We start from the raw sequence: 56057 nt of genomic DNA, 5'->3' as shown, positions 1-56057 counted from the left end.
CGTCACCGGTCACGGAGGCGTCGATCACCTCGATGCCGTGCCTGCGCGCCATGGCGAGCCGTTCCTGGACCCCGTCGACCGCGATGACCCGGTAGCCGAGGTGCCTGGCGATCCGGGAGGACATCTGCCCGATCGGCCCGAGGCCGAAGACCGTGACGCTGCCGCCGTCGGGGATGTCGGCGTAGGCCACCGCCTGCCAGGAGGTGGGCAGCACGTCCGACAGGTAGACGAACCGCTCGTCCGGCGGCCCCTCGGGGACCTTGATCGGGCCGAACTGCGCCTGCGGGACCCGCAGGTACTCGGCCTGCCCGCCGGGGACCTCGCCGTACAGCTTGGTGTAGCCGAACAGGGCCGCGCCCATGCCGTGGTCGCGGACCTGGGTGGTCTCGCACTGCGCGAACAGCCGCATGCCGCACATGTGGCAGTGCCCGCAGGAGATGTTGAAGGGGATGACCACCCTGTCGCCGGGCCTGATGTGGGTGACCTCGGGGCCGACCTCCTCCACGACGCCCACCGGCTCGTGGCCCAGGACGTCGCCCTCGCCCATGAACGGCCCCAGGACCTCGTACAGGTGGAGATCGGAGCCGCAGATCGCGGTGGTGGTGATCCTGACGATCGCGTCGTTGGGCTCCTTGAGCTCCGGGTCGGGCACCTCCTCGACCCGCACGTCGCGCTTGCCGTGCCAGGTGACAGCCTTCATCGTCCTCTCCTGCTCTGGATGACGGGGAAACGTGGGGGCGTTCAGCGGAGCCGGGGCAGGACCTCCTTGGCGTAGAAGTCGAAGAAGGCGTCCTGCTCCGGGCCGATCTGGGTGACGTAGACCTCGTCGAAGCCCGCGCCGACGTACTCCTTGATCGCGTTGGCGTGGACCTCGGGGTCGGGGCCGCAGGGCGTCCCCCGGGTGGCCTGCTCCTCGGTCACCGCCTCGGCGAGCTCCTCGAAGTGGCGGGGCAACGGCAGCAGCTGCGACGCCTCGCCCTGGATGCCCTGGTTGGGCCAGAGCCGGTGCACGATCCTGCGGGCCGCGGCCTCGTCGGCGGCGTAGCAGACCTTCAACCCGCCCTGCGCGGGCTTGCCGGCGCCGCCGGCCTCGTGGAACCTCTCCACCAGCTCGGCGTTCGGGCCGGTGCAGATGTAACCGTCGGCGATCCGCCCGGCCAGCCGCACCGCCTTCTCCCCGAAGGCGGACATGTAGACCGGCGGCGGCTCGTCGGGAAGGGTGTACAGCCGGGCGGTGTCGAGGCGGTAGTGGGTGCCGCGGTGGGTCACCAGCTTGCCGGTCCACAGCTCACGCATGAGCCCGACCGCCTCCTCCAGCATCTCCAGCCGCTCGGACGCGGGAGGCCAGCGCGAGTCGAGGATGTGCTCGTTGAGCGCCTCCCCGGTGCCCACGCCGAGCCGGAACCGGCCGCCGGACAGCACCGCGCTGGTGGCGGCGGCCTGGGCGATGATCGCCGGGTGGGTGCGGACCAGCGGGCAGGTGACCGCGGTGGTGACGGGCAGCGAGGTCGCCTCCGTGATCGCGCCGATCACCGACCACACGAACGAGCTCTGCCCCTGGACGTCGAGCCAGGGATGGAAGTGGTCGGATATCCACAGCGCCTCGAAACCCGCCCGCTCGGCGAGCCTGGCCTGCCGGACCAGCTCCCTCGGGTCGTGTTCCTCGCTGGACAGGAAGTATCCGAACACGGTCATTTTCCCTCCCGACTGGCGCGAGCTGCAGGGCCGTCCCCATACCCGCACCACGAAGGTCAAACGGGCGGCTCCCCGCGCGCCGGCGTCGGCGATCTCCCGCACCGCGCCCGCCCGCCACCGGCACCGGTGTCTCAGCGGGGCCAGGTCCGGTCGCGGATCTCCACCGGGTCCTCCCCGAACTCGCGGGTGTGCGCCCGCGCGTGCAACCGGGCGTCGGCCATGCGCTGGCGCAGATGCGCGGCCCGCCCGGCCAGGTGCGGCACCCGGTCGATCACGTCCATCACCAGGTGGAACCGGTCGATGTCGTTCAGCATCGCCATGTCGAACGGCGTGGTCGTGGTGCCCTCCTCCTTGTACCCGCGCACATGCAGGTTGGCGTGACCGTGCCGGCGGTAGGTCAGCCGGTGGATCAGCCACGGGTACCCGTGGAAGTTGAAGATGATCGGCTTGTCGGTGGTGAACACCGTGTCGAACTCCGCGTCCGGCATGCCGTGCGGATGCTCGGACGACGGTTGCAACCGCATCAGGTCCACCACGTTGACCACCCGCACCCGCAGCTCGGGCAGGTGCTCCCGCAGCAGCGCGGCCGCCGCCAGCGTCTCCAGCGTCGGTACGTCGCCCGCGCACGCCAGCACCACGTCCGGCTCGGCCCCGGCGTCGGTGCACGCCCACTCGACGAGGCCCAGTCCCCGGGCGCAGTGCGCGACCGCCTCGTCCATCGGGAACAGGTCGAGCACCGGCTGCTTGCCCGCCACGATCACGTTCACGTAGTCCCGGGAGCGCAGGCAGTGATCGGCCGTCGACAGCAGCGTGTTGGCGTCCGGCGGCAGGTACACCCGCACCACCGACGCCTTCTTGTTCATCACCACGTCCAGGAACCCCGGATCCTGGTGGGAGAACCCGTTGTGGTCCTGACGCCACACGTGCGAGGAGAGCAGGTAGTTCAACGACGCCACCGGCGCCCGCCACCCGATCTTCTGCGACGCCTCCAGCCACTTGGCGTGCTGGTTGAACATCGCGTCCACGATGTGGATGAACGCCTCGTAGCAGTTGAACAGCCCGTGCCGGCCCGTCAGCAGGTAACCCTCCAGCCAGCCCTGGCACAGGTGCTCGCTGAGCACCTCCATCACCCGCCCGCCCGGCCCCAGGTGCTCGTCGGTGGGCAGCGTCTGCGCGCTCCACGCCCGGTCGGTGGCCTCGAACACCGCCGACAGCCGGTTGGAGGCCGTCTCGTCCGGGCCCAGCAACCGGAACGTGTCGGGATTGGCGGTGATGACGTCGCGCAGGAAACCGCCCAGCACCCTCGTGGGCTCGCTGGACCGGGCGGCCGGGGCCTCGACCTTCACCGCGTAGTCGCGGAAGTCCGGCAGCACCAGCGGGCGCAGCAGCTGCCCGCCGTTGGCGTGCGGGCTGGCGCTCATCCGCCGCGTCCCCGCCGGCACCGTGTCCAGCACCGCGGCCACCGGCCGGCCGGCGGCGTCGAACAGCTCCTCGGGCCGGTACGAGCGCAGCCACCCCTCCAGCATCGCCAGGTGCTCCGGATTCTCACGCACTGTCGACAGGGGCACCTGGTGGGCGCGCCAGGTGCCCTCCACCGGCACCCCGTCCACCCTCGCCGGTCCGGTCCACCCCTTCGGGGTGCGCAGAACGATCATCGGCAGCCGGTCGGCGTCCCCGGCCTTGTACGCGGCGATCTCCTCGAAGACGGTGTCGAGGGTCCGCGCCATCAGCGGGTGCATGAGCGCCGGGTCGTCCCCTGCCACCACGTGCGGGCGATACCCGTACCCCTGCATCAGCGCGACCAGTTCCGCCTCGGGGATGCGTGCCAGCACCGTGGGGTTTGCGATCTTGTACCCGTTCAGGTGCAGGATCGGCAGCACCACCCCGTCGCGGGCCACGTCCAGGAACTTGTTGGAATGCCAGCTGGCCGCCAGCGGCCCGGTCTCGGCCTCCCCGTCCCCCACCACGCACGCCACCACCAGGTGCGGGTTGTCGAAGGCCGCTCCGAACGCGTGCGCCAGCGAATACCCCAGCTCCCCGCCCTCGTGGATGGACCCGGGCACCTCGGGGGCCACGTGACTGGGGATCCCGCCGGGAAAGGAGAACTGCCTGAACAACCGCCGCATCCCGGCCGCGTCCTGCGACACCTGCGGGTAGCGCCGGCTGTAGGTGCCTTCCAGCCACGCGTGCGCCACCGCGGCCGGCCCGCCGTGCCCCGGACCGGCAATGTAGATCATGTCCTGGTCCCGCTCGGTGATGATCCGGTTCAGGTGCGCGAAACAGAACGTCAGCCCCGGCGTGGTCCCCCAGTGCCCCAGCAGGCGCGGTTTGATGTGCTCGGGGCGCAGCGGCTCCTCCAGCAGCGGATTGTCCAGCAGGTAGATCTGTCCCACCGACAGGTAGTTCGCCGCCCGCCAGTACGCGTCGATCCTCTGAAATTCGTCCATGTATCCAAGAGTTCCTCGGCCGGAGGTTCCAAACCTCGGCTCTTCCGGAACCTGAATTCCCCCTGGCGATCCAGGCAGATCAGCGGGAGATGCCCCGGCCGGACGAGGACCTCCCGTCCGGTCAGACCCTTGCGTCAGGCCCTTGCGCCAGGCCCAGGGGTGCCGCTCCGGAGCCCACACGGGTCACGGCCGGGGCGGCCGACTACCGGATCGGGGTGGAATGTACAAAGATCTCCCGGGTGACCCGGTGAGCCACGACGGCACACCGTTACCTGGAGAGGAAAGCCTGAGTGAAGATCGCCATCGTCGGAGGAGGCCTGGGCGGGCTGACCGCCGCGCTGCTGCTGAGGCAGGCCGGCGTCGACGCCGTCGTCTACGAGCAGACCGCCGAGCTGCGCGAAGTCGGGGCGGGCATCGTGGTGGGCCCCAACATGGCCCGGCCGCTCGCGCAGGCCGGGCTCGGCGAGGAGCTGGCCTCCTTCGCCGTACCGCTGGACGCCGCCTGGGAGTTCCGGCGCTGGGAGGACGGCCGGGTGCTGTTCTCCCAGCCGATGGGTGAGGAGTGCCGGCGGCTGTACGGCATCGACTGCTACGTCGCCCACCGGGCCGACCTGCTCGACATGCTGCGGCGGGCGCTGCCCGCCGAGGTGGTCCGTACCGACCGGCGGCTGGAGACGCTGCGGCAGGACGGCGAGCAGGTCGAGCTGGTCTTCACCGACAGCCGGGGAGAGAAGACGACGGTGGTCGCGGACGCGGTGATCGGCGCGGACGGCATCCACTCGGCCGTGCGGCCCACGGTCGTCGAGGAGGAGGCGCCGCGCTTCTCCGGGCTGTGCGCCTACCGGTGCCTGGTCGACGCCGAGCATGCGCCCGAGTTGGCGCTGCGCCGGGTGCAGACGCTCTGGCTGGGCCCCGGCCGCCACTTCGTGCACTACCCCATCCGGGACAGGAAGCTGGTCAACATCGTCGCGATCGTGCCCGCCGGCGACTGGCGGATCGAGTCGTGGACGGCCGAGGGGCGGATCGAGGACCTGGCACGCGAGTTCGAGACCTGGGATCCGCGGCTCCGGCAGCTCATCGCCTCGGCCACCGACACCAAGCGCTGGGCCCTGTACGACCGCAGCCCGCTGTCGCGCTGGACCGGCGGACGGGTGACCCTGCTGGGTGACGCCGCGCACTCGATGCTGCCGTTCTTCGGCCAGGGCGCCGCCCAGGCGGTCGAGGACGCGGTGGTCCTGGCCGGCTGCCTGCGCGAGGCCACACGCGACACGGTGGCCGGGGCGCTGCTGCGCTACGAGGAGATCCGCCGGCCCCGGGCCGCCCAGGTGCAGCTGATGAGCCGCGGCCGGGAGGTGCAGAACCACCTGCCCGACGGGCCCGAGCAGCAGGAGCGGGACGCGGCCCTCACCGGCGGTGACCCGCTCCGGCAGAACGCCTGGCTCTACGGCTACGACGCCGAGGCCGCCCTGTCCGGCTGAGCGGGGCGGGCCCCGGAACCGACGCCTTTACAATGTAGATCAAAAATTTCTGCCCGGGTTCGCGGCGAACCCGGGCAGGCGGATCGACCGACCTCACGAGCCCGGGAAGCGACACGCGGTGACCGCGAGGGCGAGGAGGCGGCGGCCGCCCGCCCGCCGGGATACCCGCGTCGCGGACGCCTCCCCGCCCCGGCGGCGCGGAGGCCCGCCGCCGCGGGCATCCCGGCGCCGCCGGAGGCGGCGCCCGCCCCCGAGCCGCCCGGACGGCTCACCCGCTCCCGGTCTGGTCTTCCCACCCGCCGCGTTCCGGCCGGCGGGCCAGGAACAGCGCGAGGGGGATCGCGGCGGACGCGACCAGGACGACCGCGGGAAGAACCGGTCCCGACCCGAAGGTCGCGAGCATGGAGACGGCGATGCGACGTTCCGGGTCCGCGAGCCGGCAGAGCGGCGCGTCGGGGAAGTCGGGGCAGAAGGAGAGCCCGAGCAAACTCGCCGCCCAGGTCCAGAACATCGCGAACAACCATCCGCCCACGGCGCACGCCGCCGGCACGGCCAGCGCCAGGAACCGCGGGACCCGCCTGGCCTGCGGGTCTCCCCGCCGCCAGGCCGCGCCGAGCGCGGCGAGCCAGCCGCACAGCAGCAGCGCGCCACCCGCGAGGACCGCCAGAAGCAGCGGGTTCGGCGGGATCCCGGTCAGACCGCGCCCCGAGACCCTGGTGAACACCGCCAGGTGGCTGCCGACCGGCAGGCCCACGGTCAGGGCCGCCGCCGCGGCGGGCCACGCCCGGCCGGGTGCGTCCGCGTGCCAGGCGTGCCCCCATAGGGAGAAGGCGAAGAAGAGCGTCAGCGCCGTCCCGATGACGGCCCCGCACAGGATCGCGGTGCTCACGCCGGACCCCGGGGCGGCGATCCGGAGCAGCAGGTCCTGCAGGGTGGCCAGCAGCACCCCGGCGACGGTCGCGCCGAGGAGCAGCCGCCCGGGCGAGGACGCCAGCAGCCGGCTCGGCGCCAGCGCCACGGCCAGCCGGTCGCTCCCCAGCGGATGGTGACGGAGCCAGACGCGCAGGCCGGGCCCGGCCGCCCCGGCCGCCCCGGCCCGCATCGTGGCGAGCAGCCCCTCCGGGTCGGCCGTCCCGGCGCGCAGGTCGGCGTGGTGCTCGCGGACCCGCAGGTACGCCCGCGCGATCAGCTCGCCGAGCAGGGCGAGCAGGACCACCCGCACCACGCTGAACAGGTAGTCGCCCGCCGGGATGTCGTCGCCGGACAGGGTGAGCGTCAGCGCGAAGACCGCGAAGGCTCCGGCGTAGAGGTTCGACCACCGGAGAAGCGTCGTCAGCAGCTGCGGGCGCAGGTCCCCGGACTGCAGGTGCGCGAGCTCGTGCCGCACCACCGTCTCGAACACCCGGCGCTGCTGCCCGCCCTTGTCGTGGAGGGCGAGCAGCTCCGGCCCGAGCAGCAGGTGCGGCCCGCCGAGCGGGCCGGTGACGCAGGCCCCCGAGCGCAGCCGGCGGCCCACCAGGACGGTGGGCCGCCGCCCGAGCCCGGCCTGCCCGACGAGCCGCTCGACGGTCTCCGCCGCCCCCTGGAACGCCGTGTCGCGCAGCGGGACGGCGCGGCGCCGCCGGAGCCAGGCGCTCAGCGCGTACATCCCCATCCCGGGCGTCAGCACCTGCAGCAGGTGGGTGACCGTGCCGGAGAACATCGCCCCGGCGTCCTTGGGGCAGGCGGGGTACGTCGCCGAGGAGCAGTCGAGCGGGGCGTTCAGCTCGGCGAGCCACAGGGCGAAGAAGAGATCGCTCAGCAGGACGCCGGCGGCCAGCAGGATGAGCAGCAGGGAAGGGTCGGAGGGGAAGGCGCGGACGTCGAGGGTGGGTCGCGGGCCGCTCACGACCGCGGGGGTTGGCGCTCGGCGGCCAGCAGGGTGAGCTCGCCGACCACGGCGTCGGCCAGCAGGGCGGCCTCGGCCTGCGACAGCCCCAGAACCTCGGCCTTGGCCAGCACCGACGTGCGGATCTCGGCGAGCCTGGCCGGGTCGAAGCCCTCGGCGGGCGCCTCGACGGCCGGGGGACGCCGCCTCAGCCGTTCCAGGACGGAGCGGGTCAGCCTTCCGCCGGCCTCCGAGGCGGCCCCCTCCGCGACGGCCGTGACGAACCAGCCGCAGACGAGGACGATCGCCGGGGTGAGCGCGCCGGAGATCTCCTCCAGGCCGATGCCGAGCGGGCCGTCGCCGCCCCGCCCGCGGCGGCCCGGCCGGGTGCCGGTTGATCCGTTCAGGTAGGGCCGGGCCAGGAGGTCGAAGGCCGCCGACTCGTCGGGGGCGAGCCGGTCGACGACGCGGCGGGCGAGCTCCTCGTGGGTGACGACGATGGTGCGCTCTCTCATGGGATACCTCTCGGCAGAGGCGGAGCGGACGATCCGGCGAGCGGCTCCGATCCTACTGACACCGCGCCCGCGGCACGCGGTTTCCGGCCATCGTCTCCGTACGGGACGTCCGCGTGCGGCGCCGCGACCAGCGCGGTGGCCGCGAGCACGCAGCCGCCGCCGGCCAGGAGCGGCCATCCGGCGGCCTCGCCGTACAGCAGGACCGCGAAGGCGGTGGCCCAGACCGGTTCGGCCGACATGACGACCGCCGCGGTGGTCGCGGGGAGGCGGGCCTGGGCCCAGGTCTGGGCGAGGGGCGCCGCCGCCCCGGCGAGGGCGGCCAGGTAGGCGACCACCGCCCAGTCGGCGCCGGTGGCCGGCAGGGTGATCCCGCCGGGCAGGGCCGCGACCGCCGACACGACGCCCATGGCGCCGACCTGCAGGACGGTCAGCCCGTAGGCCTCACCGGGGCGGCTGACCCGGCCGAGCGCGACGACGTGCACGGCGTAGAGCGCGGCGCCGGCCACGGTGAGCGCCAGCCCGGCGGCGGGGATCGGGCCGCCCTCACCGCCGGCCGTCAGGGCGAAGGCGGCCAGGCCCGCCACGGCCAGCGCCACCGCGCCGCGGGTCCGGGCGGCGACGGGCGTGCGGAACCAGAGCAGGCCGAGCAGCGGCGTCATGACCACGTAGGAGCCCGTGACGAACCCCGAGACGGCGGAGGGCAGCTCCGCCAGCCCGTGGCTCTGCGCGGTCAGCCCCGCTCCGTACACCAGGCCGAGCAGCGCGCCCGCGCGCCGCGTGCGGGCGTCGAGACCGCGCAGGGCGCGGGGGCGCAGCGCCAGCATCAGCGCCGCCGAGAGCAGGCAGCGCAGGGCGAGCACGTCGAGCACGGGAACCCGGGCGAACAGGTCCTTGGCCAGCGGGAAGGTCGACCCCCAGACGGCGGTCACGACGAGCAGCGCGGCGACTCCGGCGAGATGCGCGTGCCTCGGCGCGCCCCTCGGCGACGCGACCACCATCGACGGCCCCCCGTGCCTTCCTGAGCGACCGCTCAGATCTGCGTGCCGTGAGCACGGTAACAAAGGCCCGCGCCCGGCACGTCCCGGTGGCCTCTTCCGGCCACGGCCACCCCGCCGCGCGTGGGCGCCCGGCACCCGGCGGCGCTCCCGGGAGCCCGGACCGCGGTCCCGAGAGGGGTCTACCTGTTCCTCGGCCGGTTTCCCCACCTGGGCTTGCGGAACAGGTCCCGGCGCTCCAGCAGGTAGACGAGCTTGGCGGCGGCGGTCCTGACCGCCTCCTCGTGCCGGTGGCGCTTGGTGGCCACGGTCCCGCTCCAGCGTTCGAGCAGGAGCGCGAGCTCCTCGGCGATCTCACCGATCACCCGGTAGCGGGTGCTGAAGGCGTAGAGGTCGCCGTGCACCTCGTCCACCAGTTCCTCGTCGACCCGGCGGGTCAGCGGCCTGGTCCGGCGCAGGAGGTCGGACTCCATGGCCGGGGTGACCGGGGCACGGCGGGTGTCGCCCTCGGGCACCATGATGAGCGCCCGGATCCGCGTGACGGCGAGGGCGCGTTCCGCCTGCGGGGTGGAGGGATGCTCGGCGAGGTCGAGAAGGCGGCGCAGCGTCTCCTGCGTCTTGTCGTCGAACATTGGGAAGCCGCCCGCCCTCACGTGCCGTCGTACCTGCCGCGCAGGCGCGGTCACATGTTACCGAGACCCGGCGCGTGACGCCGAGGCGGAGCCGGGCCCGCGAACCGGCGCGGAGGGCCGGAGATGGTAGACGAGGCGGAGCGGCATTTCACCCGTTTCTTCAAATCCGGCATTCGACGCTTATCCATCCGGGTTTTTGGGCGATTAGCACTACTTTTCGTTTTTTCTGCGAATACAGTCCAGCGGTATCGGACGGCGCCCCCCTTCGCGGAAGGGCGGAGGAGAGTGGACGGAGTGGCTCACGGCCATGGATCCGATCGGTGACGATCTGCTCAGCACCATCAGGACCGAGCTCGGGTACCGGGAGGGCCCCGGCCAGCGCAGCAAGTTCGGCGAGTGGTACGCGGCCACCAAGGTGCGGGACCCGCAGTACGAGACGGCCCCCTGGTGCGACATGTTCCTCGCGTGGGCGGCGGAGAAGGCGGGCGCCGAGGAGTACGTCGGCCAGTTCGCCTGGACCCCGTCGCACGCCCGCTGGTTCGAGACGCACGACGCCTGGTCGCGCACGCCCGAGCCCGGCGCCCTGGTCTTCTTCGACTGGTCGGGCGGGAAGGACATCGGGGGCATCGACCACGTCGGCGTCGTGGAGCGGGTGGAGGATGGAACGATCCACACCATCGAGGGGAACGTGGACCGGGTCTGGCTCAAGCGCAAGAAGCGGGACGAGAGCAAGGTCGTCGGCTACGGGCTGCCGCGCAAGGTGAAGGAGAAGCTCGCGGGCGCCGCGACCGGCGAGGACCACACCTCTCCGGTGGCGGCGCGGATCGAACTCCGCCCGGCGCCCGCGCCCGGTTCCGTCGCCCCGGCCGGTCATCCCGGGACGCTTCCCGTCTCCCCGGAGGCCGCCGTGGTCGCGGGCCTGCTGGTCCTCGTCCTCGGCACGTCGTTCGCCCTGGGACGGCTCCGCTCCCGCGTCCCGGCGGGACGGCACCGCAGAGGGCCCGAGCGGCGGCAGGAGCCCGGCGGGCCGCCCGTGGAGCGGGCACGGCCCGTACGGTACGGGCGGGCCGTCACGGCGGGCCCGGCCGGGGCCGGGCCCCGGGCGGACCGGCCGGACTGGGCCCGCGAGCCGTACCGGACGGACCGCCCGGCACGGCCGCGCGTGGAGACGGCTCCCCCGGCGGGCGAGCGGGCCCCGGCGGCGGGGGCGTACGGCTCGCGCGACGGGCGGCGGGACGGGGATCTCCGCCAAGCCGCGTAACGGTGCGGGGTCGGCCCGCTCCCCCGGACTCGGCCCGCCCCGGAGCGCGGCCTGCTCCCCGGAGCGCGGCGGCGGTCGAGCAGGCACTCCGGGCCGCGCCGACAACCCAGCAGAATGCCACCAGATATGGACAAAAGCCATATATCACCTATAGGCCTCCCATCCCGGCAAGTTGACTTGATTATTTAGGTTAGGCAAAGCTAAGTTTCTCGGGAGGGCTCTGCGGAGCGGATTCCGAGCGAAGGCGGCGCGATGGCAGTGAGCAGCGAGCAGACCGTGGAGCGGCCGGCGGAGGCCGTCCCATTCCGCAGCTTCCAGGTGCGGGTCCTGCGGACGCTGCGGCTCAGCCCGAGCTTCGTGCGGATCACCTTCGGCGGCGAGGACCTCGCGGACTTCGCCGACAACGGCTTCGACCAGCGGATCAAGGTGATCCTCCCGCTGCCCGGGGGCGGCTTCACCCCGCTGGGGGACGACGCCGACTGGTACCAGCGGTGGCGGGCCCTCCCCCAGGAGCTGCGCAACCCGATCCGCACCTACACCGTGCGCGCCGTACGGCCGGGGGCGCGCGAGCTCGACGTCGACTTCGTCCTGCACGGCGAGACCAGTCCCGCCTCCCGGTGGGCGACCTACGCCGCGCCGGGCGACCCGGTCGTGGTGATCGGTCCCAACGCGGCCTTCCCCGGCCCGGCGGGCGGTCAGGAGTGGGCGCCGCCGGCCGGCGCCGAGCACCTCCTGCTGGCCGGGGACGAGACGGCGGTCCCCGCCATCACCGCCATCGCCGAGTCCCTCTCCGGCGCCGTCCGGGCGACCGTGCTGCTGGAGGTCCCCGGGGCCGCCGACGCGCTCCCCCTCGACGTCCGGCCGGGCGTGGAGGTCACCTGGCTGCCCCGCGCCGGGGCCCGCCACGGCGACCTGCTCATCCCGGCGGTCCGCGCCGCCCTCGGCAGGATCGCCTCCTCCGCCGTGCCGGGCGCCGAGGCCGCCCCCCTGGAGGACGTCGACGTGGACGCGGAGATCCTGTGGGAGGTGCCGCAGTCCTCCGGCGGTGCCGGGCTGTACGCCTGGCTGGCCGGCGAGGCCGGCGTGGTCAAGCTGCTCCGCCGCCACCTGGTGCAGGAGGCCGGGGTTCCCCGCTCCTCGGTGGCGTTCATGGGCTACTGGCGTCTGGGACGCTCCGAAGCCGCCTGAGCTCGCCGAGGCCGCCCGAGCGCGCCGCCCCGCCCCGCGAGGTGTGCCACGATTGCCGGTGGGGCGACGGCGGGACGAGCAAGCCGGCGAGAGCCCGGCGCGCTCCCGCCGCCGTGACCGGCGGACCCCGGCGGCACCGCCCCCGCGCCGGCGGGGACGGGAGCGAGTACCGGCCCGGGAGCCGGGAGACCCGGAGGGAGGGGGCGGGCCCGGCATGCCGCACGACCCATCAGCAGGTACGGCACGCGTCGCGGCGGACGACACCCACCTGGAGCCACTGACGCTCGCCCTGGCCGAGCGGGGCTGGCGGACCGTCACCCGGGGCCCCGCCGACCTGGCCGTGGCGGCGACCGGCGACGGATTCGAAGCGTTCTTCGACGGCGAGGGCCACTGGTTCGCCTCGCTCCCCGAGCTCGCCGCCTGGGCCGGAGACGCGGCCCGGACGCGCCCGCCGGGGCTGCGCCCGGCGGAGTCCCGCGTGGTCGCCGGGGCCCTGGCCGCCACGTCGGCCGTCAACCCGTACTTCGCCGTCTCGACCGGTCCCGGGGAGACGGGCGGACCGGCCCGCGCCGCGGAGCCGGGAGGGTCCTCCGGCGGACGGGCGGAGGACCCGGGCGCGGCGGGGCCCGGGGAGCCGGGATGGCGCCCGCTGACGGCGCTCCACGCCGACGTGGCGGGCCTGGGCTCGATGGTCTCCGGCGTCGCGCGGCGGCTGGGCACCGGCGAGCGGAGGATCGCCGCATCCCTCCTCTTCCAGGGGCTCGCGGCGCGGTTCTGGTCGCCGGTCGTCGGCGCGGTCGCCCTCCGCGGGGTGCTCCCCGACCTCGTCCCGGCGCGTGTCCGGTGGCGTCCGGTCCCGGCCGGGCCGCTCCCGCTGCTGGCCGCCGACCCGGCCGGCTGGGAGGTCGCCGACCCCGGGCGGGTCGCCGGGCTGCTCTACCGCAACGTGGTCGACGAGCTGCTCGACCCGCTGGCGCAGGCCGTACGGGAGACCACGGGGATCGCCGCGGGCCTGCTGTGGGGGAACGCGGCGTCGGCGCTGGCCGGCACGCTCCGGACGATCGTCACCGAGCGGCCGGACGCGGCCCCGCGGGCCCTCCGGCTCACCCGCGAGCTGCTGGGGCTGGGTGTCCTCCGCGGGACCGGCGAGCTGGCCGAACCCGTCCCGGGGCAGCCTTTCTTCGTACGGCGCAGCTGCTGCCTCCACTACCGTCTGCCCGGCGGCGGCACGTGCGGCGACTGCTCGCTGCTGGCCCCGGAGATCCGGCGTGAGCAGTGGGCGCGGGCGCTGCGTCAGGCCCGGTGACCGGCGGGCACGCCCTCCCCCACACCAATGGGCTATTTGGGGATATTTGGGTGTTTAGTGATTTAGCTCAGTTCTAGCCTGAAAGAGTTATCCGGTGCGGCCGTCCTGCCCTGTCCCGGAAACCGGCAGCCAGGCACCTCACGTCAGGAGGAGAGCCATGAGCAAGTTCATGGACGTCCACCGCGGCATGGTGGGCATCACCGACCAGCAGCTGCGCGAGGCGCACGCCGCCGACACCGCGATACAGGATGAGGAGGGCGTGACGTTCGAGCACGCGTGGGCCGACCCCGACGACGGCGTCGTCTACTGCCTCTCGGAGGCTCCCAACGCGGACGCCGTACAGCGTATCCACCAGCGGGCCGGCCATCCGGCCGACGAGATCCACCCGGTGCCGCTGACCGTCTGACCGGCGCGGCGGGCGGGCGGAAGCCGCCCGCCGCCGGAACCCGGCGGATGCCGGCCCAGGCCGGCCGGGCGGGTCCGGGCCGGCCGGGCGGCAGGCGTCAGGCGCCGTCCTCCAGGTCGCCCTCCGACTTCAGGTAGACCTCCTGCAGGCCCCGCAGGATGTCGGGGTCGGGATGCTCCCACATGCCCCGGTTGGCCGCCTCCAGCAGCCGTTCGGCGATGCCGTGCAGGGCCCAGGGGTTCGAGCGGGCCATGAACTCCTGGTTCTCCGGGTCCAGCACGTAGGTCGCGGCCAGCTTGTCGTACATCCAGTCGGCGACCACGCCGGTGGTGGCGTCGTAGCCGAACAGGTAGTCGACGGTCGCGGCCAGCTCGAACGCGCCCTTGTAGCCGTGCCGGCGCATGGCGGCCAGCCAGCGGGGGTTGACCACCCGGGCGCGGAAGATCCGGGACGTCTCCTCGGAGAGCGTCCGGGTGCGGACCGCGTCCGGCCTGGTGCTGTCGCCGATGTAGGCGGCCGGGGCCTTCCCGGTGAGCGCCCGGACCGTGGCGATCATGCCGCCGTGGTACTGGAAGTAGTCGTCGGAGTCGGCGATGTCGTGCTCGCGGGTGTCGACGTTCTTGGCCGCCACCGCGATCCGCCGGTAGGCGGCCTCCATGTCCTGGCGGGCCGGGACCCCGTCGACCCCCCGGCCGTAGGCGAAGCCGCCCCAGACCGCGTACACCTCGGCGAGGTCGGCGTCGTCGCGCCAGTTGCGGCTGTCGATCAACGGCAGCAGCCCGGCCCCGTAGGCGCCCGGGCGCGAGCCGAAGATCCGCATGGTGGCCCGGCGCCCGTCGCCGTGGACCGCGCGGTCGGCGAGCACGTGGGCGCGGACGTAGTTGGCCTCCTCGGGCTCCTCCAGCTCGGCCACCAGTCGCACGGCGTCGTCCAGCAACGCCACGACGTGCGGGAACGCGTCGCGGAAGAAACCGCTGATCCGGACGGTCACGTCCACGCGCGGGCGGCCGAGCTCCGCCGCCGGGATCGGCGCGAGGCCGGTGACGCGCCGCGAGGCCTCGTCCCACACCGGCCGCACGCCGAGCAGCGCCAGCACCTCGGCCACGTCGTCCCCGGCGGTGCGCATGGCGCTGGTCCCCCACACCGACAGCCCGACCGAGCGCGGCCAGTCGCCGGTGTCGGCCCGGTAGCGCTCCAGCAGGGAGTCGGCCATCGCCTGGCCCGTCTCCCAGGCCAGCCTGCTCGGCACGGCCTTGGGATCGACCGAGTAGAAGTTGCGGCCGGTGGGGAGCACGTTGATCAGCCCGCGCAGCGGGGAGCCGCTCGGCCCGGCCGGGACGTACCCGCCGTCGAGGGCGTGCAGGATCGCGTCGATCTCGTCGGTGGTACGCGCCAGCCGGGGCACGACCTCGGTGGCGGCGAACCGCAGGATCCGCTCCACCCGCTCCGCGCGTTCCGGGCCGGCGGCGTCCGGGAGGGCCGCGGCGGGCTCGGCGGCGGAGGCCGTGACGCCCGGGGACCCCGCGGCGGGGGTCAGGACGGCGGCGGTCACCTCGGGGACGGCGGCGGCGTCCCAGCCCCGGGCCTCCATGCCCTCGACCAGGGCCCGGGCCAGCGCCTCGGCCTCGTCGACGCCGATCCGGCCGGCGGTGCCGTCCTCGGCCAGGCCCAGGGCCTCACGCAGGCCGGGCAGCGCCTGGCTGCCGGCCCAGACCTGCCGGGCGCGCAGCATCGCCAGCACGAGGTCGACCCGCGTGGCGCCCTCGGGGGCGGCCCCGAGCACGTGCAGGCCGTCACGGATCTGGACGTCCTTGACCTCGCACAGCCAGCCGTCGACGTGCAGCAGGAAGTCGTCGAACTCGGCGTCGTGCGGGCGGTCCTCGACGCCGAGGTCGTGGTCGAGCCGGGCGGCCTGGACGAGCGTCCAGATCTGGGCGCGGATCGCGGGCAGCTTGGCCGGGTCCATCACGGCGATCGAGGCGTGCTCGTCGAGCAGCTGCTCCAGCCGGGCCATGTCGCCGTAGGTGTCGGCGCGGGCCATCGGCGGGACGAGGTGGTCCACCAGGGTGGCGTGGGCGCGGCGCTTGGCCTGCGTGCCCTCGCCGGGGTCGTTGACCAGGAACGGGTAGATCAGCGGCAGGTCGCCCAGGGCCGCGTCGGGCCCGCAGGAGGCCGACAGGCCCGCGGACTTCCCGGGCAGCCACTCCAGGTTGCCGTGCTTGCCCACGTGGACCACGGCGTGGGCGCCGAAGCCGTCGGCCAGCCAGCGGTAGGCCGCCAGGTAGTGGTGGCTGGGCGGCAGGTCGGGGTCGTGGTAGATCGCGATGGGGTTCTCGCCGAAGCCGCGGGGCGGCTGCACCATGACCACGACGTTGCCGGCGCGCAGCGCGGCCAGCACGATCTCGCCCTCCGGGTCACGCGAGCGGTCCACGAACAGCTCGCCGGGCGGCGGGCCCCAGTGCTCCTCGATCCCGGCGCGCAGATCCTCCGGGAGCGTGGCGTACCACTCGGCGTAGCGGCCCGCCGCGATACGCACCGGGTTGGCGGCGAGCTGCTCCTCGGTCAGCCAGTCCTGGTCCTGTCCGCCCGCGGCGATCAGGGCGTGGATCAGCGCGTCGCCGTCCCGCTCGGCCACTCCGGGCAGCTCGCCCTCGGCGCCGATGTCGTAGCCCCGCTCGCGCAGCGCGGCCAGCAGCCGGACGAGGCTCGCGGGGGTGTCCAGGCCGACGGCGTTGCCGATGCGGGCATGCTTGGTGGGGTAGGCCGACAGCATCAGCACCAGCCGCCGCTCGGCGGGCGGGACGTGCCGCAGCGCGGCGTGGCGCACGGCGATGCCCGCGACCCGCGCGGCCCGCTCGGGGTCGGCCACGTAGACGGTCAGCCCGTCCTCGTCGATCTCCTTGAAGGAGAACGGCACGGTGATGATCCGCCCGTCGAACTCGGGGATCGCGACCTGGGTGGCGGCGTCCAGCGGTGACAGGCCGTCGTCGTTCTCCTCCCAGGAGGCGCGGCTGCTCGTCAGGCAGAGCCCCTGCAGGATGGGCACGTCCAGCTCGGCGAGGGCGCCGACGTCCCAGGCCTCGTCGTCGCCGCCGGCCGAGGCGGTGGCCGGGCGGGTGCCGCCCGCGGCGAGCACGGTCACCACGAGGGCGTCGACCGTGCGCAGGGCGTCGAGCAGGCCGGGCTCGGCGGCGCGCAGGGACGCGCAGTACAGGGGCAGCGCCCGGCCGCCGGCGTCCTCGACGGCCGAGCAGAGGGCCTCGACGAAGGCGGTGTTGCCCGCCACGTGGTGGGCCCGGTAGTAGAGCACTCCGACGACCGGCCCGTCCTCACGCCGGGCCCGCCGCTCCAGCACGCCCCAGGTGGGGGTGGGCACCGGTGGGGCGAACCCGTGGCCGGTGAGCAGCAGCGTGTCCGACAGGAACCGGTGGAGTTCGGTCAGGTTGGCCGGGCCGCCGTGGGCGAGGTAGGCGTGCGCCTCGGCGCAGACGCCGCCGGGCACCGTGGACAGCTCCATCAGCTCGGCGTCCGGCGCCTGCTCACCGCCGAGGACGACGACGGGCCGGGGCCCGGCGAGCAGCGCGTCCAGGCCCTCCTCCCAGGCCCGGCGCCCGCCCAGCAGGCGGACCACGACCAGGTCGACGCCCTCCGCCAGCGACGGGAGGTCCTCGGCGGTGAGCCGGGCGGGATTGCCCAGCCGGTAGCCGGCCCCGCTCGCGCGGGCGCTCAGCAGGTCGGTGTCGGAGGTGGAGAGCAGGAGGATCACGCGCCACGCTCCGCGGAGAAGCCGCGGGACCCGGCGGTGAGGCCGGGCGATGCCACGGCGGCACCGGCGCGGGCCGGCGGTGCCACGGCGGACGTGGCATGGACCAGCGGTGCCACGGTGGCCCCGGCAGCGCCCGGCGATGCCACGGTGGACGTGGCGGCAGGGCTCAGCGGTGCCACGGTGTGGCGGGGGAACGGCGAAAAGCGCACGGAGCTCCCTCCCTCGGGGTCCTCGCCCCGGGTCGTCGTCGGCCGCGACGGCTGGAGTCTCCTGGCTCCCGGATCGGTGCTCACCCCGGCCTTCCCGTCCGTCGCCGGACAGTGGCCCGGGTGGGGTTCGCTCCCCGGTCACAGTGGCGGGACCGCGCCGGACTCGCACCGGCTTCCTCCCTGTACCGTCGCCAACGATGACACTACGGCAGTCCGGTCCATTGCAAGAAACTGGCATTAGCATCCTGTCCGTGGCCATTCCCGACTTTTCCGGACGATCGCGACTTGACGCATGTCCCGGGGCTCTCCAGGTGCACGCCGCCGCCGACGGCGGCCTGGCGCGCGTCCGCGTGCCCGGCGGGCGCCTGACGGCCACCCAGCTGCGCGAGATCGCCCGCGCCTCGGCCTCGTACGGGAACGGCGTCATCGAGCTGACCTCGCGGGCGAACATCCAGGTCCGCGGCCTCGGCCCGGACGGCGGGTTCGCCGCGCGGATGGCCGACGCGGGCCTGCTGCCGTCGGCCACCCACGAGCGCGTCCGCAACGTCCTCGCCTCCCCGCTGACCGGCCTGGACGGTCCGGGCGGCGGCGGGATCGCCGACGTCACGCCCCTGGTGGAGGAACTGGACCGGCGGCTGTGCGCCCGGCCGGCGCTGGCCGCCCTGCCCGGGCGGTTCATGTTCGCCCTCGACGACGGGCGGGGGGACGTGGCCGGGTTCGACGCCGACTCCGGGATCCTGCCGACCGGCCCGGACGAGGCCGCGGTGCTGCTCGCGGGGGCCGACAGCGGCCTGCGCGTCCCGCTGGGCGGGGCCGTGACCGTCCTGCTCGCCGCCGCCGACGCCTTCCTCGCCGAGCAGGCGGCCCAGGACGTCACCGTCTGGCGCGTCTCCGAGCTCCACGACGGTCCCGCCCGGATCGCCACCCGTCTGCGGGCCGTCCTCGCACCGCCCTCCGGCGCGGCCGGACCCGGCTCCGGGGGTGCCGTCCCCGAGCCCGGGCCCGGACGGGCGGGTGGCACCGGGGAGGCGGGCGGCGGCACCGGGCCGGTGCGGCCACGGGCCGCGGCGTTCGGGCCGGTGGGAGTCGTCCCGGGCGGGGACGGGGCGCGGGTCGCGCTCGGGGTCGCCGTGCCGCTGGGGCGGCTGACCGCCGAGCAGGCCGAGGCGCTCGCGGACGCGGCCGCCGGCGGCGAGATCCGGCTCACGCCGTGGCGCGGCGCGGTCCTGCCCGGCCTGCGGAAGGACCAGGTCGCCGGGACGGCCGCCCGCCTCGTGGCCGCCGGACTGGTCGTCGACCCCGACTCACCGTGGATCGGTGTGACGGCCTGTACCGGCCGGCCGGGCTGCGCCAGGTCACTCGCCGACGTCCAAGCCGACGCCGCCCTCGTCATCGCCCTGTCCGGCGCGGCCGGCCCTTCCGGCTCACCCGGCCCGCCCGATCCGGACGGCCCGGCGGGAAGCCGGGGTGCGACCTCCCCCGGTGGCACCGGCGGAGCCGCCCCGGTCGCGGGCCGCGCCCCGGGCACCGGTACGCTCCCGGTGCACTGGGCCGGCTGCGGCAGGCGCTGCGGCCGTCCGCGGGGACGGGTCGCGGACGTGGTCGCCACCGGCGACGGCTACCGGGTGGAACTGGACGGCACCGGCCGGGCCTGTGCCGGCATCGAGGAGACCGCGGCCGCGGTGGCGGCCGCCAGAGGGGACCTGTGATCGACTACGTCCGTGACGGCGCGGAGATCTACCGCCGTTCGTTCGCCACCATCCGCACCGAGGCCGACCTGGACGGCCTGCCCCCCGACGTCGCCCAGGTGGCGGTCCGCATGATCCACGCCTGCGGGATGGTCGACCTGGTGGCCGACCTCGCCTGGTCGCCCGGGGTCGTGGCGTCGGCCCGCGCGGCCCTGCGCGCCGGCGCGCCGGTGCTCTGCGACGCCCGGATGGTCGCCTCCGGAGTGACCCGGCGCCGCCTGCCCGCGGACAACGAGGTGATCTGCACCCTTGGCGACCCCCGGGTGCCGGAGCTCGCCGAACGGCTGGGCACCACCCGCAGCGCCGCGGCGCTGGAGCTCTGGCGCGACCGGCTGGACGGCTCCGTGGTGGCGATCGGGAACGCGCCCACGGCCCTGTTCCGGCTGCTGGAGATGGTCGAGGAGGGCGCGGGCCGGCCGGCCGCCGTACTCGGCGTCCCGGTCGGGTTCATCGGCGCCGCCGAGTCCAAGCAGGCCCTCGCCGAGCATCCGGCGGGCCTTGCGTACCTGGTCGTGCACGGCCGCCGGGGCGGGAGCGCGATGACCGCCGCCGCGGTCAACGCGATCGCGAGCGAGGAGGAGTGAGCAGCGACATGACCGGACGGCTGTGGGGTGTGGGGCTCGGGCCCGGGGATCCCGAGTTGGTGACCGTCAAGGCGGCCCGCCTCATCGGCGCGGCGGACGTGATCGCCTTCCACAGCGCCCGCCACGGCCGGAGCATCGCCCGCTCGGTGGCGGCGCCGTACCTGCGTGAGGGGCAGATCGAGGAGGCTCTCATCTATCCGCTCACCACGGAGACCACCGACCACCCCGGCGGCTACCAGGGCGCGATCGACGACTTCTACGCCGACTGCGCGGTGCGGCTGGCGGCCCACCTGGACGCCGGGCGCGACGTGGTGGTGCTGTGCGAGGGCGACCCGCTCTTCTACGGCTCCTACATGCACATGCACAAGCGCCTGGCGCACCGCTACGTCACCGAGGTGGTGCCGGGCGTGACCTCGGTCAGCGGCGCCTCGGCGGTCCTCGGGCGCCCGCTGGTCGAGCGCGACGAGGTGCTCACCGTGCTGCCGGGGACGCTCCCCGCGCCCGTCCTCGCCGAGCGTCTCGCGGCGACCGACTCGGCCGCGGTGCTCAAGCTCGGCCGCACGTTCGCCAAGGTCCGCGACGCGCTGGCCGAGGCCGGGCGCCTGGACGAGGCCTGGTACGTGGAGCGCGCCACCACCGGGCAGCAGCGCCTGGCCCCGCTCGCCGAGGTGGATCCGGACAGCGTGCCGTACTTCTCCCTGGCGCTGATCCCGAGTCCGGTCAACGCCGCCGGACCCGCGCCCGTCCGGGGGGAGACGGCCCCGGACGCCGCGGGGGCACGCGGCGAGGTGGTCGTGGTCGGGCTCGGCCCGGCCGGACGGCCGTGGCTGACGCCCGAGGTCCAGGAGGCGCTGGCCGGTGTCGACGACCTCGTCGGGTACGGCCCCTACCTCGACCGGGTCCCGCCGAACCCGCGGCAGCGCCGCCACCCCACCGACAACCGGGTGGAGGCCGAGCGCGCCGCGCACGCGCTGGAGCTGGCCGCGGCCGGGTCCCGGGTGGCTGTGGTCTCCTCGGGCGACCCCGGGGTGTTCGCGATGGCCAGCGCGGTACTGGAGGTGGCGTGCGAGCCCCGCTTCGCGCACGTCCCGGTGCGGGTGCTGCCGGGCCTGACCGCGGCGCACGCGGTGGCCAGCCGGGCCGGGGCGCCCCTGGGCCACGACTACTGCGTGCTGTCGCTGTCGGACCTGCTCAAGCCGTGGGAGATCGTCGCCGAGCGGATCAGTGCCGCGGCCAAGGCCGACCTGGTCCTGGCGATCTACAACCCGGCCTCGAAGAGCCGTACCTGGCAGGTGGCCGCCGCGCGTGACCTGCTCCTGGAGCACCGCGTGCCGGAGACCCCGGTGGTCGTCGGCCGCGACGTCGGAGGGCCCCGGGAGAGCATGACGATCACCACCCTCGGCGAGCTCGACCCGGCGGCGGTCGACATGCGCTGCCTGCTGCTGGTGGGGTCGTCGACCACGCGGGTGGTCGAGCGGGGCGACGGCGGCCGGGTGGTGTTCACCCCCCGCCGCTACCCGGCATGACTCCCCGCCGGGGCGCCCGCCGCCCCGATCCCGCGGCGTCCCCCGGCCCCGGCTCAGCCCGGCGTCCGGGTCTCACGGCGTCCGCGAACCACGGCGCAGCCCGCCGCCCCGATCCCGCGGCGTGCCCCGGCCCCGGCTCAGCCCGGCGTCCCGGCGCCGGTCGCGGAGTCCAGCCAGGCCAGGGCCGCCTCGACGGTCACCACCGCGGGCACCCCGGCGCGCAGGGCGGGCCGGCGGACGATCACGACGGGCAGCCCGAGCTCGCGGGCGGCGACCAGCTTGGCGGTGGTCATCTCGCCGCCGCTGTCCTTGGTGACAAGCACCTCGACGCGGTGCTCGCGCATCAGGGCCAGCTCGCCCTCGACCGTGAACGGGCCCCGGCTGAGCAGCACCTCCAGGCGGCGCGGGGCCGGCGGCTCGGGCGGGTCGACCGAGCGGGCCAGGAACCACTGGCCGTCCAGCCCGGCGAAGACCGGCAGGCTCCGGCGGCCGGTGGTCAGGAACACCCGCTCGCCCAGCGACGGCAGCAGCTCGGCGGCGGCGGCGAGCGAGGGAACCCAGCGCCAGTCGTCGCCGGGCCCCTGCCGCCAGCCCGGCCGCCGCAGGATCAGCAGCGGCAGGCCGGTCCGGCCCGTCGCCTCGACCGCGGAGGCGGTCATCCGCGCGGCGAAGGGGTGCGTGGCGTCCACGACGACGTCGACGCGCCGCTCGGCCAGCCAGGCGGCCAGCCCGTCGGGGCCGCCGAAGCCGCCCTCGTGCACCTCCCCCACCGGGAGCTTCGGGTCGCGCACCCGTCCCGCCAGGGACGACACCACGTGCGTCCCGGGGCGTGCGACGAGCGCGGCGGCCAGCCGCCTGGCCTCGTCCGTGCCGCCCAGCACCAGGATGTTCAGCACACCGTCCCCTCTCCTCCGTCGCGGGGCGCCGTCCCGCCGTGTCGATCGGCGCCGGAAGCATGAGCGGGCCCCTGCGCCACGGGTGGACCACCGGCGCCTGCGCGACCGCGGCGACCACCGCCGCCTACACCGCGCTGCTCGGCGGCGGTTTCCCCGACCCGGTGGAGATCACCCTGCCCAAGGGGCAGCGCCCGGCGTTCGCGCTGGCCAGGGAGGAGCTGTCGGGTGACCGCGCCATGGCCGCGGTGGTCAAGGACGCCGGTGACGACCCCGACGTGACGCACGGCGCGCTGATCTCCTCCACCGTCCGGCACGGCGCCCCCGGGACCGGGGTGGTGTTCGTCGCCGGGCCCGGGGTCGGCACCGTCACCAAGCCGGGTCTCCCGCTCCGGGTGGGCGAGCCCGCGATCAACCCGGTGCCCCGGCGGATGATGCGCGAGCACCTCGCCGAGGTGGCCGCCCGGTACGGCGGCGGCGGTGACGTGGTCGTGGAGATCTCGGTGGAGCACGGCGAGGAGCTGGCCCGGCGCACCTGGAACCCGCGCCTGGGCATCCTGGGCGGGCTGTCGATCCTCGGCACGACCGGCGTCGTGGTGCCGTACTCGTGCTCGGCCTGGATCGACAGCATCCGGCGCGGCGTCGACGTGGCCAGGGCCGCGGGCCGCGTCCACGTGGCCGGATGCACCGGGAGCACCTCGGAGCGGGTCGCCGCCGAGCTGTACGGGCTGCCCGAGGACGCCCTGCTGGACATGGGAGACTTCGCGGGCGCCGTGCTGAAGTATCTGCGCAGGCATCCCGTGCCCCGGCTGACCGTCGCCGGCGGCATCGGCAAGCTCTCCAAGCTCGCCGACGGCCACCTGGACCTCCACTCCGGGCGCTCGCAGGTCAATCCGGGCATGCTCGCCGAGCTCGTCCGCGCGGCGGGCGGCGGGGAGGAGCTGGCCGGGCGGGTGCTGGCGGCGAACACGGCGCTGCACGCGCTGCACCTGTGCCAGGAGGCGGGCCTGCCCCTGGGCGACCTGGTCGCCGAACGGGCCCGCCGCACGGCCGCGGGCGTGCTGCGCGACGCGCCGGTGGCGGTGGACGTGGTGGTCGTCGACCGCGCGGGCGTCATCGTCGGCCGCGCCGGCTGACCCGGCCCCGGTCCCGGGAACGGCGGGCTCAGTCACGGCAGCGGGCGGCCGAGTACAGGTGGCTGTCGGGGAACTCCGAGGCGGTCAGCACCCGGCCGACGACGATCACCGCGGTGCGCAGGATCCCCGCGTCGCGGACCTGACCGGCGATGTCGGCCAGGGTGCCGCGGAGGATCACCTCGTCGTCACGGCTGGCCCTGGCCACCACGGCCACCGGGCAGTCGGCGCCGTAGGCGGGGACGAGCTCGGCCACGACCGCCTCGATCCGCTGCACCGCCAGGTGCAGGACCATCGTGGCGCGGCTGCGGCCGAGCGTGCCGAGGTCCTCCCCGTCCGGCATGGGGGTGGCGCGCGCCGCGGTGCGGGTCAGCACGATGGTCTGGCCGACGCCCGGCACGGTGAGCTCGCGCTTCAGCGACGCCGCCGCGGCGGCGAACGCGGGCACGCCGGGGACCACCTCGTAGGGCACGCCCGCGGCGTCCAGCCGTCGCATCTGCTCGGCCATGGCGCTGAACACCGACGGGTCGCCGGAGTGCAGCCGGGCCACGTCGTGCCCGGCGCCGTGCGCGGCGAGCATCTCCGCGACGATCTCCTCCAGGGTCATCTTCGCGGTGTCGACCAGCCGCGCGCCCGGTGGGCAGCACTCCAGCAGCTCGGCCGGGACCAGCGACCCGGCGTACAGGCACACGGGGGCCGCGGCGAGCGCCCGCTGCCCCCGCACGGTGATCAGGTCGGCGGCGCCGGGCCCCGCCCCGATGAAGCGCACCGTCATCGCCCCTCCTCCCCGGACTGCGCCGGTGACCCCGGCGACTCGGGCGGCCCCGGGGGTCCGGGGTCGGGGGACGGCTTGACGACGGTCCAGATCGTCACGGGCATCATGGGGCGCCAGCCGGTGAAGCCGCCGACCGGGGCGGCCCTGCCGACCGAGAGCCGGACCAGGTCGCCGCCGAGCTCGCCGAACCAGGAGGCCAGTACGGCCTCGGACTCGACGGTCACCGCGTTGGCCACGAGCCTGCCGCCGGGCCGCAGCGCCGCCCAGCAGTCCTCGACCACGCCGGGGACGGTGACCCCGCCGCCGATGAACACGGCGTCGGGCCGCTCCAGGCCGTCGAGCGCGGCCGGGGCGGCGCCGGTGACCACGGACAGGCCGGGCACCCCCAGCCGGGCGGCGTTGCGGGCGACGGCCGCGGCCCGGTCGGGGCGGGCCTCCACCGCGACCGCCCGGTTGTCCGGGTGGACGCGCATCCACTCGACGCCGATGCTGCCCGCGCCCGCGCCGACGTCCCACAGCAGCTCGCCGGGGACGGGCGCCAGACGGGACAGGGTCACCGCGCGCACCTCGCTCTTGGTGAGCTGGCCGTCGTGCTCGTACGCGTCGTCGGGCAGGCCGGGAACGCGGGGCAGCTCGACGGTCCCGGCGTCGGCCAGGCACTCCACGGCGACGACGTTGAGGTCGTGGGCGGCGGGCAGCGACCAGCCGGCCGCCGTGCCCGAGACCACGCGCTCCTCCGGGCCGCCCAGCCGCTCCAGGACCGCCATCGGGCTGCCGCCGTACCCGCGGGCGGTGAGCAGCGCGGCGACCTGGGCGGGGGTGCGGCCGTCGGCGCTGAGGACGATGATCCGGCGGCCACCGTGCACGCGGGCGTGCAGCACCTCGGCGGGCGCGGTGACGAGGCTGACCACGTCGACCCGGTCGGCGGCCCAGCCGAGCCGGGCACAGGCCAGCGAGACCGACGACGGGTGCGGCAGGACCCGGACCCGGCCGGCGCCGAGCAGCCGGACCAGTGTGGTGCCGATGCCGTGGAACATGGGGTCTCCGCTGGCCAGCACGCACACCCGGCGCCCCCGGTGGGAGGCGATCAGGGCGGGCAGCGCCGGGAGCAGCGGCGAGGGCCAGGCGACGCGCTCGGCGGTCGGCTCGGGGATCAGGGCGAGCTGGCGGGCGCTGCCCATCAGGACCTCGGCGGCGTGCAGCTCGCGCCGCGCGGCCGCGGAGAGACCGGCCCAGCCGTCGGCCCCGATGCCCACGACGGTGACGAGGTCAGACATTGCCCAGCACCCGGGTGACGCGGATCTCGATCACGACGCGGGCGGGGTTGTCGCGGGGCGGCTTGTAGCGCTCGGTGTAGCGGTGCTCGGCGTCGGCGACCGACCCGGGGTCGGTGCGGATCACCGCGCGCCCCTCCAGCGTCGACCAGCGGGCGCCGTCGACCTGGCAGACCGCGACTGGGGCGCCCTCCGCGGTCTCGCCGCCGGAGGCGAGAACGTTGCGGACCTTTCTCGTACCGCCCGAGGTGATCACCCTGGCGATGCCCGACTCCGTGTCGAGCGTCACCCCCACCGGGACGACGTGCGGCGTGCCGTCGGCGCGCACGGTGGTCAGCGTGCACAGGTGGCGCTCGCGCCAGAAGGCGCGGAACCCCTCTCCGAGATCCTTCAACACCCAGCCCTTCCCGATGCCGTCGTGACGGCGACATGCTAGCCGGGTGCGGAACCCGGCGGAGGATCGCCTCCTCCGGGCCCCGGCCCGGGTCAGTCCGGCTCGGCCGGCCGGTCGCGCTCCCGCTCGTAGGCCCGCAGGACCTCCTCGCGGCGTTCGGCCGGGAGCAGGTCGATGTAGAGGCGGCCGTCGAGGTGGTCGGTCTCGTGCTGCAGGCACCGGGCCAGCAGCCCGGTCCCCTCCACCGTCACGGGCGCCCCGGTGACGTCGGAGCCGTGCACGACCGCCCGGTCCGGCCGGGCGAGCTCGGCCCGCTGGTCCGGAACCGAGAGGCAGCCCTCCTCGTACTCGGCGAGGGCACGCTCGGCGGGCCCGGGTAGGACAAGGGTGGGGTTGACGACGACGCCCTTGCGCCACTCCTCGGTCGCGTCGGGGCAGTCGTAGACGAACACGCGCCGGTCGACGCCGATCTGGTTGGCCGCGAGCCCCACGCCCTCGGCCGCGTACATGCTGGCGAACATGTCCTGGACGAGCCCGGCGAGCTCGTCGTCGAACTCGGTCACCGGCCGGCAGGGCCGGTGCAGCACCGGGTCGCCGACGTGCCGGATCGGCACGGCCGTGCCGGGGCCGACGCCCTCCTCGCCCCACCCGCGCGCCGCCACCGCTCAGCTCCCCGGGTTGAAGATGACCGCGCCGGGCGTGACGCGCACGGTGATGCGCTGCTCGTCCGGCTGCCGGTAGGGGTAGGTCTCCACGCCGAGATACTTGTTCGCCAGGCGGTCGATGACCTCGTCGGCGCCCTCCAGCTCCAGCCGGGCGTCGCCCGAGACGCTCACCAGGTGGAAGGCGTCCTCCGGGTCGAGGACGCTCACCGAGACGCGGGGGTCCCTGCGCAGGTGGCGCTCCTTGGCGCGGCCGACGGCGGTGTTGAAGATGACGTCGTCGCCGTCGACGTCGACCCAGACGACGGTGCTGTGCAGCGACCCGTCGGGCCTGACTGTGGTCACCCAGGCGTGGATGGGCTGCCTGAGCAGGTCCCTGGCCTCTTCACTCAGTTTCCCCACGAGAACCTCCGTGGTACGAACGATGCCTATGCGGCAATCGAACATCATGCCCGGTTGATCCATTTCGCCGCCCCCCGCGGGGGCCGCAGGGGGCGCCACGGCCGTCGGCGGGCGGGGCTGCCGGGAGTGCCGGGAGGAGTGGGGTTCCGGGGACCGGCGGGAAGGAGTGGGGTTGGTCACGATGGCGGCAGGTCGCGGACGCCGGCAAGGGGACGGGGCGCGACCTTCGCTCGACGGAGGGTAATCGATCCCCGGCTCCGGGCCGCATTTCCCCTCGAAAGCGGATGAAGGCTCCGGCCTCGCGCGCCGGTGGCGTTCCGGCCGCGCACCGGGGGCCGATACCGGCACCACGCGGAGGGCGGCATCCTGGTAGGCATGACCTACCGCGTATGCCTGGTTTGTATGGGAAACATCTGCCGCTCCCCGATGGCCGAGATCGTGCTGAGGAAGACCCTCGACGACCACGGCCTGGGCGGCCTGGTGACCGTCGACAGCGCGGGCACCGGCGGCTGGCACCAGGGCGGGCCGATGGACGAGCGCGCCGCCGCGATGCTCGCCGCGCACGGCTACGACGGCTCCCTGCACCGGGCCCGGCGGTTCCTGCCCGAGTGGTACGAGCAGGTCGACCTGGTGCTGGCCATGGACCGGGAGAACCTGCGGGCGCTGCGCCGCCTGGCCCCCGACGGCGCGGACGTGCGCCTGTTCCGCTCCTTCGACCCGGCCGCCCCGGAGGGCGCCGAGGTCCCCGACCCCTACTACGGCGACCGGGCGGACTTCGCCGAGGTGCTGGAGATGGTCGAGGCCGCCGCCGCGGGCCTGGCCAAGCACCTGGCCGACAGGCTCGGCTGAGCGCGGGCCCGGGCCGCGGCCGGTGATCCCGGCCGAGGCCCGGACCCCGGGCCGCTCAGCCCTCCCGTCCCGCGCCGCCGGCCCGCTCCAGGACCTCCAGAACCGTCCCGGTGAGCAGGGCGACCTTGTAGCGGTTCTGGGCCGTCGGCGTGCACCGGGCGGCGGCCAGCCCGGCGGCCCGGTCCGGGGGTTCGCCGGCCAGCAGGGCCTCCTCGACCTCGGTCAGGCGCAGCGGGACGCGGGCGACGCCGCCCGCGACCACCCTGGCGAAGGTGATCCGCCCGCCGTCGAGGACCAGCCGGGCCGCGGCCTCCACCAGCGGCCACTCGGCCTCGGATCTGCCGATCGCCCGGTGGTAGGCGGCCCGCTCGCCGGGGACGGGCGGCGGCAGGGCCACCCCGAGGAGGATCTCCCCCGGGCCGAGCAGGTGGTCGCGGGACGGGTCGGAGCCGTCGCCGTACAGGTCGCCGACCGGGAACGGTTCCCGGCCGTGCACCTCGGCCCGGGCCTCGCACCCGAGCAGGGCCATCGCCAGCGACGACGGGTGCGGGGCCACGCAGGGGCCGGTGTCGACGATCGCCGCGCGCAGGGTGTGCCCGGCGCGGGCCGGGCAGGAGTCGCCGCCGTCCTGGTGGCAGGAGAAGGCGGGGTTGCGGAAGTAGGCGCACCGGTTGCGCTGGAGCAGGTTGCCGCCGACGGTGGCGACCGCGCGGATCTGCGGGGTGGCCAGGCCCGCCGCCGTCAGCGTCAGGCAGGGGTGGGCGGCGGCGAGGCGCGGGTCGCGGGCGACCTCCGCGACGGTGGTCAGCGCGCCGATCCGTACGGAGCCGTCCGCCCGCCAGGTGACGCCGGACAGGTCCGGCAGGCCGTGCGGGTTCAACGGGTCCAGCAGGTCCGGCAGGTTCACGTGCGGCCCGGCCGCCTCGCGGGCCATCAGGTCGGTGCCGCCCGCGCGGAACTCGCCCCCGCGTCGCGCGGCCTCGCCGAGGTCGGACAGGGTGGTCATCGGGTCGCCTCCGGCGCGGGGGCCCCGGCGGGCACGGGGGCGGTGGCCGGGCTGTCGTTCCTGGAGGTCAACGGGTGATCCCTTCGAGGAGGCGGTCGGGGCGGATGGGCAGGTCGTGGGGGCGCCAGCCGGTGGCGTTGTGGACGGCGTTGCCGATCGAGGCGGCCACGCCGATGGTGGAGACCTCGCCGACCCCGACGCCGCGCCCGGTGACGTGCTCCCAGCCGTCGCGGTGGAAGTGCACGGTCATCTCCGGGGTGTCGCCGATGCCGGGGATGCGGTAGTCGTCGAGGTTCGCGGTCAGTACGGTGCCCGTCACGGGGTCGACGTGGCGTTCCTCGTACAGGGCGTATCCGATGCCCTGGACGATGCCGCCCTCGCACTGGCTGCGCGCCAGCCGTTCGGCGTAGACGTGGCCGACCGCGATGCCGGCCCACACGCGCAGCGGCCTGACGACGCCCAGGCGGGTGTCGACCTCGACCTCGGTGACGTGGACGGCGCCGCTGAAGCCCCGGCCCAGCGCCATGCCGGACATCGCGAACGGGGTGACGTAGCCGTACCGGTCGCGGTGGCGCCGGCCGACCACCCTGGCGCCCTCGGCCAGGCCCCGCTCCCGCAGCCGCCGCGCGGCGTCGCGGACGGCCGGTGCCACCGAGGTCGTGGTGCGGCTGCCGATGGAGGGCGGGCCGTACACGGCGCCCGTCCTGCCGATCTCCACCCGGATCCGCTCGGCGGGCAGATCCAGCTCCTCGCGCAGGACGCCGGCGATGACGCTGCGGATGCCGGTCCCGATGTCCTGGGTCGTGGTACGGGCCACGACCACCCCGTCCTCGACCTCCAGCTCCACCTCGGTGGCGGGGTCGAGCATGTAGGCCCAGTTGGCGGCGGCCACGCCGACGCCGCGGCGGAAGCGGCCCGACTGCGAGCCGGTCGGCGGCCGGTCGGCCCAGACGGGCAGGGCGGCGGCCCAGTCGTAGAGGGCGTGACGCTTGCGGTTGCCGTCCCAGCGGCGGCGCAGCGCGACGGGGTCCTCCCCGCGGCGGTGGGCGGCCTCGTCCACGGCCTGTTCCAGCGCCCAGAGCAGGGGCGGGGCACCCGGCCCGCGGAAGGGCGTGCCGGGCGGCTCGTTGGTGACCACGTCGTAGTCGCGCAGGCGCCGGGGGGCCGTGCCGTACATCAGGCGGGCGAAGACCGCGACGGCGGATCCGATGGAGACCCCGCCGCGGCCGCGCACGTCCACGGACAGGGCGGCCAGGTCTCCCTTGTCGTCGGTGAGCAGTTCGAGGGTGGTCCGGGTGCCGGGCCGGTTGCCGGCGTCGGTGAGCTCCTCGGCGCGGCTGAGCACCACGCGCACCGGGGCGGCCCAGGCCCGCGCGAGTTCGACGGCCGCGACCGTCTCCACCGTGATGCCCGCCTTGGCGCCGAAACCGCCGCCGACGTGGTCGGCGACGACGTGGACCCGCTCGGGCGGCAGGTTCCACCGTTCGGCGGCCTGCGCGGCGGCCAGGCCCACTGTCTGGGTGGACAGGTGCAGGTGGAGGTCGCCGCCGTCCCAATGGGCCACGCACGCGTGCGGTTCCAGCGGGGTGTGCACCTGCACGGCGGTGGTGAACGTCCCGGTCACCAGGCGGGGGTCCGCGGCGCGGCGCGCGGCCTCGATCCGGCGGGCGGCGGTCCGGCCGCGCCAGCCGGCCCGGGTGAACGGGCCGCGCACGTTGCCGTCCCAGCCGCCGGGCAGGTTGAGGCCCTCGCTGGAGCTGGGGGCGCGTTTCCTCGAGTCCGCGTCGTAGACGGGCGGGGCGCCGGGCGTGTCGTCGAGCGCGGCGGGGAGCGGGTCGTAGCCGATCTCCACGGTCCCGGCGGCGGCCAGCGCCTCACGGCGGGTGGGCGCGGCGACGGCGGCGACGGGCTGGCCGACGTAGCGGACGGTGCGGTCGGGTGGGAGCAGGTCGACCACGTGGCGGGTGCCGCCCGTCACGGAGGTGACGCGGGCGTGCGCCACGGTGGAGCGGATGATCACACCTTCCAGCTGCCCGGGCAGGCGCACGTCGGTGGTGTAGCGGGCGCGGCCGGTGACCTTGTCCATCGCCTCCACCCGCGCGGGGACCGCGGCGTCCCCGTCGTGCTCGCCCCGGCAGGCGGCGGCGACCGCCGCGTAGATGCCCTGGTAGGCCCCGCACCGGCACAGGTGGCCGGCCAGGGCGGCGGCGATCCGCTCGCGGGGCGGGGCGACGTCGCCGTGCTCGGCCCGCCAGGCGTCGACGAAGGCGGCGGCCTCGACGACGAACCCCGGGGTGCAGTAACCGCACTGCAGGCCGTCGTGGACGGCGAACGCCCGCTGGACGGGGTGGTCGAGGCCCTCGGCGGTGGTGACCTCGCGCTCGCGCACCGCCGCGGCGGGCAGCAGGCAGCCGGCCTGGGGGGTGCCGTCGACGAGGACGGTGCACGCGCCGCAGACGCCGGTACGGCAGGCGGCCTTGGCCCCGGTGAGACCCAGCCCTTCGCGGAGGACGTCCACGGCCGCGTCGTCCGGCCCGGCGTCCACCTCCGTGGGGACGCCGTTCACCACGATCTTCATAGCTCTCCAGCTGACATCGTCAACATCATGGTGGCAGTGTCAGCGTAGGATGCTGACATTGTCAACACCGACCCCTGTGAGAAAGTGAACGACGTGGTGGACGACACGCGGACCCGGCTCGTCGAGAGCGCGCTCAAGCTGCTGCGCGAAGAAGGCCTCGACGCCGTGACGCTGCGCGCGGTCGGCGACCTGACGGGCCTGTCCCGCATGGCCCCCTACCGGCACTTCGCCGACAAGACCGCGCTGCTCGCGGCACTCGCCGTCCACGTCATCACCGACCTCAGCGCGCACGTCGCCGCGGCGGTCCTCGCCCGGGACGACCGGCCGGGGCGGCTCCGGGCGTTCTACCTCAGCTATGTCGAGTACGCCGTGGCGCACCCCGAGGAGTACCGCCTGGTGTTCGCCACGGAGTTCGCCGCGGGCGACCACCCGGAGCTGGAGGCGGCGATCGACCAGGTGATGACCGCGCTCGGGATGGGGGTGGCCTGCGGCGGGCCCGCCTCCAAGGCCGGGGCGACGGCCCTGCTGTCCACCGCCCACGGCCTGGCCGAGCTCGCCGTGGCCGGGCGCTTCGCGCACAAGGGCCTCAGCCACGAGGACGTCGTCGACGCCCTCGTGGCCACCGGCGGTCCCGCCGCCGGTCAAGGCCCCGCCGCCTGCTGACGCCCGGGTCCCTCGCCGCCCGTGGGAGCCCCGTCCCCCGGCTCGCGCCACGGCGGCGCGGAGGCGCCCCTCGGGGGGCCACCGGGAAGAGCGGGCACGCCGCCGCGCTCGGCGGTGGCCGCGACGTTGCGCAGCATGCTGCCGAAGATCAGGCTGTGGAAGGGGGTGACCGCCCACCAGTACAGGTGCCCGGCCAGGCCGCGGGGATGGAAGATCGCGCGCTGACCGTAGACGGTCCGGCCCTCGTGCCGGAGCACCCGCAGCTCCAGCCAGGCGAGACCGGGCAGGCGCATCTCGGCGCGCAGCCGCAGCAGACGCCCCGGCTCGACCTCCTCGACCCGCCAGAAGTCAAGCGAGTCGCCCACCCGGAGCCGGTGCGGGTCGCGCCGTCCCCGGCGCAGCCCCACGCCGCCGACCAGCCGGTCGAGGAAGCCGCGCAGGCGCCAGGCGACGGGCAGCGAGTACCAGCCCGTCTCTCCGCCGATGGCCTCGACGACCGCCCAGAGGGCCTGCGGGGAGGCGTCCACCCGGCGGGCCCGCGCGTCGCGGTAGAGACTGCCGCCCGCCCACCCCGGGTCGGTGGGCAGCGGGTCGCTCGGCGCACCCGGGGTGGAGGCCGAGGACCAGCGGGTGAGGACCTCCGCCTCCCGGATCCGGCGCAGGGCGAGCTCGACGGCCTGCCGGAACCCGATCAGGCCGCCCGGCGGGTCGGGGACGTGGCGGGCGATGTCGTGCTCACGGCAGACGGCCTCGTTGCGCAGCGACTCCACCAGCGGCCGGGCCAGCGCCGCGGGGACCGGGGTGACCAGGCCCACCCAGTGGCTCGACAGGCCGGGGCTGAGCAGCGGCACCGGGATGATCAGGCGGCGGGGCAGCCCGGCGACGCCGGCGTAGACGCGCATCATGTCGGCGTAGGTGAGCACGTCCGGGCCGCCGATGTCGAAGGCGCGGTCGACCTCCTCCTCGACGCCGGCCCAGGCCACCAGGTAGCGCAGGACGTCACGGATCGCGATGGGCTGGGTCCTGGTACCGACCCAGCGCGGGGTCGTCATCACCGGCAGCCGCTCGGTGAGGTAGCGCAGCATCTCGAAGGAGGCCGAGCCGGACCCGATGATGACCGACGCCCGCAGCACCACGGTGGGCACGGCGGAGCGCAGGAAGATCTCCCCGACCTCGGCCCGGGAGCGCATATGCGGCGAGAGCTCCTCGTCGGAAGCGAGGCCGCCGAGGTAGACGATGCGGCGCACGCCGGCGCGCTCGGCCGCCGCGGCGAAGGCGGTGGCCGCGGCCCGGTCGGCGGCGGCGAAGTCGCGGCCGCCGCCCATCGTGTGGATGAGGTAGTAGGCCACGTCGACGCCGTCGAGGGCGATGCCCGTCCGCTCCGGGTCGGTGGCGTCGGCCTCGGCGACCTCCACCCGGGAGGCCCAGGGCTGGTCGCGCAGACGGCCCGCCGAGCGCGCCATGCAGCGTACCCGGTGACCCGCGGCGAGCAGCTCGGGGACGAGCCTTCCTCCGATGTATCCGGTCGCGCCGGTGACGAGACATCTCATTCGGCTATCTTCGTACGGCCCCGGCCGGACGGTTGCCGGGACCGCCGCGGCCGGGCGGTGACCGGCCGGGCCCGCTCACCGCCTCCTGTCGAGCTCCTCGCGGATCCCGGCGAGGATCTCGCGCGTGCGCGTGGCCGGCTCGGCCTCGATGCACAGGCGCTCCATGACCTCCAGGTAGCTGTCGACCTCGTCGCGCTTCTCCAGGTAGACGGCGCTGGTGAGCTGCTCCATGTAGACCACGTCGGGCAGGTCGGGCTGGGAGAAGCGCAGGATGCTGAAGGGACCGCCGGCCGCGGCGTGGCCGCCGACGCTGAAGGGCACGATCTGCACGGTCACGTTGGGCAGTTCGAGCGCCTCCAGGATGTGGTCGATCTGCCCGCGCATCACCTCCGGGCCGCCGAGGGGGCGGCGCAGCACGGCCTCGTCGAGCACCGCCCACAGGTGGGGCGGGTCGGCCCGGCGCAGGAGCTTCTGGCGGGCCATGCGCAGCCGCACCCGGCGCTCGATCTCCTCGGGCGCGGCCTTGGGGAAGCCGAGCCGGACGACGGCCCGGGCGTAGCCCTCGCTCTGCAGCAGCCCCGGCACGAACTGGACCTCGTAGTTGCGGATGCCGGTGGCCGACTCCTCCAGGCCCACGTACGTCTCGAACCAGCCGGGCAGGACGTCGTTGTAGTTGTGCCACCACCCGGGCTGGTTGGCCTTCTCGACCAGGGAGAGGAGCGGGCTGCGGTCGTCCTCGCCGGTCACGCCGTACAGGGTGAGCAGGTCGGCCACGTCGCGGATCCGGAAGCTGACCCGGCCGAGCTCCATCCGGCTGATCTTCGAGTGCGAGGCGCGGATGGCGCGCCCCGCCTCCTCCAGGGTGATGTCGCGCTGCTCGCGCAGGCGGCGCAGCTGGGCGCCCAGCACGATCCTCAGCACGGTGGAGCTGCCCCGCGGCGCTGCCATGGAGCTCAGGCTGACCGGCTCACCGTCGGCGTGAGGTGTGATCATCTACAGTCCTTCGGGCGCGGAACGCGAGCCTTTGCCCACTCATTGTGGCAATCGCGAGCCTTCACCGTACTCTGCTCACACTCTCCGCACCACATAGAACTTTATTCTTCAATCGCCGCCCGGCGATTCAGCCGATCAGGTCGTCGAAGTCCCCCCGCTTGACCCCCTGGACGAACGCGTCGACCTCGGGCCGGGTGTAGATCAGGGCGACCCCCTCGGGGTCGCGGGAGTTGCGCACGGCAACCCTGCCGTCGGGCAGCTCGGCGAGCTCCACGCAGTTTCCGCTGGGATTGCTGAAATGGCTCTTACGCCACACGACGCCCTCCAGCAGAGCGGCCGACATGCCGTTGTACAGCTGGTTCATCCTCGCCTCTCACCGATTAGGCAGGGAAACAACGAGACGAGCATAGAGCCTTTTGTGCAGATGCACGTGCATCTGTACTTGCTTATGCACAACGTGCCGTGCAAGATGACTAGACGGATCGCCCCCGTTACGCGTTCGTGACGCCTTCCCCCCAAGGTCACCGATGACTGGTCACCAGAGACATGAAGCCACACCCATCCGAGCGGAGATCGGTGGGTGGGAACGGTGGTTGTCGATGCTCGATCACTTGCTCCCGCCGAGCGGCCTGCCCCCGTGGGGCGTCGGCGAAGGCCACTCCGGCCAGGCGCAGCAGGTGCAGATGGCCGCGCGGAGCCTGCGCCACGGCCCCTGCCCGGCGCGGACCGCCCGCGAGTTCACCGCCAGAACGCTGACGGCCTGGGAGCTGGAGCCCCTGATCGACGACACCGGCGTCGTGGTCTCCGAACTGGTCACCAACGCCGTGCGGCACGGCGCGCGGGGACTCCTCCACTCCCGCCCCTCCCCCGACGTCCGGATCATCCTCTGCCATACCGAGCGCTCGATGCTGTGCGCGGTCACCGACCCCAGCGAGCAGGCTCCCCGCCTGCGCGAGCCGGACTACGAGGCGGAGAGCGGCCGGGGACTGCAGGTCGTCGAGGGGATCAGCGAGATGTGGGGCTGGGCCCCGCTGGAGTCGCGCGGCAAGGCCGTCTGGGCGGTATTCGCCCTCCCCTCCGTGGCCCGGCGCCTGGAGGCCTGCCGCTGACCCCCGCGGCACCGTACGGGGGACGCGATCTCCGGCCTGCGGGAAATACGGCATGCTGTGGGGTTAAGGCCGGTAATGTCCGCTGAAGCCCGCACCGCTGGACGGAGGACGGCATGGCGTCGCCGCGGCCCGAGCGCCTCAGGTTCGACCCCGCGATCCCGAATGCGGGCCGCATAGCCGACTACTTCGCCGGCGGCAAGGACAACTTCGCCGCCGACCGCGAGGCCGCGCGGGCGGCGCTCTCGATCGCCCCCGAACTCCCCGTCCTGGCGAGGGAGGGACGCAGGTTCCTCCGCCGGGCGGTCGGCTTCCTCGCCGAGGCCGGCATCCGCCAGTTCGTCGACATCGGCTGCGGCCTGCCGACCCAGGACAGCGTGCACCAGATCCTCCACACCGTCGCGCCGGACGCGCGGGTGGTCTACGTCGACAACGACCCGATGGTCGTCGTGCACGCCCAGGCGCTCCTGAAGGACGAGCGCGTGGCCACCGTCATCGAGGCCGACGCCCGCGACCCGGAGCGGATCCTCACCCATCCCCGGCTCACCGGGACGATCGACCTGAACGAGCCGGTGGCGATCCTGCTCTTCTCCTTCCTGACCGATCTCACCGACGACGTGCAGGCCCTGCAGATCACCTCCGGCCTGCAGAAGGCCATGGCGCCGGGCAGCTACCTGGCCCTGTCCCACGCGGTCTCCGACCTGTGCCCGGAGAAGACGGCCCGGCTCGCCGCCCTCTACCAGGACCAGGGGTCGATCACCGGCCCGCGCCGCGCCAACCTGCGGACCGGGGCGGAGGTGGAGCCGTTCTTCGACGGGCTGGACCTGGTCGAGCCGGGCCTGGTCTACATCCCGCAGTGGCGGCCCGAGGGGGCGGTGCCGCACCGCCCCGACGCGGTGTGGGTCGTCGGCGGAGTCGGGCGCAAGGACTAGAATCTCCCGAAAAACCAGGGTTTCTCATCCTTGACCTTTGCCTTGACGCCTGTCCGTGAGCCCGCCGTTCTCCGGTGTCCCGGGCAACAGAGGAGATGACGCATGAGCGACGCGGCCCGGCGGCCTCGGTCGGACTTCGACACGAGCGTGCCCAACGTCGCCCGGATGAACGACTACTTCCTCGGCGGCAAGGACAACTTCGCCGCCGACCGCGAGGCGGCCGAGAAGGTGCTCGCCATCGCCCCGGAGGTCAGGGACATGGCCAGGGAGGCCAACGCCTTCATGGGCCGGGCGGTGCGCTTCCTCGTCGGGGAGGGCGTCACCCAGTTCGTGGTCCTCGACTCGGGCCTGCCGACGCGGAACAACGTCCACCAGGTGGCCCGGTCGCTCCTGCCCGAGGCGCGCGTGGTCTACGCCGCCGACGACCCGGTCGTGCTCTCCCACGCCCGCGCCCTGCTGGCCACCGACGACCGCACCGCGGTCGTCGAGGGGCACGTCCTCAACCCGCGCGACCTGCTCGCCGACCCCGAGCTGCGGCGGCTCATCGACCTCGACCGGCCGGTGGCCGTCGTCATCCGGTCCGCCCTGCAGTTCATCCCCGACGAGGACGACCCCTTCAAGAGCGTGGCCGTGCTGCGCGACGCGGTGGCGGCCGGGAGCTACTTCGTCATCGGCCACGTCGTCTTCGACATACGCCCGGAGGTGGCCGGTCCGCTGGTCGACGTCTACCGCCGGGTTCTCGGCCGCACCGAGGACGCCGCCCGCACCAGCGCCGAGGTGCTGCGTTTCTTCGACGGCCTGGAACTGGTCGAGCCGGGTCTGGTCTACGTCCGCCACTGGCGCCCGGACAACCCGCTGTCCACGCACGGCCGCGAGAAGACGTGGTCCATGGGCGGGGTCGCCCGGAAGGCCGAGGGCTGACCCGCGACCGCCCGCCCGGCCCGGGAGCCGCCCGGTGGGGCGCGGCCCGGGAAGCCGCGCCGTCCCCGGTCCGGGCCGTCTACCCCGTCGCCAGCAGGTCCTCGCGCTCCACGGCCTCCAGGGAGAGGGTCTTGTAGCCCACCTCGTCGAACAGGACGGTGATCCGGTCGCTCTCGCGGCTCATCACCATCCCCGTGCCCCAGACGCTGTGGCGCACCCGGGCGTGCATCGCGTACGGGCCGTCCGTCCCCGGCTCGGCGGAGACGCCCGCCCGGCAGGTGTCGCAGGCCCCGCAGGTGCGCTCGTACGGTTCCCCGAAGTACTCCAGCAGGAAGCGGCGGCGGCAGCCCGTGGTCTCCGCGTACCCGCGCATCATGTCGATCCGTGACTCGTCGATGCGGCGGCGGGTGTCGTCCAGGTCGGCGGCCCGCGCGACGGCCCGCTCCGGGTCGGGCCCGCCCGGGACGCGGCGCAGGCCGCCCCTCGCGGTGGTCCCCACCGCGCCGGCCCTCTCCAGCAGGTTCACCAGCCGGGTGAGGCGGGTGGCGCCGATGTCGAGCACCGCCCGCAGCTCACGGGCCGGGACGGTGCCGCCGTGCTCGTGCACGAGCGTGGCGACCCGCAGCAGCATCTCCTCGTCGGCCCGTCCCCCGGCGAAGAACCTGCGCAACCCGAGGTCCTCGGGCCGGTAGAAGAGCACCGCGGCGGACGGCTCGCCGTCCCGGCCCGCCCGGCCGATCTCCTGGTAGTAGGAGTCCGGTGACTCCGGGGGCGCGGCGTGCAGCACGTAGCGGACGTCCGGCTTGTCGATGCCCATGCCGAACGCGGAGGTCGCCACGACGACGTCCAGCCCGTCGTCGCGGAACGTCTCGTGGATCCGGTGACGCTCGGCCGCCTTCATCCCCGCGTGGTACGGCTCGGCCCGCCGGCCCGCCTCGCGCAGCGCGTCGGCGTACTCCTCCGCGGCCCGGCGGGTGGCGACGTAGACGAGACCGAGGCCGGTACGGGAGGCGGCGTCCTCGATCAGCGCCCGGCGCAGGTCCTCCGGGGTGACGAAGCGGCGCACCTCCAGATCGAGGTTGGGCCGGTCGAACCCCCGCACGACCTGGCGGACGTCCGACAGGCCGAGGGCCGAGACGATCTCCTCGCGCACCGACGGGGTGGCCGTGGCGGTCAGCGCGGCGACCGGCGGGTGGCCGAGCCGCTCGATCACGTGCGCCAGCCGCAGGTAGTCGGGGCGGAAGTCGTGGCCCCAGGCCGCGACGCAGTGCGCCTCGTCGACGGCGATCAGCGAGGGGCGCGCGGCGCGCAGCCGCTCGACCGTCCCGGGCTTGGCCAGCTGCTCGGGAGAGAGGAACACGAACTCGGCCGTGCCCGCGCGGACCGCGTCGAGGGAGTCGTCGCCGCCGGACTGGGCCGAGTTGACCGCGACCGCCCCTCCGGCGTCGGCGCTCATCAGCGCGGCGACCTGGTCGCGCTGGAGGGCGATCAGCGGTGAGACCACCACGGTGGGTCCGTCGAGCAGCAGGGCGGGCACCTGGTAGACGGCCGACTTGCCGCCGCCGGTGGGCATGACCACGAGCGCGTCGCCCCCGGCCAGCAGGTGGCGCATGGCCTCCAGTTGTCCCGGCCACAGCTCCCGCCATCCGAAGACCTCGCGGGCCACCGCCCGCAGCCGCCGTGCCCGCGCCCCGGACCCGTCCCCGACGTCCATGCCGTCCGCCTCCCCCGCTCGTCACCAGGCCCAGGTACCCGGGGAGCGGCGGCGTAGTCGCGCGGCGGCCGCGGGCCGGCCGCGCACGGGTGAGGGGCGCCGCGCGGGCGCCCCTCGGTCCGGTCCGGCCGCGCTCCCCGCGGTCACTTCGGCATGAGCACGCTGTCGATGAGGTAGATGGTGCCGTTGGCGGTCTGGATGTTGCCGCAGACCACCTTGGCGTCCTCGACGGTGAACTCCTCACCGGAGCCCTTGGCGGTCAGCGTGCCGCCCTGGAGCGTGGTCAGCGTCCCCTCCGTCAGGTCCTCGGGCGTCTTCTTGCCCTCGACGACGTGGTAGGTCAGGACCTTGGTCAGCTCCTCCTTGTCGGCCAGGAGCTTGTCGAGCGTGTCCTTCGGGACCTTGTCGAAGGCGTCGTTCGTGGGGGCGAACACCGTGACCTCCTGGGCGGAGTCGAGCGTTTCCTCCAGCCCGGCCTGCCTGATCGCGTCGCTCAGCGTGGAGAGCTCGGGGTTGGAGGCGGCCGCCTGCGCGACCGGCTTGCCCGCCATGTCCTCCAGGCTCCCCTCGCCCGAGGTGGGCAGGGTGGCGCAGGCGGGGCCGAAGGGCTCGGCCATCGCGCCGGTGCCCGTGGGCGAGGGCGACATGGTGCCCGTGGGTGAAGGCGACATGGTGCCCGTGGGCGAGGTCATGTCCGTGGGGGAAGGCGAGGCCATGTCCGTGGGCACCGGCGTGGGGGAAACGGCGGGGTTCACGGCACCCGCCCGGGCGGCGACGGGGAGGGCGGTCAGGGTGAGCACGGTCAGAGCTGAGGCGAGAAGAGCCTTTTTCTCCACGTTCATCTCCTTCATTTCGGCGTATGAGACGTTCGGGTCCGCCTGGCGGCCCCCGAGGTGCTCACATGCTGTTTCCGGAGATCAATTCCCGGCGATTTGGTGACAAATGCCCGATTAATGGACTCTTGACCACTTATCTCCCTAGAAAGCCCTATAAGGGGTTGGAAGAATTAATGTTCCATTCCGTCGGGCCGTCCGGATCCGGCCGTCCGATCCGGACGTCCGGATTCCCGTACCGTGCCCGTACAGTGGGGGCATGAGCCCGAAGATCGCGACCAACGAGGTCGTCTCACGTGACCGCCTGCTGGACTTCCTCCGTGATCGCCACCGCGCGCTGCTCATCACCGCGCGGCGCGACGGCGGGCCGCAGGCGTCTCCGGTGACCTGCGGCGTCGACGCCGAAGGCCGCATCGTGGTGTCCACCTACCCCGAGCGCGCGAAGGTCGCCAACGCCCGGCGCGACCCCCGGGTGAGCGTCGTGGTCCTGTCGGACGACTTCGACGGCCCCTGGGTGCAGGTGGACGGCACGGCCGAGGTCCTCGACCTTCCCGAGGCCCTCGAACCGCTGGTCGAGTACTACCGGGTGATCGCCGGCGAGCATTCCGACTGGGACGAGTACCGCGCGGCCATGGTCCGCCAGGGCAAGGTGCTGCTGCGCGTCACCCCGGAGCGCTGGGGCCCCGTCGCGACCGGCGGCTTCCCCGCCCGCCTCGCCTGACCGTCAGCCCAGATCCGCCAGGACGGCGTCGGCGGCGCGGCGGCCGGAGACCAGGGCGCCCTGATGGGAGCCGGTGTCACGGTGGTCGCCGCACACGTAGCGGCCGTCCGCGAAGCGGACCGACCGGCGCATCCGCAACGGCGGCGGCATCGCGGGCAGCGCGCTCTCTATCGCGTAGGTCGCCAGATGCTCCCAGCCGGAGGTGTCGGTGCCGTAGATCTGCGAGAGCCTCGCCCGGACACGGGGCTCGTCCGCATCGGACAGGACCCCCAGGACCGAGGTCGAGATCAGCGCGCGGCCCGGCGGGGCGTACTCCGGTGCGGCGTCGCTGATGACCAGCGTGTCGGTGATGTGGCCCTCCACGTCGACGATCTGCGTGGGATCCTCCATGGGCGAGCGCGAGGCCGCGTGGTAGAAGGTCGTCACCGACCGCATCTCGGGAACCTCCAGCCCCGGGTAGAGCGCCGCGGCCATGGCCGGGTCGGTCGCCACGACCACCGCGCGCGCCGGGATCGTCCCGCCCCCCACCGTCTCCACGCCGTCCCCGCTCACCGCGATCACCGGGGTGCCGAGGGAGAGCGCGCCCGCCGGGACGCGGGCGGCGAGCCTGCGGGCGATCTCGCCCATGCCCAGCGCGGGCACCCCGACCGTGCCCCGGGCGAAGGCACGCCAGATCAGGTGGAAGAAACGGCTGGAGGTCTCCAGCTCGCGCTCGAGCACGACGCCCGCGAGGAAGGGACGGAACAACTTCTCGATCATCCTCGACGAGATGCCCCAGTGCCGCAGCTCCTCCTGTGTGGTGCGCTCCCGGCCGTCGCGCAGCCAGTCGGCGGGCAGGGCGACATCGCGCGCGGTGAGCGCGGCCAGGGCGGCCTTGTCCAGGGGGGATCCCACGTCGGCCAGCAGCCCGCTGAGCGCCTGGCCGGGATGGCGCCAGGGCACCATGAAACGCTCCCGGCGCCCCCGCTCGAAGGCGATCACGCCCGAGGGGATCGCGCGCAGGTTCAGCGCGCCGATGTCGAGCACCCGGCCCGCCTCCGGGTAGGCGGTGTTGAACACCTGGAACCCCCGGTCGAGCCGGAACCCGTTCACGAGGTCGGTGCGCACCCGGCCGCCCACCTCGTCGGACGCCTCGACGACGCGGACGGGCATCCCCGCGGAGTGCAGCCGGACGGCGCACGCGAGGCCAGCGAGACCCGCACCGACGACGACCACCGTGTCCGACATGACGCAACCCCCTGGCTCGACGGCGGCGGAACGACAAGATCCGCCACCTGTGACTTCGGGCGGCGGCCGCCGGGGGTTGCGCCCGCCGCACCGCCCGCCTAGGGCCTACCCCAGCTTCACGGTGATCTCTCCCCCCAGTTGGAAGCCCCCGTCCAGTTCGAGGTCGTCACCGCTCCAGAACCGGCCCGGGTCGTACCAGTTGGGCCGCCGGCCGCCGGGGAGCAGCCCCATGGCCTCGTAGGTGACGGCGACAACCTCGGCGCAGTAGGCGCTCTCCAGCGCGCTCTCCTCGGCGCCCCGTCTGAGGATCCTGGGCACCCGTCCCTTCAGCCAGCGTCCGGCGAGCCTGGCCGTGGACGGGAAGGGAGTGCCGTCGAGCCGGGCGACGGTGCGCAGGACGGCGTCCTCCATCTCCCTGGGGATCTCCGGTTCCAGCTGCCTGAGCCAGGCGCGCTGGCCGTACCTGGTGGCCCAGACGGTGACCGCGTCGCGCAGGTCGTGCAACTGGACGCCGCGCTGGTGCGTCCCCGCCCACAGGTCGGGCAGGGACCGGCCGAGCTCGGCGTGCCACATCAGGGGAGGCATGTCGTCGACGACGACGGACATGCCCACGTGGTTGACGGGACTGTTCGTCACGGTCTGGATGGCTCGGTCGGGCACCGTCCGGCCGCGGAACAGCCACACGTCACCGGTACGGGTCAGGTTGACGGCCTCGTCGAGGCTGATGCTCTTGCCAGGCATTCCGATAGCGTAGGCACATGCGTTGGTGGAAGATACTCGGTCTGGCGGGCGTCGCCGGTGTCGCGGCCACCGGAGTGGTGATCGCCCGCGCCGAGCGGCGACGGCAGGCCTACACCCCGGACGAGATCCGCACCCGGCTGCGCGCCCGGCTGGAGGAGGCCTCGGCGCGCGAGGCGTCCGGGGTCGCGGCGGCGGGGGGCGCGCTTCCCGGGGGTGGCGCCGCCGGGAGCGCGGCGCCCGGCGGCGAGGCCCCCGGCCAGGCGCCCTGACCCCGCACCGCGAAGGCCCCGCGCGTCCTCCGTCTCCCCGCCTCCGCCCCGAGGCGGGCCCCGCACCGCGTCAGCCGAAGCGGACGGCGTGCGGGTCCCAGTCTTCCGGAAGAGGAGCCGGGACCGGGCAGGTGCTGCCGATCGGGAGGAACTCCGCCCGCTCGGCGGACTCGGCGACGGCGAGCATCGTGTCGAGGACGTGCAGGCCCAGCTCGCCGGTGGCGCGGTGCGGCCGGCCCTCGCGGACGGCCTGGGCCATGTCGAGCACGCCCAGGCCGCGGCCGGCCGTGCTGCCCGTCGTGGGGACCGGCACCCACTCGTCGTCGCCGGCCCGGCGCAGCCGCACCTCGCCGCCGAAGGCGTTGGGGTCGGGCACCTCCATGGTCGCCTCGGTGCCGGTGATCTCGATGAACCCGGCGCGGCAGAGCGGGGAGTCGAAGCTGAAGACCATGGTGGCGGCCTGGCCCGCGGCGAACTCCAGGAGCGCGGCCGTGTGGGTGGGGACCTCCACGGCGAAGCGCGTCCCGGCCCTGGGGCCCGAGCCGATGACCCGCTCCCGCCTGGCCCGGCGGCCGACCGCGGCCACCCGGCGGGCCGGGCCGAACAGGGTGACCAGGGCGGTCAGATAGTAGGGGCCCATGTCGAACAGCGGCCCGGCGCCCCGCTGGAACAGGAACTCCGGGCTGGGGTGCCACGACTCGGGGCCGGGGGTCTGCAGCAGCGTCAGGGCGGTGAGCGGGGTGCCGATGGACCCCTCGGCGACGAGGCGGGCCGCGGTCTGCAGGCCGGCGCCGAGGAAGGTGTCGGGAGCGCTGCCCAGCAGCACCCCGGCCGCCGCCGCGGCCTCGACCAGCTCCGCGCCGGACTCCCGGTCGACGGTGAAGGGCTTCTCGTTGTAGACGTGCCGCCCGGCCCGGACCGCGGCGAGCGCGACCGAGGCGTGGGCGGCCGGGATCGTGAGGTTGACGACCAGTTCCACGTCCGGGTGGGAGATCGCCTCCTCGGGGGCGACCGCCACCGGCACGCCGTACCGGGCCGCGACCTCACGGGCGCGCTCCGGGTCGATGTCGGCGCACGCGACCACGCGCACCCCGGGGAAGGCGGTCAGGTTGGCCAGGTACTGGTGGCTGATGGTCCCGCAGCCGACGATCGCGACACCGAGCGGGCCGGTCACGGGCTCACCCGCCCGGCGGCGACCAGACCGGTCAGGTACGCGTGGCTGTCGGCCAGCGCCTGGACCACGTCGGTGGCGCAGTGGTCCAGTTCGACGATCCGCACCGCGTCCGGCGCGGCGGCCAGCGCGTCCACGATCGGCACCTCGCCCGCGCCGACCGCGGTCATCGGGCCCTCCTTGGTGGCCGGGCCGTCCTTGACGTGCAGGTGCCGCACCCGTCCGCCCAGCCTGGCGAGCAGCTCCGCCGGGTCGACTCCGCCGGTCGCGGCCCAGTAGAGGTCGACCTCCAGCAGCACCTCCGGGTCGAGCAGGTCGGCCAGCACCTCCAGCGCGGGGCGGCCGTCCACCCGCTGCTCCAGTTCCCACCAGTGGTTGTGGTAGCCGAGCCGCAGGCCGTGGTCGGCGGCCTCGCGGGCGGCCTCCCCGATGACCCGCGCGGCCGACTCCAGGCCCTCCCGGTCGGCGAACCACCCGGCGGGCGCGGCCGGCACGATGACGGTCTCCGCGCCGACGGCGGCCGCGGCGGCGAGCGCGGCCGGGCGGCGCTCGTCGAGCAGCGGGGCGTGCACACTGCACACGGTGAGCCCGGCCTCCCGGAGGTCGTCGGCGAGGCCGCCGGGGTCGAGGTGCGCGTCGTACGGTTCGACGGCGCCGTACCCGATCTCGGCGATGCGGCGGAGCACGGCGCGGCGGTCGGCGGCCGCCTGCTCGCGCACGGAGTACAACTGGACGGCGAGTGGGGGCATCCCCGATCCCTTCGTGTCGTTCTGCGTGGGCGGCGTTCAGGACCCCCGGTTCGGGCTCCTCGTCTCCCCGGGGAGGACGAGCGCGGCGGCGCCGTACAGGCCGGCGTCGCGCTCCAGGGCGGTGCGGGTGACGGTCAGGCGGTGCAGGAAGCCGAGCCCGGCCTGCTTGGCGACCGCCTGCCGGAGCGGGGCGAGCAGCGTGTCTCCGGCCCCGGAGACGCCGCCGCCGATGACGACGTCGTCGATGTCGAACAGGGCCGCCGTGGTGAGGATCGCCGTGGCCAGGGCGTCGGCGGTCCGCTGGAAGGCGAGCCGGGCGACGGGGACCCCGCGCGCGGCGTCGGCGGCCAGCGCCCTGGCGTCCGGCTGCCCGCCCGGGGCGCTCCAGCCGTTCGCCAGCGCCCAGCGGACCATGCTCGGGCCGCTGGCGATCGTCTCCAGGCAGCCGATCGCCCCGCAGGGGCACAGCCCGCCGTTGCGGTCGACGGTGATGTGGCCGATGTGACCGGCGTTCCCGGTCGGGCCCAGGTAGGGCACGCCGTCCAGAACGAGGCCGCCGCCCACGCCGGTGGAGACCACGATGCCCAGCAGGGCTCGGGAGGCCGCGTGCCCGCCCCGCCACCACTCGCCCAGCGCCATGCACTGGGCGTCTCCCGCGAGCGCGACGGGGACGCCGGGGACGAGTTCCCTGACGGCGTCGGCCAGCGGGAAGTCGCGCCAGGCCGGGATGTTGACCGGGCTGACCGTGCCGGCCACGACGTCGAGGGGGCCTGCGGAGCCGATGCCGACCCCGGCCGCTCCCGCGGCGCCGACCTCGCGGACCAGCGAGGCGAGCGTGGCCGTGGGATCGGACCCGACCGGGACTTCCGTCCGGCGCTCCATGCTCCCGTCCGGCCGGACGACGGCGGCGGCGAACTTGGTGCCGCCGATGTCGATCGCGAGGGCGGTCACGAGCCGGCCTCGCGGGCGGGCGGGGACGCGGGAGGGCGGCAGGCTGCCGCCGCGCGGCTGTGCAAGGGGTCCTCCGGTGCGGGGAAAGCAAGACGGTCATCGGCCCGGAGACCGGGCAAACAGGCTGAAGGTACGACGTCGTTGACAACGTTGTCAACGGCCTGCCGGCCCCGGACCGGCGGGCGTCCCGGGCGTACTGTGCGGGCTTACCTGTTTTACGGGTAGATACGGTTAGCCAGGAGTGATGTGAGGAGATTGCGATGACCCATGAGCGTGCGGGGCAGCCCGCGCAACCGTCCGATCTGGTCGACGTGGCCCGCCTGGTGACCTCCTACTACACGCTGCACCCCGATCCCGGTGAGGCCGGGCAGCGGGTGGCGTTCGGGACGTCGGGACACCGGGGCTCCTCACTGAAGGCGGCGTTCAACGAGGACCACATCCTTGCCACCAGCCAGGCCATCGTGGAGTACCGCGCGGCCCAGGGCGTCGACGGCCCGTTGTTCCTCGGCGGCGACAGCCACGCGCTGTCCGAGCCGGCCCTGGTGTCGGCGCTGGAGGTCTTCGCGGCCAACGGGGTACGGGTGCTGATCGACGAGCGGGGCGGCTACACCCCGACGCCGGCGGTCTCCCATGCGATCCTCACCCACAACCGGGGGCGGTCGGCGGGGCGGGCCGACGGCGTGGTGGTGACCCCCTCGCACAACCCGCCCTCCGACGGCGGTTTCAAGTACAACCCGCCCAACGGTGGCCCGGCCGACACCGACGCGACCTCCTGGATCCAGGACCGGGCCAACGCGCTGATCGCCGACGGCCTCAAGGAGGTCCGGCGGATCCCGTACACCAGGGCGCTGGCCGCCGACACCACCGGCCGCTACGACTTCGTCGGGCACTACGTGGACGACCTGCCGTCGGTGCTGAACCTCGACGCCGTCCGCGCGGCGGGGGTGCGCATCGGCGCCGACCCGCTGGGCGGGGCGAGCGTCGCCTACTGGGGGGAGATCGCCGAGCGGCACCGGCTGGACCTGACGGTGATCAACCCGCTGACCGACCCGACGTGGCGGTTCATGACACTGGACTGGGACGGCAAGATCCGGATGGACTGCTCGTCGCCGTACGCGATGGCCTCGCTCATCGCCAACCGCGACGCCTTCGACGTCTCCACCGGCAACGACGCCGACGCCGACCGGCACGGCATCGTCACCCCCGACGGGGGGCTGATGAACCCCAACCACTACCTCGCCGTGGCGATCTCCTACCTGTACTCCCACCGGCCCGGCTGGCCCGTGGACGCCGGGGTCGGCAAAACGCTCGTCAGCAGCGGCATGATCGACCGGGTGGCCGCCGACCTGGGCAGGCGGCTGGTGGAGGTCCCGGTGGGGTTCAAGTGGTTCGTGCCGGGACTGCTGGACGGCTCGCTGGGCTTCGGCGGGGAGGAGAGCGCCGGGGCGTCGTTCCTGCGCCGCGACGGCTCGGTGTGGACCACCGACAAGGACGGCATCATCCTGGCGCTCCTCGCCTCGGAGATCATCGCGATCACGGGCCGCTCGCCGAGCGAGCACTACGCCGACCTCGTGTCCCGTTTCGGCGACCCGGCCTACGCCCGAGTCGACGCCCCGGCGACCCGGGAGGAGAAGGCGGTGCTCGCCAGGCTCTCGGCCGAGCAGGTCACCGCCGACACCCTCGCCGGCGAGCCGATCACTCAGGTGCTCACCTCCGCGCCCGGCAACGGCGCCCCGATCGGCGGGCTGAAGGTCGCCACGGAGAACGCCTGGTTCGCCGCCCGGCCCTCCGGCACCGAGGACGTGTACAAGATCTACGCCGAGTCCTTCCGAGGGCCCGCGCACCTGGCGCAGGTCCAGCAGGAGGCCAGGGACCTGGTCTCGGCCACCCTCGGCTGAGGCGCCGCCGGGGCCGGACGGCCGGCGGGGGCCGTCAAGGGAGAACGGCACACCCGCTCCGCGGCGTACCCCATGGAGTCGCGCGCCTTCCCCGCCTACGGTCGGCAGCGTGCGCGTCACCGGACCACGCACAGGGGCGGGTCCGGGCGCGGCACGGGCGGCGCGGGGTGAGGCCCCGTGACCGGGAGACCGAGGAGGGAAGCCATGACACGTGCGAGATCCCTGCCGGCCGCGCGGGGCGGCCGGCAGGACACGACGGCACGGAACAGCGCCCGGCGCCACCCGCGCCGGTGGCCGCGCGCGGCCACCGCGGCGGGGGCCGCGGCCCTGGCCCTGACGGGAGTGCTCGCCACCGCGCCCCCGGCGCAGGCCGTGCTCGGCGACACCCACCGGACGGCGGCCGAGATCGCCGACAACCTCAACAGCCTGAGCTGGCCGGGCCAGAGTACCTACAACACCTACGCCACCGGCAGCCAGACGACGTCCGTGGTCTGGGGCACCCCCGGCTCCCCCACCACCTATTTCAACCGCAGCAAGTGCGCCAGCTTCGTCACCAAGGTGCTCAAGCAGGCGTGGCCGTTCGCCACCGACCAGTACCTGGCGGACGCCTTCGGGTCGGTCAGCCCGACCGCCGCCCAGTACCACGACACCTTCGTCAACGGCGCCGAGTACTTCACCACCAGTGCCAACAGCAGCCTCGACCAGATGAACGAGCTCGGGGCCGGCGTCATCATCGCGATCAAGTACAACGGCTCGTCGCCCGGCACCGGCGACCCCACCGGTCACGTCATGATCATGGCCGACGACCCGGTGCCGTACAACCGGGACGGCGACGCCTCCACCGTCGAGTGGGCGGTCCCCGTCATCGACGTCACCAGCAACCCCCACGGGGTGGCGTCCACCTCGCCGTCGTCGCCGTACCAGAACTTCCGCGACACCCGCGCCGTCGGCGCCACCGAGTATCCCGGCCTGGGGCGCGGCTGGATCTTCATCCGCACCGACGCGGCGAACCGGCCGCAGGGCCACTGGTGGGGCGCGAACGAGAACGTGACGACCGGTTACCACCCGGTGGCCGACCGCCCCATCGCGTTCGGATGGGTCGGCTACTGACAGCGGCGGCGCGGGCGGGGGCTTGCGGGTGATCAGGTGAACATGCGCCAGGCGGCGGGCATGACCGTCCAGCGGCGGCGGGCCGTGCGGCCGGTCAGCTCGCCGTCGGCGTTCACCGGGACGGGCTCGCCCGCCACGGCCACCTCGCGGCCGCGCGCGGTGACCACGTCGCGCAGGCCGGGGTGGGTGCCCCGGCGCAGGCGCAGGGCGTAGGCCAGCCGCTCCAGCGGGCCGGTGGTCAGCGCGACGACGACGTCGACCATGCCGTCGTCGGGCCTGGCCCGGGGGGTCAGCGGGGTACCGCCGCCGATGGTGACGCCGTTGCCGACGCCGGCCATGAGCACCGGCCGCCCGTCGGCGTGCGCCCGGCTGTCCACCGTGACGCGCAACCGCCACCCGGGGCTCCGCACGCCGGCGAGCAGCGCGCCGGCCGGGTAGGCGAGCCGGCCGAGCCTCGGCTTGAGGGGCGCGGCCTGCTCGGACGCCTCGGCCCCCACCCCGAGGTGGACCGCGTTGACGACGACCCCGCCCTCGTCGTCCACCAGGAGGTCGAGCGGTGTGGACCGCCCGGCGAGCACGACGCGAGCGGCCACCTCGGGGTCGAGCGGGAGACCCAGCCCCCGGGCGAAGTCATTGCCGGTGCCCAGCGGGACGAGCCCCACCGTGCGGGCGGCCAGCTCGCCGCGGCGGTGCAGGGCGGTGACCACCACGTGCAGGGTTCCGTCGCCGCCCAGCACCACCACGTCATGGTCGCGGTGGGCGTCGAGCATCTCGCCGAGGTCCTTCTCACCGACGGGCGCCTCGACCACGTCGGCGCCACCGGCGCGGAGCGTGTCGACGGCCGCGGCCCTGGCCCGGTCGCCGGCGCCTCCCGCGCCCTCGTTGCAGATCGCCAGCAGCTCGGCCATGTCGCTCCTCCACGTGATCGCCTGTACGGTCCCTGCCCACGGGGACCGCGATCACGCGGGCCTCAGCCCAGCCGCCACACGCGCAGGGCCACCCAGAGACCGGAGCCGAGGCCCAGCAGCACGGCCAGGGTGTACACGACCGCGGTCGTCGTGTCGTCGAGGTGGCCGTTGCCGACGACGAGGACCGCCATGATCACCGCGCACAGCAGGCCCACGCCCGCGGCCGCGAGGCCGCCGACCGCGGCGGCCTTCAGCACGCGCGGCAGGACGCCGCGGCGCCCGCGGACCGGCGCCATGACGGACATCAGCCGGCCCACGACCAGGGCGGGGTCGTCGTCGACCTGCCCGGCCGTCAGCTGGCCGGCCACCCCGCCGGGTTCCGGCTCACTGAGGCAGATCCACTGGCGCGCGTGGACGAAGACGGTCGCGCCGCCCGCGCCGGGGACGCGCAGCCGCAGGAACGGCTCCCCTTCGGGGAACGCCTTGAGGCTGTGGCGGACCATCGGGGCGTGCAGGTCGAGCGCGGCGCCGAGGGCACGAAGCGCCGACTCCTGGTTCGTGTTCCCCATGGCGGCCTCCCTCTCTCCCTGTCTTCGTACCGCACGGCACCGCGGTTGCCTGCGGCGGGGCCGACCTCCGCCCACCGGAGCGCGGGGGCGGGAGTAGGCGTAGCCGCGCTCGCGGCCCCGGCCGACCTCTGCCCGCCCGCGCGGGGGCGGGTGAATCCGCGGGCGCCGCGCACGGAAAAGGCCGGCGCCTTGGTGGCGCCGGCCTGTGCCGTCCCGGTGCGCGGTGCCGGTCGCGCCCGGAACCCCGCGGGCCCGGTACCCGGGTACCGGGCACGCGGGGCGGCTCTCACGTGTGGGACAGGGCGGAGTTCACACGAGACCTGGCCATGGAGCGCGAGGACACCTCCTCCAGCACGTGACGGATCTTGGCGCGGCAGACCGGGTCGGTGAGCCTGCCGTCGGCGTCGAAGTGGCTCGGGGCAGGGGTGACCACGATCTCCGCGCCGTACACGACGGCGCCCGTCGCGCCGAGCGCGCGGCCCAGCTGGATCTGGGTCCACGTCGCCTCGTGAGCGCGCGAGCAGGCGGTGACCAGGCCCACGGGCTTGCCCACGAGGACCGCGCCGGCGCGGCGGGAGGCCACCCAGTCGAGGGCGTGGCCCAGCTGGGCCGGCAGTGAGCTGTGCCCCGGCGCCGTGACCAGCATGCCGTCCGCCGCGGCGAGGGTGTGGTACAGCTCGTCCACCGGACGCGGGAGCGCACCGTCCGTCAGGGGCGGCACCTGGTCCAGGCCCTCCCAGATCACGAGCTCCGCCGTCGCGGGCAGCTCCCGCGACATCGCCTCCAGCAGCCTGCGAACGTAAGCACCCTGACGAAGGCTGCCCGCGATTCCAACGATCTTCATTCCCGGCCCCATCCCTGTCGCGAGGTCGCGACGTCGAACATAGGAGGCCTCGCCGCTTCGGTCCCGCAACCGCGGCCGGCAGCGCGAAAGCCCCTCCGATTCACCGAAAAACCGCTACACGGCGCTGCCGTGGTCCATCGCGGGAGGCCCTCCGCCGGAACCGCTCCTGCCGCCCCGGCTCCGAGATCTACGACGGTGTCCACGTCCTCGCAGGTCAACACGGCTGCGGTGGCGCCGCCAGGCCTCACGCTCCATCACATCCCGGACGTGCCCTCGGAAAGGAAGAACGAACGTGATCTCGGAGAGCGTTTTTCCAAGAGCCGGTGAATTCTCCGCCAAGCGCGGCGAGTGCCCGGGGAACGGGAACCGTTTCCGCGCTATGGCGTGGCGCGGGAACGGTTCTCGCGCCGTGCCCCGGCGGTCGTCACCGCACGCGGCGGCCGGCGCTGGGCGGGCTCAGCCGGGCGGCCCGGTCGACGGCCATCACGTAGTAGCGGGCACCCCGGGTGCCCGCCGGATCCACCCAGCGCAGGTGGCGTCGGGCCGGCACGACGGCGACCAGGTTGCGGGCGTCGGCGAGGTCCTCGGCCCGGGCTCCGCGGTCGAGCCGGAAGATCGCGTACTGGAACGGGACGTCCTCGCCCGTGGCGAGCACGCGCAGCTCGACGCCGCCGTCCACCCTGCGCGCCGACGGGATCACCGGGCGGCGCGGGGCCCGGCCCGCCGCGAGCCTGGGCAGCAGCGGGGGCAGCGCGGGACGGGTGTAGTGGCCGGCCACGACGGCGCTGATCGAGCCGATCCGGTCGTCGCGGACATCGCCGGCGTTGTACCAGATGTCACCGCCGACCTCCGGGTGGTCCCGGTTGAGGGTCAGGTGCCGGGTGAGCTCGTCCGGCTGGAACCACTGGGCGGGCTGCCCGGACGCGCCGGCCTTGTAGGCCGCCTGGCCGATCCACAGCTGCGTGCCGGTGCCCGCCGCCACGTCGGACCACCAGGGGACCAGCTTGGCGTAGTCGGCGTTGGACTGGCCGATGTACCAGTAGAGCTGCGGCGCGATGTAGTCGAGCCAGCCCTTCCTGACCCAGCCGCGGGTGTCGGCGTGCAGGTTGTCGTACGACTGGCTGCCGCTCGTCTCCGAGCCCAGGGGGTCGGTGGCCTTGTTGCGCCAGATGCCGGAGGGGCTGATGCCCCACGCGATCTCCGGCTTGGCCCGGCGCACCCGCTCCTGCATCTCCCGCACGAGCAGGTCGACGTTGTTGCGCCGCCAGGCGGCGAGGTCGGGGAAGCCGGCGCCGTACGCGGCGTAGGCCGCGCTGTCGTCGAAGGCGGTGGTGTTGACCGGGTAGAAGTAGTCGTCGAAGTGCAGGCCGTCGATGTCGTACCGGGTGACCGCGTCCATCATGGCGTCCTGCACGAACGCGCGGACCTCGGGCATGCCCGGGTTGTAGTAGAGCTTGCCGCCGTAGGAGACGATCCAGTCGGGGTGCCTGCGGGCCGGGTGGTCGGGGTGGAGCCCGGCCGGGTCGGCCTGCATGGACACGCGGTAGGGGTTGAACCACGCGTGGAAGGCCAGACCCCGCCGGTGCGTCTCCGCCACGAGGAAGGCCAGCGGGTCGTAGCCGGGGTCCCGGCCCTGGACGCCGGTCAGGTACTGCGACCACGGCTCGTACGGGGAGGGCCAGAAGGCGTCGGCGGTGGGCCGCACCTGCACGAACACCGAGTTCAGCTTGCGGGCGACCGCGAGATCCAGCCAGGCGAGGTACTCCGCCTTCTGCTGGTCTGCGGTGAGCCCGGTCTTCGAGGGCCAGTTGATGTTGACGACCGAGGCGATCCACATGCCGCGCATCTGGCGGAGCGGCGCGTCTCCGGACGGGGCCGCGGAGCGGATGGCGGGGGCTCCGGCGGGGGTGGACGCGGACGCGGCGGAGGAGGCGGACAGCGGCCCGGCGGTGGCCGCCGCGGCGAGGGCGAGGCCGCGCAGGACGGTGCGCCGGCTGGGTGAGGTCATGCGGGCTCCAAGGGGGTGGTTCAGCCTCCGGCCGTCGCGGTGGGAGGGCGCGGGCCGGGCGCCGTCGGGAGGAGAGACGAGGCCGGTCACGGGGTCTCGACCGCGAGGATGGCAGAAAGCTACTTTCGAGGCAATGATGATGAAGAAAAATGTCCTCGATGTGTAACCTGCCGTGAGACGTCCCCAGCGAGCGAGAAGGTGACCGAATGCCCCACCGCAGCCCCGACCTGGCCCGGCTGGCCATGACCGTCCTCCAGCCGGGCTTCGACGGCACCGCGCCCCCCGACTGGCTGCGCCGGGCGCTCGCCGAGGGGCTCGGCGGGACCGTGCTGTTCGCCCGCAACCTCACCGGCCCGGCGCGGGCGGCCGAGCTCGTCGCCACGCTGCGCGCGGAGAACCCCGCCGTGGTGATCGCGGTGGACGAGGAGGGCGGGGCGGTCACCCGCCTGGAGGCCGTCACCGGCAGCTCGTGGCCGGGCAACCGGGCGCTGGGCGTCGGCGACGACGTGGAGCGGACCTGGCTGGTGGCCCGCGAGATCGGCCGCCTCCTCGCCGCGGCCGACATCACCCTCGACTACGCGCCGGTGGCCGACGTCAACGCCGACCCGGCCAATCCGGTGATCGGCGTCCGTTCCTTCGGGCCCGAGCCCGAGCTCGTCTCCCGGCACACCGCAGCCTGGATCTCCGGCCTGCAGAGCGCCGGCGTGGCCGCCTGCGCCAAGCACTTCCCCGGCCACGGCGACACCGTCACCGACTCCCACCACGCCCTGCCGACCGTGCACGCCTCCCGCGAGACCCTCGCCGAGCGCGACCTGCCCCCGTTCCGCACCGCCATCGGCGCCGGGGTCCGGGCGATCATGTGTGGCCACCTGCTGGTGCCCGCCCTCGACCCGGACGTCCCGGCGACGCTGAGCCGGCGCGTCCTGACCGGGCTGCTCCGCGAGGAGCTGGGCTTCGACGGCGTGCTGGTCACCGACGCCATCGAGATGCGCGCCGTCGCCGCGCTCCACCCACCCGGCGAGATCGCGGTCCGCGCCCTGGCCGCCGGGGCGGACGCGGTCTGCGCCGGGGTGTCCTCGCCGGGCGGCGAGAGCGTCTACGCGCTGCGCGACGCCATCGTGGACGCCGTGCGAGACGGCAGGCTCCCCGAGGAGCGCCTGGCCGAGGCCGCCTCGCGCGTGCTCGCGCTGTCCGCCTGGTACGCCGCCGGCGCCCCGGCGCGGGCGGCGGGCGATCCGCGGGACACCCCCGGCGGAGGCACGGACATCGGACTGGAGGCCGCCAGGGCGGCCATGCGCGTGGTGGCCGTCGCCGAAGACCGCACCCCTCCCCCGCCGCCCGGCCCGTCCGCGCCGGCGCCGGCTCCCGTACCCGCCGCGGTGGGCCGCTCCGCCGGAGCCCGGCAGCTCCCCCGGCCCGGAAGCCCGCAGGCCCTCCCGCGTGCCGCGGCGGCCGGGAGCGCCGTGCTGGCGGGGGCGCCGCTGGTGGTGGACATCGCCCCGCCGCCGAACCCGGCGGTCGGCCCCGCCACCCCGGCCGGGATCGCCGCCGCCCTGGCGGAGCTGCTACCGGGCACCGTCGCGCACACCGTCACCGCCGAGGCGGCCGAGCTTCCCGACGTCACCGACCGCGAGCGCCCCCTCGTGCTGGTGGTCCACGACGCGCGGCGCCACGCGTGGGTCGTGGACCTGCTGGCGCGGGCCGTCGGGCTGCGCCCCGACGCCGTCGTGGTCGAGACCGGGCTGCCCGGTGAGCCCACCGGAGCCGTGTACGTGACCACGAACGGGATTTCCCGGGCCTCGGCCCGCGCCGTAGCGCACCGGCTGACCGCGGGCCAATAGGCTGATTCCGACACGAGAGGTGCCCCATGAACGACCACGACGGCCCCACGCCCGCGAATCTGGTGGCCACCGTGCGGGCGGTCCTGCCCTCGCTGACCCCCGCGGCCCAGGCCATCGCCCGTCTCATCCTCGACGACCCCGGCATGGTGGCCCGCAGCACCATCACCGAGTTCAGCGCACTCTCCGGCACGAGCGAGGCCACGATCGTGCGCACCGCCCGCGCCCTCGGCTTCGCCGGCTACTCCCAGCTGCGTTTCGCCCTGGCCGCCGCGGTGGCCCGGGAGGAGCCCGAGCGTCTGGTCCCCGGCGACCTGGGCCCCGACGACCCGCTGGTCGACGTGATCGCGAAGGTGACCCGGGCCGAGTCCGAGGCGCTGGCCGACACCGCGGCGCAGCTCAACCCCGACCGGCTGGACGCGGTGGTGGAGGCGATCGCCGGGGCGCGCAAGGTCGACGTCTACGGGGTCGCCGCCTCCGGGCTCGTGGCGGCCGACATGGCGCAGAAACTGCTGCGGATCGGCCTGTCGGGCCACGCCTTCACCGACGTCCACCTGGCCCTCACCAGCGCGGCCCTGGTCCGGGAGGGCGACGTCGCGGTAGGCGTGAGCTGCACGGGCGAGACCCCCGACGTGCTGGAGCCGATGCGGGTCGCGGCCAAGGCGGGGGCCACCACGGTCGCGATCACCAACAACCCCCGCTCGTCCCTGGCCGAGTTGTCGGACCATGTCCTGATCTCGGCGGGCCGGGAG

50 protein-coding genes and 1 riboswitch (2 of these 51 running past the window's edge) are annotated in these 56057 nt (G+C 74.6%); of the genes, 20 read left to right on the top strand and 30 right to left on the bottom strand.

Annotated elements, in window-relative coordinates; translation table 11 throughout:
* From ABD841_RS17620 to ABD841_RS17610, 3 genes are all read right to left on the bottom strand, one after another.
* Positions 1 to 700, bottom strand: partial view of a zinc-dependent alcohol dehydrogenase gene (locus ABD841_RS17620; protein WP_344972723.1) — the 5' portion only. 482 nt of this gene lie to the left of the window's left edge; only the first 700 of its 1182 coding nucleotides appear in the window; it begins with the start codon at positions 698 to 700; its stop codon lies beyond the left edge, outside the window.
* 41 nt (positions 701 to 741) lie between these two features.
* Positions 742 to 1695: an LLM class F420-dependent oxidoreductase gene (locus ABD841_RS17615; protein ID WP_344972721.1), complete on the bottom strand. Its 954-nt coding sequence runs from the start codon at positions 1693 to 1695 to the stop codon at positions 742 to 744.
* Positions 1696 to 1826: 131 nt separating this feature from the next.
* Positions 1827 to 4142, bottom strand: coding sequence for a phosphoketolase family protein (locus ABD841_RS17610; protein ID WP_344972719.1), 2316 nt, complete (start codon positions 4140 to 4142; stop codon positions 1827 to 1829).
* A 290-nt stretch (positions 4143 to 4432) separates the two neighbouring features.
* On the opposite strand from ABD841_RS17610, the gene ABD841_RS17605 reads away from it, so the two are divergent.
* On the top strand, positions 4433 to 5620 hold the full coding sequence (locus ABD841_RS17605; protein WP_344972717.1) for an FAD-dependent monooxygenase: 1188 nt from the start codon (positions 4433 to 4435) through the stop codon (positions 5618 to 5620).
* A gap of 268 nt (positions 5621 to 5888) precedes the next feature.
* Here ABD841_RS17605 and ABD841_RS17600 read toward each other — a convergent pair whose 3' ends face one another.
* From ABD841_RS17600 to ABD841_RS17585, 4 genes are all read right to left on the bottom strand, one after another.
* Positions 5889 to 7508 (bottom strand): M48 family metalloprotease, encoded by a 1620-nt coding sequence (locus ABD841_RS17600; protein WP_344972715.1) that lies wholly within the window; start codon positions 7506 to 7508, stop codon positions 5889 to 5891.
* The gene (locus ABD841_RS17595; protein WP_344972713.1) at positions 7505 to 8002 is read right to left on the bottom strand and encodes a hypothetical protein; all 498 of its coding nucleotides are present in this window, start codon (positions 8000 to 8002) and stop codon (positions 7505 to 7507) included. The genes ABD841_RS17600 and ABD841_RS17595 overlap by 4 nt, the downstream gene beginning before the upstream one ends.
* A complete protein-coding gene (locus tag ABD841_RS17590; RefSeq protein WP_344972711.1) occupies positions 7999 to 9000 on the bottom strand; it encodes a DMT family transporter in 1002 nt (333 codons plus the stop codon). Before ABD841_RS17590 ends, ABD841_RS17595 begins: the two co-directional genes overlap by 4 nt.
* Positions 9001 to 9179: 179 nt before the next feature.
* The gene (locus ABD841_RS17585; protein WP_344972709.1) at positions 9180 to 9629 is read right to left on the bottom strand and encodes a hypothetical protein; all 450 of its coding nucleotides are present in this window, start codon (positions 9627 to 9629) and stop codon (positions 9180 to 9182) included.
* Positions 9630 to 9936: 307 nt separating this feature from the next.
* Between ABD841_RS17585 and ABD841_RS17580 the strand changes: the two genes are divergently transcribed.
* The 4 genes from ABD841_RS17580 to ABD841_RS17565 all read left to right on the top strand — a co-directional run bounded on the left by ABD841_RS17580 (position 9937) and on the right by ABD841_RS17565 (position 13790).
* Entirely contained in the window at positions 9937 to 10890 is a 954-nt protein-coding gene (locus ABD841_RS17580; protein ID WP_344972708.1) for a CHAP domain-containing protein, read from the top strand.
* A gap of 252 nt (positions 10891 to 11142) precedes the next feature.
* Positions 11143 to 12078, top strand: a complete 936-nt coding sequence (locus ABD841_RS17575) for a siderophore-interacting protein (protein WP_344972706.1) — start codon at positions 11143 to 11145, stop codon at positions 12076 to 12078.
* A gap of 214 nt (positions 12079 to 12292) precedes the next feature.
* The gene (locus ABD841_RS17570) at positions 12293 to 13384 is read left to right on the top strand and encodes a (2Fe-2S)-binding protein (protein ID WP_344972704.1); all 1092 of its coding nucleotides are present in this window, start codon (positions 12293 to 12295) and stop codon (positions 13382 to 13384) included.
* A 157-nt stretch (positions 13385 to 13541) separates the two neighbouring features.
* A complete protein-coding gene (locus ABD841_RS17565; protein ID WP_344972702.1) occupies positions 13542 to 13790 on the top strand; it encodes an SCO4226 family nickel-binding protein in 249 nt (82 codons plus the stop codon).
* A 97-nt stretch (positions 13791 to 13887) separates the two neighbouring features.
* Here the strand turns inward: ABD841_RS17565 and cobN are convergent, their stop codons facing one another.
* On the bottom strand, positions 13888 to 17556 hold the full coding sequence (gene cobN / locus ABD841_RS17560; RefSeq protein WP_344972700.1) for a cobaltochelatase subunit CobN: 3669 nt from the start codon (positions 17554 to 17556) through the stop codon (positions 13888 to 13890).
* 241 nt (positions 17557 to 17797) lie between these two features.
* A riboswitch (cobalamin riboswitch) is annotated at positions 17798 to 17970 on the bottom strand.
* A 106-nt stretch (positions 17971 to 18076) separates the two neighbouring features.
* Between cobN and ABD841_RS17555 the strand changes: the two genes are divergently transcribed.
* The 3 genes from ABD841_RS17555 to ABD841_RS17545 are packed head-to-tail and all read left to right on the top strand — an operon-like array spanning position 18077 to position 21623.
* The gene (locus ABD841_RS17555) at positions 18077 to 19474 is read left to right on the top strand and encodes a precorrin-3B synthase (protein ID WP_344972698.1); all 1398 of its coding nucleotides are present in this window, start codon (positions 18077 to 18079) and stop codon (positions 19472 to 19474) included.
* On the top strand, positions 19471 to 20097 hold the full coding sequence (locus ABD841_RS17550; RefSeq protein ID WP_344972696.1) for a precorrin-8X methylmutase: 627 nt from the start codon (positions 19471 to 19473) through the stop codon (positions 20095 to 20097). The genes ABD841_RS17555 and ABD841_RS17550 overlap by 4 nt, the downstream gene beginning before the upstream one ends.
* A gap of 8 nt (positions 20098 to 20105) precedes the next feature.
* A complete protein-coding gene (locus ABD841_RS17545; RefSeq protein WP_344972694.1) occupies positions 20106 to 21623 on the top strand; it encodes a precorrin-2 C(20)-methyltransferase in 1518 nt (505 codons plus the stop codon).
* Between the two features lie 137 nt (positions 21624 to 21760).
* Here the strand turns inward: ABD841_RS17545 and ABD841_RS17540 are convergent, their stop codons facing one another.
* Positions 21761 to 22516 (bottom strand): cobalt-precorrin-6A reductase, encoded by a 756-nt coding sequence (locus ABD841_RS17540; RefSeq protein WP_425581995.1) that lies wholly within the window; start codon positions 22514 to 22516, stop codon positions 21761 to 21763.
* A gap of 62 nt (positions 22517 to 22578) precedes the next feature.
* Here ABD841_RS17540 and ABD841_RS17535 point away from each other — a divergent pair, with 62 nt between their 5' ends.
* On the top strand, positions 22579 to 23652 hold the full coding sequence (locus ABD841_RS17535; protein ID WP_344972690.1) for a cobalt-precorrin-5B (C(1))-methyltransferase: 1074 nt from the start codon (positions 22579 to 22581) through the stop codon (positions 23650 to 23652).
* 28 nt (positions 23653 to 23680) lie between these two features.
* On the opposite strand, the gene cobM is transcribed toward ABD841_RS17535, so the two are convergent.
* The 5 genes from cobM to ABD841_RS17510 form a co-directional block, all read right to left on the bottom strand.
* Complete coding sequence (gene cobM / locus ABD841_RS17530) at positions 23681 to 24424, bottom strand: precorrin-4 C(11)-methyltransferase (protein ID WP_344972688.1); 744 nt, start codon at positions 24422 to 24424, stop codon at positions 23681 to 23683.
* Positions 24421 to 25701 (bottom strand): precorrin-6y C5,15-methyltransferase (decarboxylating) subunit CbiE, encoded by a 1281-nt coding sequence (gene cbiE, locus ABD841_RS17525; protein WP_344972686.1) that lies wholly within the window; start codon positions 25699 to 25701, stop codon positions 24421 to 24423. The genes cobM and cbiE overlap by 4 nt, the downstream gene beginning before the upstream one ends.
* Positions 25694 to 26092, bottom strand: a complete 399-nt coding sequence (locus ABD841_RS17520; RefSeq protein WP_344972684.1) for a PPOX class F420-dependent oxidoreductase — start codon at positions 26090 to 26092, stop codon at positions 25694 to 25696. Before ABD841_RS17520 ends, cbiE begins: the two co-directional genes overlap by 8 nt.
* 92 nt (positions 26093 to 26184) lie before the next feature.
* Positions 26185 to 26754: a peptide deformylase gene (gene def, locus ABD841_RS17515; protein ID WP_344972682.1), complete on the bottom strand. Its 570-nt coding sequence runs from the start codon at positions 26752 to 26754 to the stop codon at positions 26185 to 26187.
* Between the two features lie 3 nt (positions 26755 to 26757).
* The gene (locus tag ABD841_RS17510) at positions 26758 to 27156 is read right to left on the bottom strand and encodes a PPOX class F420-dependent oxidoreductase (protein WP_344972680.1); all 399 of its coding nucleotides are present in this window, start codon (positions 27154 to 27156) and stop codon (positions 26758 to 26760) included.
* A 375-nt stretch (positions 27157 to 27531) separates the two neighbouring features.
* Between ABD841_RS17510 and ABD841_RS17505 the strand changes: the two genes are divergently transcribed.
* Positions 27532 to 28005, top strand: coding sequence for a low molecular weight protein-tyrosine-phosphatase (locus tag ABD841_RS17505; RefSeq protein WP_344972678.1), 474 nt, complete (start codon positions 27532 to 27534; stop codon positions 28003 to 28005).
* A 55-nt stretch (positions 28006 to 28060) separates the two neighbouring features.
* Here the strand turns inward: ABD841_RS17505 and ABD841_RS17500 are convergent, their stop codons facing one another.
* The gene (locus tag ABD841_RS17500) at positions 28061 to 29011 is read right to left on the bottom strand and encodes an FAD binding domain-containing protein (protein ID WP_344972676.1); all 951 of its coding nucleotides are present in this window, start codon (positions 29009 to 29011) and stop codon (positions 28061 to 28063) included.
* Positions 29012 to 29078: 67 nt separating this feature from the next.
* Positions 29079 to 31589 carry a molybdopterin-dependent oxidoreductase gene (locus ABD841_RS17495; protein WP_344972674.1) on the bottom strand — a complete coding sequence of 837 codons (2511 nt, stop codon included), beginning with the start codon at positions 31587 to 31589 and terminating at the stop codon, positions 29079 to 29081.
* A 93-nt stretch (positions 31590 to 31682) separates the two neighbouring features.
* Here ABD841_RS17495 and ABD841_RS17490 point away from each other — a divergent pair, with 93 nt between their 5' ends.
* Positions 31683 to 32252, top strand: coding sequence for a TetR/AcrR family transcriptional regulator (locus ABD841_RS17490; RefSeq protein WP_344972672.1), 570 nt, complete (start codon positions 31683 to 31685; stop codon positions 32250 to 32252).
* Here ABD841_RS17490 and ABD841_RS17485 read toward each other — a convergent pair.
* The 3 genes from ABD841_RS17485 to ABD841_RS17475 all read right to left on the bottom strand — a co-directional run bounded on the left by ABD841_RS17485 (position 32231) and on the right by ABD841_RS17475 (position 35159).
* Positions 32231 to 33802, bottom strand: a complete 1572-nt coding sequence (locus tag ABD841_RS17485) for an SDR family oxidoreductase (protein WP_344972670.1) — start codon at positions 33800 to 33802, stop codon at positions 32231 to 32233. The two genes, ABD841_RS17490 and ABD841_RS17485, sit on opposite strands and share 22 nt — an antisense overlap.
* A gap of 75 nt (positions 33803 to 33877) precedes the next feature.
* On the bottom strand, positions 33878 to 34795 hold the full coding sequence (locus ABD841_RS17480) for a helix-turn-helix domain-containing protein (protein WP_344972668.1): 918 nt from the start codon (positions 34793 to 34795) through the stop codon (positions 33878 to 33880).
* A 127-nt stretch (positions 34796 to 34922) separates the two neighbouring features.
* Positions 34923 to 35159, bottom strand: a complete 237-nt coding sequence (locus ABD841_RS17475) for a DUF397 domain-containing protein (protein WP_344972666.1) — start codon at positions 35157 to 35159, stop codon at positions 34923 to 34925.
* Positions 35160 to 35394: 235 nt separating this feature from the next.
* Between ABD841_RS17475 and ABD841_RS17470 the strand changes: the two genes are divergently transcribed.
* The 3 genes from ABD841_RS17470 to ABD841_RS17460 all read left to right on the top strand — a co-directional run bounded on the left by ABD841_RS17470 (position 35395) and on the right by ABD841_RS17460 (position 37754).
* A complete protein-coding gene (locus ABD841_RS17470; RefSeq protein ID WP_344972664.1) occupies positions 35395 to 35904 on the top strand; it encodes an ATP-binding protein in 510 nt (169 codons plus the stop codon).
* Between the two features lie 113 nt (positions 35905 to 36017).
* On the top strand, positions 36018 to 36833 hold the full coding sequence (locus tag ABD841_RS17465; RefSeq protein WP_344972662.1) for an SAM-dependent methyltransferase: 816 nt from the start codon (positions 36018 to 36020) through the stop codon (positions 36831 to 36833).
* 102 nt (positions 36834 to 36935) lie between these two features.
* Entirely contained in the window at positions 36936 to 37754 is an 819-nt protein-coding gene (locus ABD841_RS17460) for an SAM-dependent methyltransferase (protein WP_344972660.1), read from the top strand.
* A gap of 79 nt (positions 37755 to 37833) precedes the next feature.
* Here the strand turns inward: ABD841_RS17460 and ABD841_RS17455 are convergent, their stop codons facing one another.
* Together ABD841_RS17455 and ABD841_RS17450 are read right to left on the bottom strand one after the other, a co-directional pair.
* On the bottom strand, positions 37834 to 39468 hold the full coding sequence (locus tag ABD841_RS17455) for a RecQ family ATP-dependent DNA helicase (protein WP_344972658.1): 1635 nt from the start codon (positions 39466 to 39468) through the stop codon (positions 37834 to 37836).
* Positions 39469 to 39611: 143 nt separating this feature from the next.
* Positions 39612 to 40310 (bottom strand): fasciclin domain-containing protein, encoded by a 699-nt coding sequence (locus ABD841_RS17450; protein WP_344972656.1) that lies wholly within the window; start codon positions 40308 to 40310, stop codon positions 39612 to 39614.
* A 250-nt stretch (positions 40311 to 40560) separates the two neighbouring features.
* Between ABD841_RS17450 and ABD841_RS17445 the strand changes: the two genes are divergently transcribed.
* Positions 40561 to 41022 carry a PPOX class F420-dependent oxidoreductase gene (locus ABD841_RS17445; protein ID WP_344972654.1) on the top strand — a complete coding sequence of 154 codons (462 nt, stop codon included), beginning with the start codon at positions 40561 to 40563 and terminating at the stop codon, positions 41020 to 41022.
* A 3-nt stretch (positions 41023 to 41025) separates the two neighbouring features.
* On the opposite strand, the gene ABD841_RS17440 is transcribed toward ABD841_RS17445, so the two are convergent.
* Both ABD841_RS17440 and ABD841_RS17435 read right to left on the bottom strand, forming a co-directional pair.
* A complete protein-coding gene (locus ABD841_RS17440; RefSeq protein WP_344972652.1) occupies positions 41026 to 42249 on the bottom strand; it encodes an NAD(P)/FAD-dependent oxidoreductase in 1224 nt (407 codons plus the stop codon).
* A gap of 105 nt (positions 42250 to 42354) precedes the next feature.
* Positions 42355 to 42990, bottom strand: a complete 636-nt coding sequence (locus tag ABD841_RS17435) for a hypothetical protein (RefSeq protein ID WP_344972650.1) — start codon at positions 42988 to 42990, stop codon at positions 42355 to 42357.
* 17 nt (positions 42991 to 43007) lie between these two features.
* Between ABD841_RS17435 and ABD841_RS17430 the strand changes: the two genes are divergently transcribed.
* On the top strand, positions 43008 to 43259 hold the full coding sequence (locus ABD841_RS17430) for a hypothetical protein (RefSeq protein ID WP_344972648.1): 252 nt from the start codon (positions 43008 to 43010) through the stop codon (positions 43257 to 43259).
* A gap of 70 nt (positions 43260 to 43329) precedes the next feature.
* Here the strand turns inward: ABD841_RS17430 and ABD841_RS17425 are convergent, their stop codons facing one another.
* The 3 genes from ABD841_RS17425 to ABD841_RS17415 are packed head-to-tail and all read right to left on the bottom strand — an operon-like array spanning position 43330 to position 46130.
* Positions 43330 to 44433, bottom strand: coding sequence for a Gfo/Idh/MocA family protein (locus ABD841_RS17425; protein WP_344972646.1), 1104 nt, complete (start codon positions 44431 to 44433; stop codon positions 43330 to 43332).
* Positions 44430 to 45179 (bottom strand): sugar phosphate isomerase/epimerase family protein, encoded by a 750-nt coding sequence (locus ABD841_RS17420; RefSeq protein WP_344972644.1) that lies wholly within the window; start codon positions 45177 to 45179, stop codon positions 44430 to 44432. Before ABD841_RS17420 ends, ABD841_RS17425 begins: the two co-directional genes overlap by 4 nt.
* 36 nt (positions 45180 to 45215) lie before the next feature.
* A complete protein-coding gene (locus ABD841_RS17415; RefSeq protein WP_344972642.1) occupies positions 45216 to 46130 on the bottom strand; it encodes an ROK family protein in 915 nt (304 codons plus the stop codon).
* Between the two features lie 260 nt (positions 46131 to 46390).
* Between ABD841_RS17415 and pgm the strand changes: the two genes are divergently transcribed.
* Together pgm and ABD841_RS17405 are read left to right on the top strand one after the other, a co-directional pair.
* The gene (pgm, locus tag ABD841_RS17410; protein ID WP_344972640.1) at positions 46391 to 48028 is read left to right on the top strand and encodes a phosphoglucomutase (alpha-D-glucose-1,6-bisphosphate-dependent); all 1638 of its coding nucleotides are present in this window, start codon (positions 46391 to 46393) and stop codon (positions 48026 to 48028) included.
* Positions 48029 to 48232: 204 nt separating this feature from the next.
* Positions 48233 to 49138, top strand: a complete 906-nt coding sequence (locus ABD841_RS17405) for a hypothetical protein (protein ID WP_344972638.1) — start codon at positions 48233 to 48235, stop codon at positions 49136 to 49138.
* Positions 49139 to 49170: 32 nt separating this feature from the next.
* Here ABD841_RS17405 and ABD841_RS17400 read toward each other — a convergent pair whose 3' ends face one another.
* The 4 genes from ABD841_RS17400 to ABD841_RS17385 all read right to left on the bottom strand — a co-directional run bounded on the left by ABD841_RS17400 (position 49171) and on the right by ABD841_RS17385 (position 53467).
* Positions 49171 to 50046 (bottom strand): diacylglycerol/lipid kinase family protein, encoded by an 876-nt coding sequence (locus tag ABD841_RS17400; RefSeq protein ID WP_344972636.1) that lies wholly within the window; start codon positions 50044 to 50046, stop codon positions 49171 to 49173.
* A gap of 62 nt (positions 50047 to 50108) precedes the next feature.
* Positions 50109 to 50615 carry a hypothetical protein gene (locus ABD841_RS17395; RefSeq protein ID WP_344972634.1) on the bottom strand — a complete coding sequence of 169 codons (507 nt, stop codon included), beginning with the start codon at positions 50613 to 50615 and terminating at the stop codon, positions 50109 to 50111.
* A gap of 286 nt (positions 50616 to 50901) precedes the next feature.
* Entirely contained in the window at positions 50902 to 51459 is a 558-nt protein-coding gene (locus tag ABD841_RS17390; protein WP_344972632.1) for an NADPH-dependent FMN reductase, read from the bottom strand.
* A 424-nt stretch (positions 51460 to 51883) separates the two neighbouring features.
* Positions 51884 to 53467: a glycoside hydrolase family 10-like protein gene (locus ABD841_RS17385; RefSeq protein ID WP_344972631.1), complete on the bottom strand. Its 1584-nt coding sequence runs from the start codon at positions 53465 to 53467 to the stop codon at positions 51884 to 51886.
* A 206-nt stretch (positions 53468 to 53673) separates the two neighbouring features.
* Here ABD841_RS17385 and ABD841_RS17380 point away from each other — a divergent pair, with 206 nt between their 5' ends.
* Together ABD841_RS17380 and ABD841_RS17375 are read left to right on the top strand one after the other, a co-directional pair.
* Positions 53674 to 55308, top strand: a complete 1635-nt coding sequence (locus ABD841_RS17380) for a glycoside hydrolase family 3 N-terminal domain-containing protein (RefSeq protein WP_344972629.1) — start codon at positions 53674 to 53676, stop codon at positions 55306 to 55308.
* Positions 55309 to 55334: 26 nt separating this feature from the next.
* A protein-coding gene (locus ABD841_RS17375; protein ID WP_344972627.1) for a MurR/RpiR family transcriptional regulator crosses the window boundary here: on the top strand, positions 55335 to 56057 show its 5' portion. It continues 177 nt past the right edge of the window; the window shows 723 of its 900 coding nt (coding positions 1-723); its start codon is at positions 55335 to 55337; its stop codon lies off the right edge, out of view.

The sequence above is a fragment of the Streptosporangium fragile genome (genome assembly GCF_039534445.1).
Lineage (GTDB): Bacteria > Actinomycetota > Actinomycetes > Streptosporangiales > Streptosporangiaceae > Streptosporangium > Streptosporangium fragile.
Note: the sequence above shows the minus strand (reverse complement) of the source record. Positions and strands in the feature narration are given on the sequence as shown.

Coding starts and splice junctions, on each gene's coding strand:
- ABD841_RS17615 (WP_344972721.1), bottom strand. CDS start 1,695: ATGACCGTGTTCGGATACTTCCTGTCCAGCGAGGAACACGACCCGAGG.
- ABD841_RS17610 (WP_344972719.1), bottom strand. CDS start 4,142: ATGGACGAATTTCAGAGGATCGACGCGTACTGGCGGGCGGCGAACTAC.
- ABD841_RS17595 (WP_344972713.1), bottom strand. CDS start 8,002: ATGAGAGAGCGCACCATCGTCGTCACCCACGAGGAGCTCGCCCGCCGC.
- ABD841_RS17590 (WP_344972711.1), bottom strand. CDS start 9,000: ATGGTGGTCGCGTCGCCGAGGGGCGCGCCGAGGCACGCGCATCTCGCC.
- ABD841_RS17585 (WP_344972709.1), bottom strand. CDS start 9,629: ATGTTCGACGACAAGACGCAGGAGACGCTGCGCCGCCTTCTCGACCTC.
- ABD841_RS17580 (WP_344972708.1), top strand. CDS start 9,937: ATGGATCCGATCGGTGACGATCTGCTCAGCACCATCAGGACCGAGCTC.
- ABD841_RS17575 (WP_344972706.1), top strand. CDS start 11,143: ATGGCAGTGAGCAGCGAGCAGACCGTGGAGCGGCCGGCGGAGGCCGTC.
- ABD841_RS17570 (WP_344972704.1), top strand. CDS start 12,293: ATGCCGCACGACCCATCAGCAGGTACGGCACGCGTCGCGGCGGACGAC.
- ABD841_RS17565 (WP_344972702.1), top strand. CDS start 13,542: ATGAGCAAGTTCATGGACGTCCACCGCGGCATGGTGGGCATCACCGAC.
- ABD841_RS17545 (WP_344972694.1), top strand. CDS start 20,106: ATGACCGGACGGCTGTGGGGTGTGGGGCTCGGGCCCGGGGATCCCGAG.
- ABD841_RS17535 (WP_344972690.1), top strand. CDS start 22,579: ATGAGCGGGCCCCTGCGCCACGGGTGGACCACCGGCGCCTGCGCGACC.
- cobM (WP_344972688.1), bottom strand. CDS start 24,424: ATGACGGTGCGCTTCATCGGGGCGGGGCCCGGCGCCGCCGACCTGATC.
- cbiE (WP_344972686.1), bottom strand. CDS start 25,701: ATGTCTGACCTCGTCACCGTCGTGGGCATCGGGGCCGACGGCTGGGCC.
- ABD841_RS17505 (WP_344972678.1), top strand. CDS start 27,532: ATGACCTACCGCGTATGCCTGGTTTGTATGGGAAACATCTGCCGCTCC.
- ABD841_RS17500 (WP_344972676.1), bottom strand. CDS start 29,011: ATGACCACCCTGTCCGACCTCGGCGAGGCCGCGCGACGCGGGGGCGAG.
- ABD841_RS17495 (WP_344972674.1), bottom strand. CDS start 31,589: ATGAAGATCGTGGTGAACGGCGTCCCCACGGAGGTGGACGCCGGGCCG.
- ABD841_RS17485 (WP_344972670.1), bottom strand. CDS start 33,802: ATGAGATGTCTCGTCACCGGCGCGACCGGATACATCGGAGGAAGGCTC.
- ABD841_RS17480 (WP_344972668.1), bottom strand. CDS start 34,795: ATGATCACACCTCACGCCGACGGTGAGCCGGTCAGCCTGAGCTCCATG.
- ABD841_RS17475 (WP_344972666.1), bottom strand. CDS start 35,159: ATGAACCAGCTGTACAACGGCATGTCGGCCGCTCTGCTGGAGGGCGTC.
- ABD841_RS17470 (WP_344972664.1), top strand. CDS start 35,395: ATGCTCGATCACTTGCTCCCGCCGAGCGGCCTGCCCCCGTGGGGCGTC.
- ABD841_RS17465 (WP_344972662.1), top strand. CDS start 36,018: ATGGCGTCGCCGCGGCCCGAGCGCCTCAGGTTCGACCCCGCGATCCCG.
- ABD841_RS17460 (WP_344972660.1), top strand. CDS start 36,936: ATGAGCGACGCGGCCCGGCGGCCTCGGTCGGACTTCGACACGAGCGTG.
- ABD841_RS17455 (WP_344972658.1), bottom strand. CDS start 39,468: ATGGACGTCGGGGACGGGTCCGGGGCGCGGGCACGGCGGCTGCGGGCG.
- ABD841_RS17450 (WP_344972656.1), bottom strand. CDS start 40,310: ATGAACGTGGAGAAAAAGGCTCTTCTCGCCTCAGCTCTGACCGTGCTC.
- ABD841_RS17445 (WP_344972654.1), top strand. CDS start 40,561: ATGAGCCCGAAGATCGCGACCAACGAGGTCGTCTCACGTGACCGCCTG.
- ABD841_RS17440 (WP_344972652.1), bottom strand. CDS start 42,249: ATGTCGGACACGGTGGTCGTCGTCGGTGCGGGTCTCGCTGGCCTCGCG.
- ABD841_RS17435 (WP_344972650.1), bottom strand. CDS start 42,990: ATGCCTGGCAAGAGCATCAGCCTCGACGAGGCCGTCAACCTGACCCGT.
- ABD841_RS17430 (WP_344972648.1), top strand. CDS start 43,008: ATGCGTTGGTGGAAGATACTCGGTCTGGCGGGCGTCGCCGGTGTCGCG.
- ABD841_RS17420 (WP_344972644.1), bottom strand. CDS start 45,179: ATGCCCCCACTCGCCGTCCAGTTGTACTCCGTGCGCGAGCAGGCGGCC.
- pgm (WP_344972640.1), top strand. CDS start 46,391: ATGACCCATGAGCGTGCGGGGCAGCCCGCGCAACCGTCCGATCTGGTC.
- ABD841_RS17405 (WP_344972638.1), top strand. CDS start 48,233: ATGACACGTGCGAGATCCCTGCCGGCCGCGCGGGGCGGCCGGCAGGAC.
- ABD841_RS17400 (WP_344972636.1), bottom strand. CDS start 50,046: ATGGCCGAGCTGCTGGCGATCTGCAACGAGGGCGCGGGAGGCGCCGGC.
- ABD841_RS17395 (WP_344972634.1), bottom strand. CDS start 50,615: ATGGGGAACACGAACCAGGAGTCGGCGCTTCGTGCCCTCGGCGCCGCG.
- ABD841_RS17390 (WP_344972632.1), bottom strand. CDS start 51,459: ATGAAGATCGTTGGAATCGCGGGCAGCCTTCGTCAGGGTGCTTACGTT.
- ABD841_RS17385 (WP_344972631.1), bottom strand. CDS start 53,467: ATGACCTCACCCAGCCGGCGCACCGTCCTGCGCGGCCTCGCCCTCGCC.
- ABD841_RS17380 (WP_344972629.1), top strand. CDS start 53,674: ATGCCCCACCGCAGCCCCGACCTGGCCCGGCTGGCCATGACCGTCCTC.